The organism is Jonesia denitrificans DSM 20603 (assembly GCF_000024065.1).
Lineage (GTDB): Bacteria > Actinomycetota > Actinomycetes > Actinomycetales > Cellulomonadaceae > Jonesia > Jonesia denitrificans.
On sequence record NC_013174.1, the window covers coordinates 920,329 to 974,730 of the forward strand.

Here is a 54,402-nt window from a genome sequence, read left to right on the forward strand (position 1 = left end):
CACCGTCAGGGACGTCGTGGCCAAATGGGTCCGGGTCCACACCCGGCATCCACGATAACCCTGGAACTCCCCACCCGTTTTCCTGAGAAATAGCGCGAGCTTCAGCCTTGTCCCGTCCCTTGAGCCGGTCCACATACAACAACCCGTCAAGGTGGTCATATTCATGCTGAAGGACCCGAGCAAACCACCCCTCACCATCAATAACCACAGGTTCACCGTGCTCATCCCACCCCGTCACCCGCACCGCATAGTGACGCTTCGCCTCAAAATCTGGGCCCGGAAACGACAAACACCCTTCCACATCAGTCAACGACTTCGGGGGGCGCTTCCCCTCACCTTTGAGCGCAAAACGCGGTGGCCGCTGCACAATCATCAGTGACGGATTGACCACCACACCACGCCGTTGCTCATCCTCATCAGGAGCATCAAACACAAAAATCCGCTGACCTACCCCAATCTGAGGGGCAGCAAGCCCCACCCCATTCGACACTCGCATCGTGTCGTACATGTCCGCAACCAACTGGACCAGCGCATCGTCAAACTCTGTCACCTCCGCCGCACGCTGACGAAGGACAGGGTCACCATCAATCACGATGGGGTGGATCATGGGTGCTCATTTCACGAGAACGGGTCGACAATCACGTCACACTTTAGCGCGCACCGGCGCGGCGCACCCAGTAAATCGATATTCTTTACGTGTGAATGACCCCCAGCCCACACCCACCGCCCCCACCGAATCAGCCCTGCCCCGCTACCGCCCCGGCATCAAATACATCCTCATGCTTGGTGCGATCGCGGCGATTCCCGCGATCACCACAGACATCTACCTGCCTTCACTAACAGATGTCCGCGACGAACTCGCCACCACCGACGCCATGGTTGCGATGACCATGTCAGGCATGCTCATCGGAGGGGCTGTCGGACAACTCATGTGGGGACCCCTCACCGACCGATACGGCCGCAAAGCGCCACTCTTGGTGGGTCTGGCGTTACACATCATCACCTCTCTGCTCTGCGCGATCGCACCGAACATCACGATTCTTGTTACGTTGCGCATTATGCAGGGGTTCTTCAACGCAGCATGCGCTGTGGCTGCAATATCTGTGATCCGAGACCGCTTTGTGGGTGCAACTGCAGCTCGACTGCTCTCCCAACTCATGTTGGTTATTGGGGTGGCGCCCCTGTTCGCCCCCAGTGTGGGCGGTGCGATCGCATCGTTTGGTTCGTGGCGCACCGTGTTTCTTGCGCTCGCGATCATTGGGGCGATCATGGCCGTCATTGTCGCCCGCTTCCTGCCCGAAACCCTGGCCGAAGATCACCGGCTCACCGGTGGGGTGGGGCGCGTTGCCAAGGGGTACTGGACGTTAGCGAAAGACCGGAAGTTTCTTGCGCTCGCGATGCTCCCAGCGCTCGCTATGACGACCATTTTTGCGTATGTTGTGGGGTCACCGTTTGTGTTCCAAGAACACTATGGTCTCTCCACATCGCAGTATGCGGTTCTCTTTGCCATGAACGGTCTTGCCATGGTGTTTTCCGCGCAGCTGAACGCATCCCTGGTGCGAAAGTTTTCGCCTGAATCGTTGCTGAGGGTGGGACTTGGTCTTCAACTGGTGCTCGCACTTGCGCTAGTGCTGTGGGGCGCCACCGGCTGGGGCGGTTTCTGGACGTTCGAGGTAACACTGTGGCTTCTGTTGGGATGCCAAGGACTCATCGGCGCAAACGCACAGGTCTTAGCATTAGCGAACTACGGGCACATGGTGGGAACAGCTGCCGCTGTCCTTGGGTCACTCCAGTCAGGTGTGGCAGGTGCAGTCAGCCCGATGGTGGGAGTCTTTGGTGGCGATGCGCTGGCCATGGCGGCAGTGATCGCCGCCGGGTTGATCCTCGCGAACCTCATCGTGGTGTTCGGTACTGACCTCACCCAAGCAGGTCGTAAAGCTCGAGCCCGCACCACACTGCAACGCGCTATCAAGGAACGAGAGATCGGCGACTCAACTCACGGCTAACTCCTCTGGCGCAACGTTCCATGAGCTACTGGTGAAGTACCTGAATGGATGAAGGATCTGGGGACTTATCCACAGCGAGAGAGGTTCCCATAGAACTGCACCGGCAATGTCTTTAGTGTTGCGATGACGCCCCCACGACACGGGCGAACTCTGACACAAAGAAGGAGTCCGGCTGCATGGACGCGATCGCCCTCCTCGAACACGACGTTCGAGAACGCGTACGACACGCGGGCATCGACCCCGTTGCTGACCCCACGACCACTCGAAGTCTCATCACTGACGCTCTCAAAGACTACGAACGTCAAGCCCTACGCGGGTATGTCCCTGCCATTGCAGACTCACACCAAATTGCCAAGTCACTCCTTGATTCTGTCGCCGGGTTCGGTCCACTCCAACCGTACCTAGACGACCCAGAAGTCGAAGAAATCTGGATCAACTCACCTTCCCAAGTGTTTGTGGCAAGATCTGGTGTTGCAGAACTGACCCCCACAGTTCTCAGCGCTGATGACGTTGCACGGCTCGTCGAACAAATGCTCAAAAGCACCGGCCGGCGCCTTGACCTGTCCATGCCATTTGTCGACGCCATGCTGCCAGATGGCTCCCGCCTGCATGTTGTCATCCCTGACATCACCCGTGCACACATGGCCGTGAACATCAGGAAGTTCGTGGCCCGGGCAGCGCACCTCACTGACCTTGTTGCGCGCGGCATGCTCCCCACTTCTGCCGCCACCTTTCTCGATGCATGTGTCCGTGCCGGCCTCAACATTGTTGTCGCCGGGGCAACTGGCGCAGGTAAAACCACCTTCCTGCGTGCCCTCACCGGCTCCGTCAGCCCACTAGAACGCATCGTCACTGTCGAAGAAGTGTTTGAACTCAACCTCACCCACCGCGATGTCGTGGCCATGCAATGCCGTAGTGCCAACCTCGAAGGAAGCGGCGAGATTTCACTGCGCCGCCTCGTTAAAGAATCCCTGCGTATGCGCCCCGACCGTGTCATCGTCGGAGAGGTCCGTGAAGCAGAATCCCTCGACCTCCTCCTCGCCCTCAACTCCGGAATGCCCGGCATGGCGACCATCCACGCGAACTCAGCAAAAGAAGCAGTCACAAAACTCACCACACTGCCACTACTCGCGGGCGAAAACGTCACCGCACAGTTCGTTGTTCCCACCGTCGCCCAAGCAGTAGACATCGTCATCCACATTCAACGAGACCGCCAAGGACACAGAACAGTGCGCGAAATCGCGGCACTATCAGGACGCATCGAAAATGATGCGATTGAAGTGGGAACCGTGTTCCGGCAAGCACAAGGCCAACTAGTCCGCGCAGACGCCTACCCACCAAAACCAGAACAGTTTGACCGTGTCGGCATTGATGTGGCAAGTATCCTCAACGGGGGTGCACCATGGGCATAATCGCCGGACTGATCCTCGGGCTAGGGCTCCTCCTCATCTGGATGTCACTCTGGGAAGCCCCCGACACCGCCAAAAAAGCATCCTGGCTCATCGGTTTCGAAGAAGACCTCCTCGTTGCAGGGCTCCGCGGTATCTCCACCACCACGTTCTTCGCAGCCGTGGCCCTGTTCGCAGCACTCGTCGCCGCGCTCACCTTCGTTATCACGGGGCTAACCGTCGGTGCGGCTCTGGCCGGGTTAGCCGCATCAGTAGCCCCCTTCATCATCGTCAAGTCCCGCGCAGAACGACAACGCATCCGCCGCCGAGAAGTGTGGCCAGACGTCGTAGACCACCTCATCTCAGGAGTGCGAGCAGGACTACCCCTCCCCGAAGCTGTTGCCCACCTAGGCATGCGCGGACCAGAACAACTCCGCGAGGAATTCGCGATCTTCGGACGCGAATACCGGGCAACAGGCCGGTTCGACGACTGCCTCATCACACTCAAAGAACGCCTTGCAGACCCCACAGCCGACCGAGTCATCGAAGCGCTCCGGGTCACCCGATCTGTCGGAGGAACAGAAATCGGGCACCTGCTATCCACCCTGGCCACCTTCCTGCGCCAAGACCTCCGAGTACGCGGCGAACTCGAAGCCCGGCAAAGCTGGACCGTTGGAGGGGCACGGGTCGCCGCCGCCGCGCCCTGGCTCATCCTCGCCATGCTCGCAGTACGCCCAGAAGCCGCCAGCGCGTTCAATACCACCCTAGGCGGGATCCTCATCATCTCAGGGGCAGGAGCCACCGCCCTCGCCTACACGATCATGATCCGTATTGGTCGACTCCCACAAGACGAAAGGGTGCTGCGATGACACCACCACTCATTCTTGGTGGAACCCTCGGATTTGTCCTCGGCCTTGGCCTATGGGCCATCATGGCGGCACTCACCTCCCGTCGAGTCACCCTCATGGAACGCATCACCCCCTACCTGGCCAGCCACGAAGCACCCGAATCACGGCTCGGCCCCAGCGAAACCACCAGCCCCTTCGCGGTCTTCGCGCGACTCATCGCTCCTTGGACCAACACTCTGGTGCGGCTCGTCACCACCGTGTCCAGCCCCAACGCACAAACCGAAAAACGCCTCGCCAAAGCCAGACGCAACATCACCCTGCACCAATACCGGCTCCACCAAGTCGCAGCAGGAACAGCAGGACTCACCCTCGGGATCCTCGTCAGCCTCTACTTAGCGATCTACCGCAACGCCCACATCGTTGCGCTCATCATCCTCGTCATCGCCGCCGCCATCGCCGGAGTCGCAGCCTGCGAACAACACCTCACCCACACCATCCGCCGCCGCAGTGAACGCATCATCCTCGAATTCCCCACCATCGCAGAACTCCTCGCGCTCGCGGTTGCAGCTGGTGAACCACCGGCGACCGCATTGGACCGGGTGTCTCGGACCTCCAACGGAGAGTTGTCACATGAGCTTGCCATTGTGATGAATGAGGTGCGTTCAGGTGAGCCGCTGACTGATGCGCTCACCCGGTTTGGTGACCGGGTCGATCTGCCGCTCATTACCCGGTTCGCTGAGGGTGTCACTGTCGCGATTGAGCGTGGTACCCCACTTGCCGCAGTGTTACGGGCACAAGCGCAAGAAGCGCGTGACGCCGGACACCGCACGTTGATGGAAGTGGGCGGGCAACGAGAGATCCTCATGATGGTTCCTGTTGTCTTCATCATCCTGCCTATTTCGATCGTTTTCGCGGTGTTTCCGTCCTTCACTGCCTTGTCTTTTCTGCCCTAACTTTCTCTGCCCCCACACGTACTTGTTCGCTCATCGAAAGGAATCCCTCATGTCCACTCTCACAGGTCCACGTCGTTCACGGGCTGCTCGCCGTGCTGTTCGTTCGTTGTCTGTTACTGCGTCAACAGCTGCCTACGCCTGCACCCAGGCGATGTGCGACCGCTTGACAGAGATGAAGAAGAATCCCGAACGCGGTGATGTCCCCGGGTGGGTGTTGATTACCTTAATGACCGCAGGGCTTGTGGTGGCGATCTGGTCGTTGGCTGGACCAGCGTTGGAGTCTTTGTTTAATGAAGCGATTGCAAAGATTAGTGCACGCGCCGCGTAGTCAGGGCAGCGGTGGTGTGAAGACGGTGCAACGCAACGAGCAAGGGAGCGCTGCGGTTGGGTTTTTGTTTACGTCCCTCTTACTCACCATGGTGTTGATGGGGCTTCTCCAACTGGTCATGGTTATGCACACTCGTGTTCTTCTTATTGACATTGCGGGGGAGGCCGCCCGGGTGGGCGGGCGCCATGGTGCTGACCCTGCCCACAGTGTTGCCCATGCACAATCGCTGTTAGCGACCGTCCCGGGTGAGCAAACTGTCACTGCGTCGACCACCACGCTTGGTGGTCGGGACGCGATCCGGGTTGAAATTGATGCGGAACTGCCCGTGCTTGGCCCCTATGGCATCCCTGGTGCGTTGCACGTGGATGCGAGCGGTTACGTGGAATCTATTGAAGCGGTTGAGCCGTGATCGAGGTGCGGCTCCCTGCTCACAGCACACGGGAAGACGGCATGGCTACCGTGGAGTTCATCGGTGTGGTGATCGCCCTATTGATCCCGATTATCTACATCATTACTGCTGTGAGTGCAGTGCAGGCAGCGCAGTTCTCGGCTGATGCGGCCGCCTATGAGGCGGCCCGCGCATACACGTTGTCGCGTTCGCAGGGCCAGGGACGTGAGCATGCCGCTTTGATCGCTCAACAAATCTTCGCCGACCAAGGGTTCACATCGGCCCCCACTATTGCGGCGTCCTGTGATCGTGGCGATTGCTTAACCCCAGGGGGAATTGTGTCTGTCACGGTCAGTTATGAGGTGCCGTTGCCGTTGATTACCCAGTTCATGCCAGTCTCGATTCCGGTGTCGTCTCAGTCATCGTCAGTTGTTGGCGTGTACGTGTACCGCGGTGGGGCCTGATGGGCAGCCGGGCGGGCAAGGGCATCCTCATGGTGCGGTGGTGTGACCGGGTCAAGCAACGGTGCGGAAGGAACGAGGACGGTCAGATCCTGCTCCTGGGGTTGGGTTATGTTGTCGTGATTTTGTTGTTGCTCCTTGTTGTTGTGACGTTGTCTGCTGTGCACAGAGAACACCGTGAGCTTGGGCGTCTTGCTGATGGAGTGGTGCTTTCTGCGCAAGATGTGGTCACTGAAGGGCGGTATTATCGCAAGTCAGGTGCCCAGATGACTGCCGATGCGCGGGTTGCGGCAACGCAGTATCTTGCGTCTGTTGATGCGCGTCCTGGAACGCGCATCGTGGATCTGACAGTTGATGCAAATGGGTCTATTCATGCCACCATTCAACGGTCAACGTCCCACCCGGTGATGGTTGGGCTTGGGCGCCTTGCGTCGGGGAAAGCAACTTTGACGGCAAGTGCTTCTGCCAGCCCGATTGGTTAAGAACATCTGTGTTGAGCGGTGAGGTCGCCCACACCACTGGTGGGGGTGGCGTCCTCCCGTAGAATGGTGGATCGTGGCCATTGAATTCGCAACAGAGATCCCGCAACTTCGCGCAACACTTGCAACTATTTCGGCGGTGAGCGACCCGGAAGCGTTGACAGCGAAAATCGCTGAACTATCTGATCAAGCTTCTGCTCCTGACCTATGGGATGACCCTGCTCAAGCTCAGCAGGTGACCAGTGCGCTGTCGCTGGCTCAAAACGAACTCAAGCGTATTGAGTCAATGCAGCAGCGCATTGATGACCTTGAAGTGCTGGTGGAAATGGCTGTTGAGGGCAATGACGCCGACACGCTCCACGAGGCGGAGGACGAGTACGCGGCTATTAAGAAGGATTTGGACCAACTTGAAGTGCGCACCTTGTTGTCGGGAGAGTATGACGCCCGTGAGGCCGTGGTGACGATTCGTGCTGGGGCTGGTGGAGTTGATGCCGCCGACTTCGCGGAGATGCTGTTGCGCATGTATTTGCGTTGGGCGGAGCGTCATGGGTATCCCACAGCTGTTCTTGACACCTCCTATGCGGAAGAAGCTGGGTTGAAGTCGGCGACCTTTGAGGTGAAAGCCCCGTACGCATTTGGAACGCTGTCGGTGGAGGCAGGAACTCACCGTCTTGTGCGTATTTCTCCGTTTGATAACCAGGGGCGGCGCCAAACATCATTCGCTGCAGTGGAAGTGGTTCCACTCATTGAGCAAACCGACCACGTGGAGATCCCGGATAACGAGATCCGTGTTGATGTGTTCCGTTCATCAGGACCTGGTGGGCAGTCTGTGAACACCACAGACTCCGCGGTGCGCTTAACCCACATTCCGACAGGGATTGTGGTGTCGATGCAAAACGAGAAGTCACAGATCCAAAACCGTGCTGCGGCGATGCGTGTGCTTCAGTCCCGCTTGTTGTTGGAACGCCAAGCTGAGGAAAAGGCGAAGAAGAAAGAACTCGCCGGAGATATCAAAGCGTCGTGGGGCGACCAGATGCGTTCCTACGTCCTTCAGCCCTACCAGATGGTCAAGGATTTGCGGACAGAACACGAGGTGGGGAACACCAACGCAGTGTTTGACGGACACATCGATGATTTCATTGAGGCAGGTATCCGGTGGCGCCGGTCAAAGGACGCTGACGAGTAAACCGATGTGAGTGCTGCGCGGGTGGACACCTGTGAAGGGTTCACCCGGCGCGGCGTGTCATCCCGCACCAGGTGGGGAGTAGTGCCTAGTCTCAAACTGGTTGCTTGTCTGGTACGGCGTTTTGGCGCCTCGACTATGGGATGTTGTGTGATTCGGTTCGATAATGTCACGAAGGTGTATGCGCGAGGGGCTCGCCCAGCGCTCAACGATGTGACTTTAGAAATTGAGCGCGGCGAGTTTGTGTTCCTCGTGGGTGCTTCTGGTTCGGGGAAATCCACGTTTCTGCGTCTCACGCTTCGCGAGGAGAAGGCGACCTCTGGTCGGGTCCTAGTGGCTGGTCAAGACTTAACGGCACTGTCGCACTGGAAGGTGCCCGCTCTGCGCAGAAAAATTGGTGCAGTGTTTCAGGACTTCCGGTTGCTGCCGAACAAAACCGTGTTTGAGAATGTTGCGTTCGCGCTTCAAGTGATTGGGAAACCACGCCACCACATTCACACCACAGTCCCCGAAACGCTGGAAATGGTGGGTCTTGCTGGTAAAGAAAAGCGCCGCCCTCATGAACTTTCTGGTGGTGAGCAGCAACGTGTGGCTATTGCCCGCGCCTTTGTGAACCGCCCTGACATCCTTCTTTGTGACGAACCCACTGGAAACCTTGACCCGACAACGTCGTTGGGGATTATGCGGCTGCTAGATCGCATTAATCGGACCGGAACAACAGTTGTGATGGCCACCCACGACGACGAAATTGTGGACCAGATGAGAAAACGTGTCATAGAACTTCAGACCGGTGAGCTGGTTCGTGACCAGACACGCGGCGTCTACGGGTCATCGCGGTAGGGGGAGTTCAAGTGCGCGTTCAGTTTATTTTGTCTGAGATTGGTATTGGGTTACGCCGTAACTTGTCCATGACAATCTCCGTGATTTTGGTGACGTTCGTGTCACTGACCTTTGTGGGGGCAGCGATCCTCACCCAGGGGCAGATCCAAAAGTTCAAGGGTGAGTGGTACGACAAGGTTGAGATCACCGTGTATTTGTGCCCGCGTGACTCAACTGTCCCGTCGTGTGCTTCTGGCGAGGCAACTGATGACCAGATCGCCGCTGTGGAAGATGTTCTTGAGTCCCCTGAGGTCTCACCTGAGATCCGTGACGTGATGTTTGAATCCAAACAGGACGCATGGGTGTCATTTGAGCAGAACTTCTCTGACCGGTGGTGGTTCTCTGAGATGAGCGTGGACGACATGAACGCATCGTTCCGCATCAAACTCACAGACCCTGAGGAGTACCAGGTCATTAATGAAGTGCTCACTGGGCGTGCTGGGGTGGAAGAAGTTCGCGACCAGCGCGAAATTTATGAACCACTGTTCGATGTGCTGACCAAAGCCACCTTGGTGGCCTCAGGTTTGGCTGGGGTAATGCTCCTTGCGGCAGTGTTGCTGATTACCACCACCATTCGGCTTTCAGCGCTCTCACGCAAACGCGAAACCGGGATCATGCGACTGGTTGGCGCATCGACTCTCTTCATCCAACTGCCGTTCATGCTTGAAGGGGCAATCGCTGCCACCATTGGGGCGTTGCTTGCTTGTGTAGCGTTGTGGGCAGGGGTGCATTATCTCGTGGAAGGATGGCTTGGGAGCAACATGGACTGGATCCCTTATGTGACAACACAGGACGTCCTTCTTGTTGCTCCGTGGCTGGTTGCGGCTGCGATTTTGCTGGCTGCAATCTCATCTTTGGTGACCTTAAGCCGATACACAAAGGTGTGATGATGAACGCAACGTCCCATATGTTTGGTGTCCGCCCGCTGCGGGTTGTTGCGAGTGCGTGCGCACTGGTCCTGTCTGTGATCCTTGCCATGGTGGTGGTACCGGCTCAAGGTTCAGACCTTGATGACCGCATGGATGAAGCCAAACGCAAGCAGCAGCAAACACAGCAGCAGATCGATCAACTGGAATCCGAACTTGCGGAAACAGATGCGGAACTTGCTGACGCCTATGTGAAGTTGCAAAAAATCCAGGCGGAACTGCCTGTCGCACAAGCGAACCTGTCTATTGCCCGTGCGGAGTTTGACGAAGCGGTCCGGGAAGCAGAAGCGCTCGCTGCGAAACTTGATGACGCTCAAGCAGAGAAAACCTCGCTTGAGGAGCAAGTGGCAGCCAATGAGGAATCGATGTCCCAGGCACGTGCCGGGGTCGCGGAGATGGCTCGCCAAGCAGCTCGTGGGGACCTGGATATGTCCACGTTTGGCATGGTGGTGGGTGCGCAGTCCACTGAGGATTTTGTGGACCGCTACTCAATGTCCAACACGGCGTTGCGGGCGCAAAGCCAGTCGCTGTCTGCGTTACGTGATGCGCAAGCGTTGTCACGGAACGCTGAGATCCGTCTTGCCGCTGTCGAAGACATGATCACTGTCCTCAAGGATGAGGCAGATGCTCAGGTGAAGGTTGCTGAGGAGAAAGAGGCAGCAGCGGAATCTGCGATGCGCGAGGTGGAGAACCTTATTGCACAGCAGGAAGCGGCGGCCGCGGCTGTTGAGTCGCGTAAGGACGCCGCGGAACAACAGCTGAAGAGCGAAGAAGCGTCGGCTGCGCAATTGTCTTCTGAGATCCGTGAGATCGCTGGGTTGCAAGAAGCGCAACGCAAGGAAGAAGAACGCAAAGAACGCGAACGGCGTGAAGCTGAGCGGAAAAAAGCTGAGGCAGAAGCAAAGAAAAACAACTCAGGTTCGTCAGGGGGCTCCTCAGGCGGATCGTCGGGAGGTTCCTCTGGGGGATCGTCGGGCGGGTCCTCTGGGGGATCGTCGGGCGGGTCCTCAGGTGGTTCATCCGGTGGGTCAGGGAAAGCGTTCACAGCGTGGCCTACCGCCTACCGTGTGGTGACCAGTTCCTATGGGTGGCGGTTGCACCCAGTCCTTGGGTATCACCGGTTGCACGCAGGAACCGACATGCGCGCATACTGTGGAACACCGATTTACGCGGCACGCTCTGGGAAGGTCCAATGGGCCAAGTACTATGGCGGGTTCGGGAACCAGGTGCTCATCAACCACGGTTCATATAACGGCAAGTCCCTCATGTCGTCTTATAACCACTTGTCGTCATTTTCGGTGCGGTCAGGCCAAAGCGTGAAGGCGGGACAGCTCCTGGGGTATTCGGGAACAACCGGAACCTCGACCGCATGTCACCTGCACTTCGAGGTGTATGTTAATGGGTCAACCGTGAACCCCATGACGATGATGTGAGAGTCACATTCACTGACTGTGAAATACCGTGACTGTCGATGCGCCCCTGCCGTAAGGTATGGGAAGGCCCGTTACCAGCATGGTTGGGAAACGGGTGCGTGACGTCAGTGGTTAGGGTAGTGGAAAGGAGGGCTGACGTGGCTAAGCAGAAAATGTACAACGTCCCGGCGGCCCAGTCTTCAAAGCCTCGTGCAAAGGACTCAGCTCCCCGCCGTGAACTGATCGCAAACAACAAGAAAGCTCGCCACGACTACCTCATTGAGGACGTGTACGAGGCTGGGTTGGTGTTAAGCGGCACTGAAGTCAAAGCGCTGCGCGCTGGCCGTGCATCGTTGATTGATGGGTGGGTTTCCATTGACCACAATCAGGAAGCCTGGCTGGAGGGTGCTCACATTTCTGAGTACTCACATGGCACGTGGACAAACCACGCCCCACGCAGGAAACGTAAGCTGTTGCTCCACCGGCAAGAGCTGATACGGCTTGCTGATCGTTCCACCGACAAGGGGTATACGATCATTCCCTTGCAGTTGTATTTCTTGGACGGTCGCGCAAAAGTAGAGATCGCGGTGGCGCGTGGTAAACGTGAGTTTGATAAGCGTCAAGCGTTGCGGGAACGCCAGGATAATCTGGAAGCGCACCGCGCGATGCGACACCGGCAACACATGTAGTGTGACGCAGTGTGCACGGAATAATCAGTGGACGGGTCACGTTACACTGGTATGAGTTACCCACCAGGTCACACTGGGTGGCGTAACGATGGTTGATAACCACATAGGGGCCGATCGGTTTCGACGGTGGTCGTGTTTCCAAGGGAAGCGGGCCGAGGATGTGAACTTATCTCGTAAACGCTGTTCACAAAACAATAGGTGCCGATACAAAGCGCACCGACTTCGCACTTGCTGCCTGATCAGTAAGTCCTGAAGTCCGTCAGACCCAGGTTGCTATCGCCTGGGAGCCTGGCGTCAGCTAGGTAGCCACTGCTTGTCACACATGTCGTTGGTGTGGCAGGGACTTTTAAACGACTGGGCCTGTCAGCAACTCGTCTGCGTGCGTGCTGGGGCCGAGAAAATCCAGAGCAGACTGCGCCCGGAGAAGTCTTGGATGTGCGTCATCGGACCGGGGTTCGATTCCCCGCGGCTCCACATATGGGAAATGCCCCCGCCACACGGCGGGGGCATTTCTGCTGTTCAGGGGTAATTGTCGTGCGTTTGGGGAACCGCATGTGAAGTGGATGTCTCCCGAGCGATATGACGTGTTATCGGATTCCTTTTCTTCACCGTCAGCGCCTGCGTGTGTGTGGTGGTTAGCCGGTGAGGAGGGGGACGCGTTCTTCGATGGTGATGGGGTTGGTGGTGTTGGTTGTTGTGGTTGTTCCGTTGATGGGGAGCCAGGTGGTGCCGCCGTCGATGGAGAATTCGCCTTCCCAGGTTGTGGTGTGGGCAGGGGTCTGGTCGCCGAAGTCCCAGGAGTGTTCGATTGGGGTTGCATGGATTGCTACACCAACACCAAGGATGGTTGTGGTCAGGATTTGCGGGGAGGGGTCGGTTAAAGCGATCACGGGAAGGCGGATGATGTAGTCGTCACGGTCTGGTTCAACAACGATCCCAGAACCGCGTAACGGTAGCCGTTGAAAGTCCTTAGCTGACACAGAAATCACAATCGGCTCCGCACTCACTTCCTCCATACCTGGGACACAGTAATAAATATAGCTTCCATCAGCTTCCCCCATATTCACACCACCCCGTTTAGCCAAATGATCAACCCAAATGGAGGCATTTTACCCCACAACGCCTTCGCTGCAGAATCCCATCGTGACCCCATTTTGCAATAAGCCATTTTGCATTTTTGGAGAATTGGAAACCTCCCTTTCGGCAGTTTTCCCGCCATCCTTTTTAGGAGCATTTGGGATGTCAGTAATCCAATGTGACTTATCTTTTTTGCTGACGCTGACTGAGTTGTCACCCCAGGCAACTCTTGTGTCTTCACTTGAGGTTGTGGATTGAGTGATGATAAATGAGGTTGCAATGAAAATCGCTTGAGCGAGAAGAAGGTTGTTCATTTCTTTGAATATCCCAACGAGACGAGTTCCCATCTGTCTCCAAGCCAGCCAATTTGCATCGTCAAGATAAGGTCAGTACGTGTAGAAGTGATCTCATTTGACGTCAAGGATCTTACGTGCTCGAGATACGACGTCTCGGTATCAACTTCCCAGATTATTTCTTCGTCACCAACAAAGGTTGAGTTTATGTACTCTGCTTCAGAGTATTCAGCCCAAAATGAAATCTCTCCTTCGTCTATTAGTCTTTGTTTGTCAGAACGCATTTCGTTACAAAGAGTACATTTCTTGTAGGCATATTTATCCATTAGTGTCGTGCTGGAAGTTCGAGCATCATAGTCGAACACTTCGACGAAGAATTGTGCTGCGGCGATGGCTCCGGCTTTGTCACCGGTTTTCATGGCTTCGGGTTCTACGGGTGTGGGGCGTTGTTCGGGTTCGGCTGGTGTGTTTTCGACTGGTTCCTCAGTGCTGTCACCGTCCCCGTCTGTGGTTGTGTTGGTTGGTGTGGGGGAGGCATCAATAGTGTTTTCAGTTTTGGCTCCCGCATCGTTAGAGCACCCGGTGACCCCTGCTCCGAGAAGACCAGCAACGACAAGGACACTAAGAGCGCGACGAACGGTTCGACCGCGCAACAAAGAAACAGACATGCCCACAATCACACCGCACCCACACCACCAGCTCACATGGGCATCACTGCCCTGTGGACTACCGGGAAGTGCGGACTCAGAGTCCGATGCGGGGATTGAGATGTTTCTTCTCATGCCTCGCTTTCAGGTCCCCATTTAGCTCGAGTGCTGTCATCAGGAGTAAAGCCTAGTATGGGTGTGGTGTTAGATAGAGATAACAATAATAGTGGTGCCACTAATAGTCGGATCATTAATCTTCTGCCACAATTCCTACTAAAACCCAGCGGCCATTCTCGTTTGCAACTGAAATTGACACTTTTACGTCTTCTTTTCGGGGCTCTTTGCCTGTTTCCCACTGTTCGCTTATTTGAAGGCGCATGGGAACCCTCCAAATTATTGCACCTTCACCTCTAAATTCAGGGTGCCCTTCTTGCGATGAATTGATCACTACACTTTTTGGGAGCACGTTTTTTTCTTGGCGTGTATTGATTACTTCGACGAAGTGGGCGCAGCGGTCACAGTGTTCGTAGGAGTATTTTTCGAGTAGGTCTGTGGTGCTGGTGTGCATGGAGTATTCGATGACTTCGACGAAGTATTGTGCTGCGGCGATGGCTCCGGCTTTGTCGCCGGTTTTCATGGCTTCGGGTTCTACGGGTGTGGGGCGTTGCTCTGGTTCGGCTGGTGTCTCTTCGACTGGTTCCCCAGCGCCGTCACCCTCCCCGTCGGTGGGAGTGCTAACTGGTGTGGGGGAGCCATCAACAGTGTTTTCAGTCTTAGCTCCCGCATCGTTAGAGCACCCGGTGACACCTGCCCCGAGAAAGCCAGCAACAACAAGGGCACCAAGGGCACGACGAACAGCGTAACTACGCAACAGAGAAACAGACATGCACACAATCACATCGCATGCACATAACTGGTTTGAATGGGTATTGCTGCCCTGTGGAGCATGGGGAAATGCGGGGGAGAGGGCGATAGGAGTCTTGTGGGTGTGGGTGTGGGTGTGGGTGTGGGTGGGTTTGTTGGTCTGCTTGCCTGCGTGTGTGTGGTGGTTAGCCGGTGAGGAGGGGGACGCGTTCTTCGATGCTGATGGGGTTGGTGGTGTTGGTTGAAGCGATTACGGAAAGATGACTGATGTAGTCTTCACGGTCTGGTTCAACAACGATCCCAGAACCGCGTAACGGTAGTCGTTGAAAGTCCTTAGCTGACACAGAAATCACAATCGGCTCCGCACTCACCTCCTCCATATCTGGGTAGCAGTACATGACATAACCCCCAGTCCCCTCGGGAGTATGACCCAAATTATTCCCTCCATACACAGCTAAATGCTCAACCCACAACAACGCATCCTGACCCTCAGAACCCTCAGGACACGCACCCAAAACCGCACCAGAAGGCAAATCAAACCGTTGACCATTTTTCATTTTGGTTTTTTATCCGAAGGAGCGTGCGAAGAATGTGTTGGTTGGGTGGCAGTGATATACTCATTTTCCATCAATTATTGACCTAGTAGATCAACTGATGCAGCTTGTGAATACCCAGGTTGAAATTCGGTTAATGAACCTTCGGAACGTAGGAAGAGTGCGCAAACAACTACCGTTGCGTATAGAATATTCATTTTTTACTCGCAGGCGTGACTTCGGTCAAGACCCACCCATCAGGTAGATAAGTCACGTAGAACAATAGTGAATGCTCAGTGGTGTATGATTCGTCGAAGTTTTCATATTCTTCTTTTACTGAAAGATTTAGCATAACTTCCCAAATGAGTTGCTTTTTCCCCCACAGCGACGCGGGTCCTAGATCTTTTATCTCGTATTGGGAGTTAGTAACAAGGATGCCGTTGTCCTTCCTTTTGGCAATCGTTCTTTTGTACTCGTTGCACATGGAACATTTTTCGTAGGAGTATTTTTCGAGTAGGTCTGTGGTGCTGGTGTGCATGGAGTGTTCGATGACTTCGACGAAGTATTGTGCTGCGGCGATGGCTCCGGCTTTGTCGCTGGTTTTCATGGCTTCGGGTTCTACGGGTGTGGGGCGTGGTTCGGGTTCGGCTGGTGTGTTTTCGACTGGTTCCTCAGCGCTGTCACCGTCCCCGTCTGTGGGTGTGTTGGTTGGTGTGGGGGAGGCGTCAACAGTGTTTTCAGTTTTGGCTCCCGCATCGTTAGAGCATCCAGTGACCCCTGCCCCGAGAAGAGCGGCAACAACAAGGACACCAAAGACACGACGAACAGCGTAACTACGCAGTAAAGAAACAGACATGCCCACAATCACATCGCATGCACATAACTGGTTTGAATGGGTATTGCTGCCCTGTGGGGAACAGGGAAATACGGGGGAGAGGGCGATAGCAGTCTTGCGGGTGTGGGTGGGTTTGTTGGTCTGCCTGCGTGCGTGTGTGGTGGTTAGCCGGTGAGGAGGGGGACGCGTTCTTCGATGGTGATGGGGTTGGTGGTGTTGGTTGTTGTGGTTGTTCCGTTGATGGGGAGCCAGGTGGTGCCGCCGTCGATGGAGAATTCGCCTTCCCAGGTTGTGGTGAGGGTGATGGTGAACTGGCCAAGTTGTGTGTAGAGGTGTTCTACTGTTTGCTCTGGGTAGGAGCGGCCTGGGTCTGTGGTGATGAGGGCAGGGGTCTGGTCGCCGAAGTCCCAGGAGTATTCGATTGGGGTTGCACGGATTGCTACACCAACACCAAGGATGGTTGTGGTGAGGATTTGTGGGGAGGGGTCGGTTAAAGCGATGACGGGAAGGCGGATGATGTAGTCGTCACGGTCTGGTTCAACAACGATCCCAGAACCGCGTAACGGTAGTCGTTGAAAGTCCTTAGCTGACACAGAAATCACAATCGGCTCCGCACTCACCTCCTCCATATCTGGGTAGCAGTACATGACATAACCCCCAGTCCCCTCGGGGGAATCACCCAAATTATTCCCCCCATACACAGCTAAATGCTCAACCCACAACAACGCATCCTGACCCTCAGAACCCTCAGGACACCTGCCATGAATCGCTCCATCAGGCAATGAGATTTGCGTCTTAGTTGTGGCATTAACTGATGTTTGATTCGGCCCATTCGGGATCCCCGCCACGGGGAGTTCACTATTTCTTTGTTCCACATCACCAACTCCAGCCTCTCCTGGTTCCTCCCAGGTGACATTTGGTTCCGAGAAAATAGTTACTGGGAGATTCTGGTATAACAAAACGGGCCACAGGATTAGCGGATCGATCACTTTGTGCTCTGTCCTCCATCTGGGTCAATCGAAGTGAGGTCCCATTCACCATTTTCGTAGGTGACGTAAATGGTGAGTTTGTTGGTCTCAATTTGTTCAGATTCTTTTCTATTAAGCTGTTCCTTACTGGTGATACTCATGGGTACTCCCCAGATGATGTGGTTGGTTCCCACATAACTAGGCGTTCCGACTGAGTTGATCACATATGAGGTTTCCAGCGATTCATAGCCGTTTTTCGACCTATAGGCGATTGTTTCAATCAGGTTATTACAGTTTGTGCAATTCTCGTATGAGTATTTTTCGAGAAGTTCTGGGTTGTTTGAGTGTAGGGAGTATTCGATGACTTCGACGAAGAAGGTTGCTGCGGCGATGGCTCCGGCTTTGTCGCCGGTTTTCATGGCTTCGGGTTCTTCTGGGACTGGGCGTTGTTCGGGTTCGGCTGGTGTGTCTTGGGCTGGTTCCTCAGCGCTGTCACCGTCCCCGTCTGTGGGTGTGTTGGTTGGTGTGGGGGAGGCGTCAACAGTGTTTTCAGTCTTGGCTCCCGCATCGTTAGAGCACCCGGTGACCCCTGCACCGAGAAGACCAGCAACAACAAGGACACTAAGGACACGACGAACAGTTCGACCGCGCAACAAAGAAACAGACATGCCCACAATCACACCGCACCCACACCACCAGACCACATGGGCATCACTGCCCTGTGGACAAACCAGGGGAACAACACACCCCAACCCAGCCGTTCAACCACAACCCACCGGTCACGCACCGGGCTGATACCAAATACTTCCATGAGCTTTGGTCATCGTTGTGAGTGTTGTTGCGCTACCGTGCGCATCCGTAACCGAGGGTATGGGGAAAGTCCCTGATACGGTGACGGACTCGTTGTTGCCTCACCTGGTGGCAGGCTCTTGCGCGTCGATGTCACGGGACTGCTGGGTGGCCCGGTCGGGCCGTATCGCCCACCACATCGTTGATAGTGTCACGGTGGCCACGAGAGCTCCCAGCCCGGCGCCAAGCGCGATGCTTGTCAGATGATAATCCATCGGGGCAAGTGAGTCATACCGTGCAGCGCCTACTGTGATAGCCCCAAGGATGGCGGTCGCACTCAAGGCAGCAAGAACTCGAAAGAAACGAACACGGCGTACATTCTCAGCACTAGGGAGCCAGGAGTTTCTCCGGACCCAACCCACGGCGACGAGCGCACCAAGCCCCACCGCACTGCTCACGTGCTGCAATAACCGGGCCCAGGTGAGCGTTCCCATTGCCTCAGCTCGAAGTGCGGTGACCTGCATGACAACCCACCCATCGCTATGCGTCAACGAATCCCAGATGACGTGCGTCAGGATACCAATGAGCAGAGAGATAACGACCCACACTCCCCGTATCGCCACGGCGCGTTGTGGAGTTTGTGGTGTACTCCCCGATTCTGGCAACACCCACAGTGCTGGACGCGCGCACGCAACAATGAACGCGTAAAGAAAGAAGGCGAGGGGGATGGTGATGATGAGGGCGCCGGGCCAATTGTGTGTTGTGGTGGCGTTAAGGAACGGTTCCCACCACGACTGTGCACTGACAGGGATACGAAGAGCGCGAAGGAAGTAAGGCACGTCGGGTGCCAGAGCACCAGCCACAAGAGCGGCGGGAACACAGGGGCCACCCATGAAGGGAAGAACCGCAGCAGGGTGAGCGAAAGTAATGGGCATAGGTGTCCTGAACACGGTGAGTAGGCAACAACAAAGGGCACTGCAGGGGTGCGCACACATCAGTGTAAGAATCCACGTCACGGCGCTGCGTCCACCTGAAGGTGGACATGGCTTTGATGAACATCATTCGCGCGTCTATGAGGGGCAAGAGGTGAAATGATGTTTGCGGTGTGTGCTCCTCGATGAGGAACACGGCTTTTCGTGTGTTTTTTACGATAATGTAAGTGGCATGAGACGAGTCCTGATCGGTGCAGCGCTCATCGCCTGTGCTGTGGGAGCCTGCGCAACTAATGAGCCTGGCGGCAAGGTCACCGTCGACACTGCCGGTGAGACCACGGCGGTCATTGTGACGCAGGGGCTTACCGGCATGGAGGCAGAAGTCATTGGCTCCATCACGTCATTACCGTCTGGGTGTCTTGGCGTTACCCATCTTGACACCACCAAAACCTACCCGGTGGCATGGCCTGACGGAACCAGGATCTCCCGCAATGGTGAAGGCGTTATTCTGCCCAACGGTGTTGCCCTCACGGAAGGCACCGCGATCCGTGGGACAGGGGGGTTCTTGCCCGGTGACGCTGAGGAATTCACCTCGCTGCCTGACGGCTGTCAAGGTGAGGAAATCGCTGTCCTGAGCTCAGTGAGCCGCCAGGATTAAGAAGCTGTCGTTGTGGTTACTTTTTTCGGGCTTTGTCTGCCAGATGGCGCAGGGAAAGGCGCTTTTCGCGGAGAGCCCCACCGTTGCGTTCCAGTCCTGAGCCGACGAGGATCCCCAGCGCGATGGAGAACATGGCCATCCCGGTGGACACAAGAATGTTGATTGTTTCGTTTGATCCGGTAGCAGCTTCAGTGAAGCTGATGAACCCTAACGACCCAGGCACAAGGATCCAGAAGGACACCACCTGGATGACGAGGGCGGGTGGGGCTGTGCGGAACTGGGAGAGGAACCGGGACAACGGCACAACAATGAGTGCACCGAAGAAACCGGAGATTTCAGCGGGGACAAGAAACGCGCCGAGGCGTTGCATTCCCCAAGTGGCAGTCAGTGCGAGCACGATCCAGGGGAACGCTCCTTCTGGTGCTGAGAGTGCCAGCACGTACCCCATGGCAAGCAAGGTGATACCTAGCAGCGGAACCCACGGTCCAATGGTGTTGAGAACAAGGTCAGTGGATGTGGTGTGGCCCGGGACAAGCTCAAGGCCGATGACAACCCCAAACGCAAGGAGTAAAAGTTGTGCGATCCCATAGATGAGCCGTGATGAGCCAGAGATCACCTCATTGCGGGTTAGTTCCAACGCCGCGATAGTCAAGGTGAGACCGGGCAGGAAGGGGACGAGTGCGGGGGCGATGAGTCGTAAGGGCAGTTCGTCGGTGAACCCGGTCAGGAACTGGGAGGCGACCACTGTCACGGTGATTGCGGCGATGACGGGGAGCGCCGATTTGATCGTGGGGAATTTGTCGCTGATGAGGACGAGCGATCCCACGATGGTGCCCAGGATGAGGTAGGCGGGGATCGCGGATGCGGCCGGGTTGATGAGGAACCCAATGGACAGGGTCATGATGATGTGGCCGATGAGTTGGAGGAACCATCCGAATCGTGGTTGCGATCGGGTGATCGCTCCGACGTGTTCGATGACAGCGTCAGGTTCCATGATGCCGCGCCGGGTTTTCGTGATGAGGTCATCGATCGCGGCCGCTTGGTCGGAGCGCAGGCTTTCGCCGTGCACGGACCCTATTTCGATGCGCCGGTCGGTTCCTTCAATTTGGACAATGACCACTGTGGGCATGACAATGACGCGCACGGGTGGCATCGCGTAGGCGCGTGCAATGACGAAGAGGGCTTCTTGGACGTCGCTGGTGGCTTGTCCGGCGTCGAGCATGGCAAGCCCAAGGACTCGCATCATGGTGAGGATGTGGTCGACTTTGTCCTCAGGGCGTTCGATGGGCACTGAGGCGGTGGGGTCTTTGAGGAGCCGGGAGACAAGTTGCCCAAGGGGGAGTCGCGCTTTGGGGCGGACCACTTCAGCGTCGGCTGCTTTGGGGCGTCGTTTGCGGTTTTTCGCGGTGAAGGAGGGGAGTTCGTCTCCGAGGTCTTGAAGGTCCGCAAGGAGGTCGTCTGGGTTGCGGAACGCGGAGGCTGCGGAGGGCTGGGTGGGTGCGTAGTCGGCGGTCGCAGCGGGGTGGTGCCCGGTGGGTGGAACAGCCGCCTGTGGTTCGTCCATGGCCGATGTGCGATCGTCGGTGGGGGTGCCCTCTGCGGGTGTGGTCACTGTGTTCTCCTGCAGGTGTGTTGATGCGCGGGGTGCGGGGGCGTATTAGTGACGTCGACCGAGGAAGTCGTCGAGTTGGCGGCGCTCGCGTTTTGTCGGCCGCCCAGCGCCACGGTCGCGTCGGGGCATGGGGGGTGCCGCATCGGTTGGTGGGGGTGGTGTGTGGTCGATGTAACAGGTCACGGCCACCGGTGCCCCAACGCGTTTTGTGATGATGGCGCTGACTTCAACGTCGCGCCACACCTCACCGATGCGGACAGTGATGCGGTCACCCACAGCGACCTGTGTTGCTGGTTTTGCGCGTTCGCCGTTGATGGTGATGTGGCCTGCGCGGGCCGCTTTGGCGGCCAGTGAGCGTGTCTTGGCGAGGCGTGTCGCCCACACCCACTGGTCGACGCGGGCATGCGTGGGGCCGGTGGGATTGCCTGTCATAGTACGAGGGTACGCGTGACTGGTGTCGTGCGCAGGTGGCGCGCAGCGTTGGGTGTCTCACTGTTGTCGGTGCAGCGCGCGGCGGGGTGTTCCGCGTAGAGTAGTGCTCATGAGTGTGCAATCTCGGATGAGTTCCACGCCGTCTGATCCGTTTTGGGATCACCCTGATCTTGGGGGCGGATCCCAGCCTGGTGGGACGACCAGCGTGTTGGAGCGTGAGGAAACGACCGAGCAGGTCGAACCTGGCGACCACGAGCGTTTTGCTCACTATGTGCGCAAGGAAAAGATTATGGAGTCGGCGATGTCGGGGAAACCGGTCATCGCATTATGCGGCAAGGTGTGGGTGCCTGGCCGTGACCCCAACAAGTTCCCTGTGTGCCCCATCTGTAAGGAAATTTATGAGGGGCTTCGTGAACCTCAGGACAATGAGCCAGGTTCAGGTGATTCAGACAAGTGAATCCTGAGATCGATCTTTTTTCAGCGGCGCTTGCCGATGAGGATCAGTCTGAGGGTTCGCGGGGTCTTGCGGCGGGTGACTATCTTCCCGGTTCGGGACGTGCCCCTCAGGCTGCCTCCGTTGCAGCGGCCGAGCACCTGTCTCCGACGTATCCGACTCGTGCCCCGTGGGGGACTGCAACGAAGCTTCGCGCCTGGCAGGCCGAGGCGCTTGAGGTATACCGTGAACGCCAGCCGCGAGATTTCTTGGCGGTAGCGACACCAGGCGCGGGGAAAACAACGTTCGCGTTGCGGTTAGCAACAGAACTACTCGATGCGCGCATCGTCCGTAAAGTCACCGTGGTGGCGCCAACTGAACATCTCAAACACCAGTGGGCAGATGCCGCAGCCAGGGTGGGGATCCGGTTGGACCCGAACTACAAGAACGCCCAAGGGCGTCTTGCCGACCATTACGACGGTGTCGCACTGACCTACGCCCAAGTCGCCGCTAACCCGGCTCTGCACGCCAACCGAACCGCCAATGCGCGAACTTTCGTCATCCTTGACGAAGTCCACCACGGTGGTGACGCCCTCAGCTGGGGTGACGCAATCCACGAAGCGTTTGATCTGGCAACCCGCCGGTTGAGTCTCACCGGGACCCCGTTCCGCTCTGATACGGCACCAATCCCGTTTGTCCGCTACGACAAAGGCCCTGACGGTATCCGCCGTTCCGTTGCGGACTACACCTACGGGTACGGGCAGGCGCTCCGCGATCACGTGGTACGCCCAGTGATCTTCCTCACGTACGCCGGGCAAATGCGGTGGCGCACGAAAATGGGCGACGAAATCGCTGCGAACCTTGGTGAGGCCATGACCAAGGACATGACCGCGCAGGCGTGGCGCACCGCACTAGACCCCCAAGGCCAATGGATCCCCTCGGTCCTTGCCGCCGCCGACAAACGACTCTCCGAAGTCCGCCGCACAGTGCCGGACGCCGGTGGGTTGGTTATTGCTTCTGACCAAGATGATGCACGCGCCTACGCAGGTCACCTGGCCCGTATCACCGGGGTGTCGCCCACCGTTGTCCTGTCAGACGACTCCGGGGCGGGAGCCCGCATTGAGGAGTTCTCTGAATCAGATGACCGGTGGATGGTTGCGGTCCGCATGGTCTCCGAAGGCGTCGATGTGCCACGCCTTGCCGTTGGCGTGTACGCCACCAGCACCCAAACCCCCCTATTTTTTGCCCAAGCCATTGGGCGCTACGTGCGCGCCCGTAAACGCGGTGAAACCGCGACCGTGTTCCTCCCTTCCGTGGCACCCCTGCTCGCCTTGGCGAACACCATGGAAGAGGAACGCGACCACGCTCTTGACCGTCCAGCCTCAGACACCCAAGAACTCTACGACCCAGAAGCAGCCCTTCTTGCCGCAGCAAACCGGGAAGACAAAGCATCAGATTCTCTGGTGCAAGGCTCCTTCGAAATGTTGGAATCTCAAGCCTCATTCGACCGTGTCTTGTTCGACGGCGGAGAGTTCGGGTTAGGCGCAGACGTTGGTAGCGCCGAAGAACAAGACTTCCTGGGACTACCAGGGCTCCTCGACGCCGACCAAGTCACCACGCTGCTACGCCAACGCCAACACCAACAAAGCTCCACGAAAACCCAGAACGCTGAGCGCTCGCAGATGGATCACCGGGCTATTGCTGAATTACGAAGAGAGCTCAACAAGTTGGTGAATGCGTGGGCGCGCAAAACTGGTCAACCTCATGGCACAGTGCACAACGAACTACGCCGAAGGTCAGGGGGCCCTGAGGTGCCGCTGGCGTCCCGTGACCAGTTAGAACGGCGTGTAGAGGTCGTGCGTGGTTGGTTTGTGGGGCGAAAATGATGTCCCGCCCGCCAGCCGTGAACCACATGGGCTAGGTGAAGGTCAACCGCCGAGCGGCGGTCTGAGGGGTCCCGGGTTACAGGTTTCCTACCGGCAGCATTGTGGTATCGACGGCGAGGTCGCCGGACTGCAGGCGTAACGCGTGAGGGTTAAGTTCTGCTCGTGATGCTGCGTGGCGGGCCACTGCTCTGTCAAGACCTTCGCGCCCAGTCCATTGGGGGTCAACGGTTCCACCGTCCACGAAGGTGTGTTCCAGGGGTCGGTAGTCGGGGTGGGTGGACAACCAAGCCGTAGTGGCGTCCCGTTCACCAACGAGCACAACCTCTTCTCTGGCTTCGTTGTCGATGAGGAGTCGTGCCCCTGTTTTGCGTCCACCAATGGAACTTTTTGAGGTGGATGCCTTGGCCACGGGCTCCATGATGCCGGCTGAGTTTTCGCGGGCGACGAGTTTGTACACCATGGATGAGGTGGCTGAACCTGACCCGGTGACGACTTTTGTTCCCACGCCGTACCCGTCCACCGGGGCTGCTTGGAGGCCTGCGATGGCGTATTCATCGAGGTCAGATGTGACGATGATGGTGGTGTTGTGGGCACCAAGTCGGTCAAGTTGTTCCCGGACTGTGTGGGCTTGGGCTCCTAGGTCACCTGAGTCAAGGCGCACTGCCCCCAGGGATGTTCCTGCAACCTTGATGGCGGTGGTGACGCCTTGGGTGACGTCGTAGGTGTCCACGAGCAGGGTGGTGCCTGTTCCGAGTGCGGCAACTTGTGCGGCGAAGGCTTCTTCTTCGGTGTCGTGCAGGAGGGTGAACGCGTGCGCGGAGGTTCCGATTGTGGGGACCCCGTACCGGTAGCCTGCTTCCAGGTTGGAGGTTCCGGAGAATCCGGCAATGATCGCGGCTCGTGCCGCGGCGACGGCGGCTTCTTCGTGCGCGCGTCGTGACCCCATTTCCAGGCAGGGGCGGCCGTGTGCTGCGGCTGTCATTCGTGATGCTGCCGATGCGACTGCTGAGTCGTAGTTGAGAATTGACAAGACCAGCGTTTCCAGGAGGACGGCTTCTGCGAAGGTGCCTTCGACGGTGAGGACGGGGGAGTGGGGGAAGTAGATTTCCCCTTCGGCGTACCCGCTGATGGTGCCCGTGAAGCGGTAGTTTGCCAGGTAGTCCAATGTGGTGTCTGACAGTGCACCGTCGGCGTGGAGCATGTCGATGTGGGCCTTGGTGAAGTGGAAATGGTTGAGCGCTTCGAGGAAGCGTCCGGTTCCGGCAACAACACCGTATCTGCGCCAGGAGGGCAGGCGTCGTGTGAAGACTTCAAACACGCAGGTGCGGTGTGCTGACCCGTGGGCGAGTGCCGCATCCAGCATCGTGAGTTCGTATTTGTCTGTCATTAACGCAACGCTCATGGACACACCGTACCGCCTGTGGAAGGGATGGCGCGCCTGCTCACGTAGCATGGACAGTGTGAGTGCACCCACCGAACAACTTGCTGTCATTGACGACGCAGCCCAACTGGATTCTCAGCCGTGGGTTCTTATTGTGTGGAATGACCCGGTGAACTTAATGAACTATGTGGAGTGGGTGTTTCACACGTATTTCAATTATCCGCGTGGGCAGGCGCATCAGTTGATGATGACGGTCCATACGGAGGGTCGCGCGGTGGTGGCGACGGGCAGCCGCGAGAAAATCGAGTTTGATGTCCAAGCCATGCACAACTATGGGTTGTGGGCAACGATGATGCGCAGTGAGGAGTAGGTGTGGCACATCCTTTTGTGCTGAGCCCGTTTGATGGGGACGCATATTTGGCGTACTTAACTACCGGTGAGCGGTTTTACCTGGTCCAGGTTGCTGGTGAGGTCATTGAACTGTTGGGGCAGGATCACATGGCTGATTCTTCGGATGAGGAAGAGCAGCAGGATGTGTCTGGGGCTCCGAAGGTGCGCGTTCCTGATCTTCCTCAGCTCAACCGGGTGTTAGCTGGGTTGTCGGGTGAACCGTTTATTGATGTGCCCACTGACCCCGCGGTGCGCCGTTTGGTGCCGGATGCGTCCTTGGACCCTGAGGTGGCGGCGGAGTTTCGTAAGTTCACCGATGGTGATATCCGTGAAGCCAAGGTGTCACGTTTGGTTGCTTTTGCGGGGCAACTCATGGAGGCGGAGCCGTCATCCGATGAGGATAAGCACGTGGAGTGGGCTGTCACCCGCGCGGATTGCGCCGATGTGGCGATGACGTTGACGGATATGCGGTTGGTGCTTGCTGAACGGTTGGACCTTGTTGATGATGAGGCTTCTGACGCGTTGGGTGACTTTCTCATGGAGCAGCAAGATATTGATGATCTCGACCCTGACGACGAGCGCCGCTATGTGTTGGGGATGCTTTATATGCTGTGTGGGTATTTACAGGAGTCGTTAGTGGAGTGCATGCTCAGCGACGATCGAACGGTGGGGGAGTAGTCCGCTCGTTCTTGGTGGTGTGGCCCACAAAGGTCCCCCATAGGGCACCTCAACTTTTGTGGCATCAATCACGTATCACGGTGATCTGGGGGTAGTCAGTCCCCAGGTGTCTGTCAGGTTGGCTACCCTCGTAGTGTGAATGATTCACCTATTGGGATTTTCGACTCCGGTGTGGGCGGGCTGACTGTTGCTCGGTCCATCCTTGATCAGTTGCCGGGTGAGTCGATCACGTACATCGGCGATACAGCGAACACCCCCTACGGGCCTAAGCCATTGGCGCTAGTTCGGGAGTTGGCGTTGACGATCATGGACCGTCTGGTGGATGACGGCGTGAAAATGTTGGTTATTGCCTGCAACACGGCTTCTGCTGCGGTGCTTCGCGATGCGCGTGAACGGTACACGGTCGGGCGCGGTATCCCGGTGGTTGAGGTGATTTTGCCCGCTGCGCGGCGGGCTGTTGCTGCGACGCGCACCGGCAAGATAGGGGTCATTGGAACCCAGGCGACAGTTGCTTCTCGGGCGTATGACGATGCGCTGTCGGTGGCCGCTGACCTTACTGTCTCGTCAGTTGCCTGCCCTGACTTTGTGGAACTTGTTGAGGCCGGAATCACCACTGGTCCTCGCGTCATCGAAGCAGCGACACGCTATTTGGATTCGTTGAAACATCATGATGTTGACACCCTTATTCTGGGGTGCACGCACTACCCGCTACTCACTGGTGCGATCTCGTATGTCATGGGGGAGGACGTCACGTTGGTGTCGTCAGCTGAGGAAACAGCAAAAGATGTGTACCGCACGCTGGTGGCCCATGGGTTAGAACGTAGCCCGGAAGCCGGGCCGCCTCGTCACCAATTCTTTGCCACCGGTGACACGCACGCGTTTCACGTGTTGGCGCGCCGCTTTTTGGGGCCAGAGGTTGCAACAGTGGAGATGGTCGGATGAAACTCACAGTTCTTGGGATGGCCGGCTCATATCCTGGCCCGCAGTCACCTGCATCGAGCTACCTGGTTCAAGCAGACGACGAGGACGGGAAACAGTGGTCTGTTGTCCTTGATCTAGGCTCCGGGGCACTGGGGGCATTGCAACGGCACGTCAACCCTTTTGACGTGAACGCGGTGTTTTTATCCCACCTGCACCCCGACCACTGCGCGGACATGGCCGGTTATTACGTGTACTACCGGTATCACCCGTCGTATGGCACGGAGAAATCCCAATGCACACCCGTCACCGTCTACGGTCCTCGGGACACCCAAGAACGCCTCGGGTGCATGTACGGGCTCGACGAGGGCGAAAACATGGATGGTCAGTTCGTCCACAACACTCTCAGTGATGGTGACCGTATCGAGGTTGGTCCACTGACCATCGATGTGCGCAGCGTGCGTCACCCCGTTGAAGCCTTTGGGTTCCGCATCGAAGGGCCCAGCGAGCACTCACCTGCAGACCGTGTCACCCTGGCCTACACCGGAGACACCGACATCTGTGACTCCCTTGACGACCTGGCAGCGAACGTGGACCTCTTTTTGTCCGAAGCGGCCTTCATCGAAGGCCGCGACGACGCAATCGAAGGGCTCCACCTGACCGGCGCAAAAGCTGGTCACATCGCAGAACGTGCAGGGGCACGATCCCTGGTTCTCACCCACATCCCCGCGTGGAACGACCCTCACGTCTCTGTGCGCGAAGCCCACGACCAGTACTCCGGCCCCATCAGCGTGGCAGAACCCGACCGTACCTATATTCTCTAATTGTTTTCCCGGCGACAAGGAAGGAAATACCATGTCAGCCCGCATCGTTCTTGCCACACACAACGACCACAAGGTCCGTGAACTTGCCGCGATCCTCGCCGCAGAACCCGCGCTCGCGTTCCTTAAGGACGGTGCGGTGGTGTCCGCGTCGGCGTTCGATGTCACCCCGCCCGTTGAGGATGCGGTGACGTTCGAGGACAACGCGCTGATCAAAGCACGTGTTCTGGCACAAGAAACCGGTCTCGTTGCCATTGCTGATGACTCCGGACTTGCCGTGGACGTTCTTGGAGGAGCTCCAGGTATTTTCTCAGCCCGGTGGGCAGGAGGCCATGGGGATGATCAGGGGAACCTTGACCTGCTGTTGCGCCAACTTGAGGACGTCCCCACTGAGCACCGCTCGGCACGGTTCGTGTGTGCGGCCGCACTGGTGACCCCCAACGGGGACGAACATGTGGAACGTGGAACACTGGAAGGCACCCTCTTGACCGCGCCGCGAGGCGAGGGTGGGTTTGGGTATGACCCCATCCTTCTTCCGTTGGGTTATGACCGGTCCTGCGCTGAACTCAGCGCCGAGGAAAAGAACGCGATCAGCCACCGAGGCAACGCGTTCCGGGCGCTAGTCCCGCATATCGTTGCTGCGTTGGGCGCGCACGCGAACAACTGACCCCCACACAATGCGCCACCCCACCAACATGAGTAACAAAAATCCCAACGCAACAAAGGGGAACCCGCCACTGTTGGTGTCCCCGGCGAGGACCCGGATTGCCAACGCAAACGCCCACGTGACAAACGCCAACATGATAGCTGCTGGCCAGACCTGAAACACGATGGGTAACCCCGTCGTGGTGGTCTGCCACTGCCGGGTAATCACCCACCCCACCAACAACCCCAGCAAGAAAGGCCAGGCCGTGTCAGCGATCCCCACGATCGTCGCCACCTCATTGTGGGACTGCCGCCCAGCGGCAGCAAACAACACAACAAGAACCACATCGAGGGCAAACCACACGGCAACGAGTCTCACCCCATTACCGTAACCCAACTAGTATGGGAACAATGCACCTCCACGCCGACTCCTTGAGCTACTCCTACCCGGACAACGAGGTGTTCCACAACCTCACCTTCACGGTCAACCAAGGCGACCGCATCGCCATTGTGGGGGAGAACGGCTGCGGAAAATCCACCCTCTTGTCCATCCTTGCTGGGGAACGAGACCCCCACGAAGGTCATATCACCCGTGACGGCACCTGCACGTATGTGAGCCAAGAACTACACCCCCACAACGACACCCTCGGCGACCTCATCGATGCCGCCCTTGCTCAGGTGACAGAAGTTGGGCAGGAACTCGAGCGCGCATCGGCAGCTTTTGACCATGATCACGGCACCATGGCTGACCTCGCTGACCTTCTTGCCACACTGAACTACCTCGCCCCCTGGCAAGCCGAACAACGCATCAACACCGCACTGTCACGCTTAAGCGCCCCCACTGATCGCACCCGCCAACTCACCCACATGTCAGTAGGTGAACGTTTCCGCGCGCGCCTCGCCATTCACCTGGCGTCACGGGCCGATTTCCTCCTCCTTGACGAGCCCACCAACCACCTTGACGCGACCGGGATTGCGTTCCTCACCCACGTCCTTACGACCTGGCGTGGAGGGGTCATCTTTGTCACCCACGACCGTCAACTCCTCGACGACACCGCCACTGCGATCTTCGACATGGACCCCACCATGGATGGCACCCCCAAGCTCTACGGTGAGCCGGGGTACTTGAAGTTCCGGTTCGCCAAGAACGAATACCGCCGCAAGTGGCGCTCCCTGTACCAGGCACAACAAAAACGCCTCGCACGACTAGAGCACCGGCTGGATCGCTCCTATGAAGGGCTATCTGATGAATGGCGGCCACCCAAAGGCTCCCAAAAACACAGGCGAGGAACACGCGCACGCATCCACGTCAAAGCCGCCGACCGGCTCGTGGAATCCGGGAAAGCCAACGCCCTGCCGATCCCACCACCCCCTCCACACCTCAACTTCCCAGACCTGCCCGCCCTGAACCCCGGGTGGGAAGCTGACGCAACCCTGATTGAGATCCGTAATCCGCGCATCGGCAAAGACACAGTCCGATTGCACCTGCCCGGACAGCGCGTTGTGATCCCACCGTCAGGGCGCCTTTTGATCACCGGCGCGAACGCCGCCGGAAAATCCACCCTCCTTGCAGCGCTCGCCGGGCAACTGCCCGTGGACCAGGGGTACCGTTATGCGCGTGCCGATGTGCGCATCGGCGTGGTGATGCAAGAATCACCCAACCGGGTGGGGGCAAGCGGTGACACTGATCCCACCGGCTTTGACGCGGCAGCGCGCGTTGGGTTGGACCTCCTGGAATCGGGGCAACTTGACCCTGACCACATCATGCCCGTGGCGTACCTAGGCTTACTCACCGATGAGGAACTTGACACGCCGTTGTCACAACTGTCCACCGGGCAACGCCGACGCTTCGATGTGGCCTGTGCGCTCCTTGCCAAACCGCACGTTCTCCTGCTGGACGAACCCACGAACCACCTGTCAATCGACCTTGTCGATGATTTGTGTCAACACCTGCTCCACACGGCGGCTGCTGTGGTTGTCGCCTCCCACGACAGAACCATTCAGCGGGACTTCACCCAGTGGCCACACCTACACATTGAGCACGCTTCCGCGGCTGGGGGTCACTAAGTTACGACAGGTCGGGCAGGCGACCCGCGTGGGCGAGCGCCTGCTTTAACAACATGTCCTGACCGCCTTGCATGTGAGCGAGGATGCGTGGCGAACACGCTTCCTCTGGGGTTAGCCAGGTCAGTTCAAGGTTGTTTTGTTGCGGAGAACAGTCGCCGCGCACCGGCACAATATAGGCAAGTGACACCGCGTGGTGCCGGTCATCATAGAACGGTGTCACACCAGGGGTGGGAAAATACTCCGCCACAGTGAACGGTTGCGGGGACGCTGGAATCGACGGTAAAGCCACCGGACCAAGATCCTTTTCAATGTGCCGCACCAACGCATCACGAACCCGTTCGTGATACATCACCCGACCTGACACAAGGGCACGCATCATGTGCCCGGACTCAGTGGCGCGTAATAATAATCCGACCTGGATGACATCACCAGACTCATCCACCCGCACAGGCACGGCGTCAACGTACACCAAGGGAAGCAGGCTGCGTACCTCATCCATTCGGTGTGCATCAAGCCACCCCACCGGGTTGGGGCGGTCACCAAAGCTTGGGTCAGGGAAATCCACTGTGTCAGTCACCCCTTTGTTCTACCCTGCCCCACCCCATCTGCGCACCTGGGCGCGCTCCCAACCCCCAGGACTTCACTGAGGTTCGCCAACAGCCAAACAACCGGCGGAACATAGTGAACCCCGGTAGTGTTTTGACAGAACGGATTTGGTGGCACCTGAGCTGCTGGATCACTTCACTGTGTAACCCAGTGAAGACACCCGCACAGAAAAGAGGTCTCACTTGGCCACCCACGACATCACCAAAGAACAGTTCGCTGACACAGTCGCCAACAACGACATCGTCCTGGTCGACTTTTGGGCTGAATGGTGCGGACCCTGCAAACAGTTCGGACCTATTTTTGAGCAATCCTCCGAACAGCACTCGGACATCTACTACGCGAAGGTTGACACAGAAGCTGAGCAGGAACTCGCTGCTGCGCTGCAAATCACCTCCATCCCCACACTGATGGCATTCCGTGAAGGAATCCTCGTGTTCGCTCAGCCTGGCGCCCTGCCAGCACAGTCCCTCCAGCAGGTTGTTGACGGTGTGAAAGGTCTCGACATGGACGATGTGCGCAAGCAACTCGCGCAAGCTCAGGCAGAAGAAGCAGCACAGCAGTAACGCTCACACTGTGAGACAGCAGGCACGGTCTACCTTGCAACGCTGACCGAGACAACGGCGGGGTGCCCCATGAAGGGGTGCCCCGCCGTTGCTGTCCCCAACAACATGGGATGAATCCCCACGTTATGGCTGGTCAGTCCATTGACGGGGCGGTTGACCGCAACTAGGGTGTGATAGAAGCAAAAACCACGGACTTGCGTGAACACGTGAATTGCGCAAATAGCCTGAGGGGCTTGATTGTGAAGAGGAACGAAGACAACCGATGAATGGTCGTCGTTGGATGGTCCTAGCCGCCGTGGTTGGTGTGTCCACACTTTCAGCGTGCGCTTCTCAGGGGCACGACAGTGATGAAACGCTGCCAACTTACACGCCGCCAGCGTGGATGGCTGAGGTTCGTGCGCAAAATGAGGAATACGCTAACGCGGGGGTGGCTTGTTTGGCTGCTCACGGAGTTGAAGGAACGGCGGACAACGGAACTTTTGGGATCTCCTACGGCCCGCAGAGCCAAGGGGCGCTCACACATATGACTGATGAGGAAGCGGATGCTCTCCTCACTGAATGTTCTGAGTCCCTCTCTCTTCCCGATTACGTGAATAACTCCGCAGACGAAGAATATGATCGAGTTCTTGACCTACGGGAATGTGTGATTGCTCAAGGATATGACATGCCTGATGCGCCGTCGCGTGAGGTGTGGACTGAACAATGGGAGCGGACCAGAGATGCATGGGTCCCCTATTATCACGAAATGACACTTGATCCTGATGGTCTTGAACGACACAAAGTCACTGTCGAAGAAATGAACCGGTTACAGAGTATTTGTGTACCGTCCACCGTGGGAGCAACCACTGTCAGTAGGTAGGACATGACAAAAACAATGCGCCACCTGCGCGCCCCCTAACGCACTGTGTAGGCAAGATCAGTGACCACCCGGTCCTTCTCCAACCCTTTCCGCTCAAAACTCGTTAACGGACGCCCCTCAAAACGGTCCGTACTCACCAACGTGAACTGCGGGTGCGCATCGAAAGTTTCCCGCATATGATCCGCATAATCCTGCCAATCAGTAGCCAACCGCACCACACCACCAGGGCGAAGCACACGCGTCAAACGGTCAAGGAACGCAGGCTGAATCAACCGACGCTTATGGTGACGGGACTTATGCCACGGGTCAGGGAAGAAAATCCACACTTCATCAACACCCGCAGCAGGCAAATACGTGTCCACTGCCTGCGCTGCATCCGCATGAATCACCCGAACATTTGACACACCCGTCCGACGAATCCGATACAACGTCGACGCGATCCCCGGCACATACACTTCTAACGCCAAAAAATCAGTATCCGACGCCTGCTGTGCGGCATGAACCACACACTCACCCTGCCCAGACCCAATCTCCACCACAAGCCGCCCCGAACGACCAAACACCTCACCAGGATCAAAAACAGCCTCAGGAGCAATCGAGGTTCGCGACATCAACCGGGGCGGAGCAATCACAAACAACGGAGCCAACTCATCCCACGCCCGCTGCTGACGGCCCTTCAACCGCGTCGACCGGGACACAAACGACACAATCTTGGGCCGGTGCTCACCAGCCTCTACCTGCCCCTCACCCATCTCCTCCACAGGTGCCACAGCGTCACCATCACCAGGTTCATCAGGGCTCACAGACACAGATGCGGCGTCGTTATTCACCACTCAACTCACATTCCTTCAGTCAGGCGCCAAGCGCCCACATCACAGCGCGGGATCAACGACCCAGTCTAGTGCCAGATACACTCACAAAGACGCAACCAAAGGAGACACGATGTACATCAAAGTGTGTGGACTCACCGACCCCCACGCCATCGACGCAGCCCAAGCCGCACACGTTGACGCCATCGGATTCGTCCACGCCCCCACCAGCCCCCGCCACCTCACACCACCACACATCAGCACACTCACCGCCACCGTGGACTGCACCATCGACACTGTCCTCGTTGTCGCCACCACCCCCATCGCCGACGCGCTCGCGCTTGCAGAATCTACCGGTGTTAGTGTGCTTCAACTTCACGGCCAATACAGTGACGACGATGTGGCGTACGCTGCGGCCCGTTTTCCCCGTGTGTGGCGAGCCACCTCGCTATCGGCCAGCCCAAACCTCACGGTCGGTGCGTATGGTGAGGAACTCTTGCTTCTCGATGCGCCCCAGGCAGGGTCAGGACACACCTGGGATTTCGCGGCGCTTGCTCACCGCCGACCAACTGGCCGGTGGTTGTTGGCCGGCGGGCTCACCCCAGACAATGTTGCAGACGCGATCACCACCACGTCACCGTGGGGTGTGGACGTGTCAAGCGGTGTGGAAAGCGCCCCTGGAGTCAAAGACCCCGCGAAGATTGCGGCATTTGTACAGGCCGCCAGAGGAGTATCGTGTCCCCGGTGACTAGTGGGGTCACGTACCGTGTCCACGGGTAGTCAGCAAACGCATCGGCAAGAGTGTCAGCAGCTTGGTCAAGGTCACGTTCGTGCGCAATTCGCACAGACACCTGCACGTTCCTTCCTTTCGTATGAGCCTTACTGGTCAGGAACCCTGAGGCCCGTCCGGGTGTCAATTTCGCGAAGAAGCGTGGCAAGGCGAGCATCACGTGAGCCAACGATCTCTGTCACCCTGTTCACGGGCGCGAGCGCACAGGAGTTAACCAGTTCCAAGAGCGCGTCGTTCATAGCATCGCGCAGCAGCGCGGCTGTGTGCTTGTCGAGGATGACAGTAAGTATGAGATCACCATTTATTCCTCCTGCTGCAACACTGACCGGGGAATTTATTACTACCGGACGTACGAGAATAGTCAGCTGAGCGCCGTGGACATACACCGTGAGGACCTAGACTCCGATGCGCTAGTGACTTTCCCCTTGATCACCGGGCAGCAGATTCACCGTCAGAACTGAACCAGGGCTAGTGTTGCTGTGGGGCTGGTCACCGTGCCCCTGTACCCTCGGTACCGAGTGCGTTGAGCACCAATTCTGCCCTCGGAACACGAAACCCCTGACCCAAGAGTACTCCCGGGTCAGGGGTTGACGTCGTTCACGTGCGCGAGGGGGGACTTGAACCCCCACGTCCGAAGACACTGGAACCTAAATCCAGCGCGTCTGCCAATTTCGCCACTCGCGCGCACCCACAAGTGTACGGGATATTTTTACCCGTCGAGACCAAGGTCCCGCCGTAGGCGTGCCACGTGCCCGGTTGCTTTCACGTTGTACAGGGCGTGAGTGATGGTGTGGTCCTCATCCAGGACGAAGGTGGAGCGGATAATTCCCATCACGGTACGCCCGTAATTGTTCTTCTCACCGTAAGCGCCGTAAGCAGTGGCAATGGTTTTGTCAGGGTCGGCGACAAGCGGGAAGGTGAGGTGTTCTTTGTCTGCGAAGGACGCGAGTTTGTCCGCGGAGTCGGGGGAGACCCCAATGACCGTGTATCCGGCACCTTGGAGGGACGCCAACGAGTCGCGGAAGTCACACGCCTGGGTGGTGCAACCGGGAGTGCCAGCTGCGGGGTAAAAATAGAGGATCACTTTCTTGCCCGCCGCATCGGCAAGAGAAAATTCCTCACCTGTTGCAGTGGGGGCGGTGAAAGCGGGTGCGGGTGTTCCGGGTTCAAGGCGAACAGACATGACAACCTTCCACAAGGTGTGAGCATTAACGGTCAGGGCCATGCTATCGGTACCGTAGAGGGTGTGAACGACTCAACGAACACCTCTGACACCACACCTGGGCGGGCGGCACCGCAACTGCCCGTGCGGATGCTCCACGACCGCGTGTTGGTGCACCCTGAGAAAGACACCACGGAACGACAATCCAGCGCCGGTTTGGTGATCCCAGCCACAGCGGTTGGTCCGAAGAAACTTGCGTGGGCGCTTGTTGCCGCCCTGGGTGACAACGTGCGCCAGGTCCGGCTCGGGGACCGGGTCTTGTTTGACCCTGAAGATCGCGCTGAGGTTGATATCGCTGGTACAGACTACGTACTGCTGCGCGAGAAAGATATCCACGCGGTTGCGCAAGCCGACGAATCAGAGCGCCCAACAGGCCTATACCTGTAAATTGCCGATGCACTCGGCACGTTCTCGCCCTCACTTGAGTTCCCATGATGGGAATCAGTCACTATGGGCGGATCTGCTGCTGGTGGGTAGGGTCAAAGGAGCAAGCTCACAGAGTTACTGACCGATGACGCAAGAGATGCTGTGAGGATCAGGGTGGGGTGAAAAACAATATTCACCCCCGATTCACGCACATCTCTCACGCAGATTTTAGGTTTGCAAGGCACGCTTAATTGAGTGCCACGAAACCCGCTGTGTGGCTTGGATCCGTCCCCCTAATGGCAAGGAGAGCGCGATGCGTCGTGAACCACGCGAACTGCCTAGTGAGTTCAGCCCTGAGGACCTTTTTGATGTTGAACTCAACGACGATGTGCGTGCACTGCTTGGTGAGGAAAGCCCCGCTGATCGGATCAGGTCTGGTGACATTCCTGCGGCGCTGCTCGCTGACTTAGCGGTGAGTTCATCGGCTGCACGCTGTGTGCCGCTCCCTGGTGACCAGCAGGAAAAGAGAGCCCACAGCGCATAGGGGTACATGCGAGTGAGGGGTGCGAGGGGCTACGACGCCCTGTGACAGTGACGAGCGCGACACGCACTCACATTGGAGATTTCCCGCTCGATTGCTATTGTTTCTTGTGCGCGCCATTAGCTCAATAGGCAGAGCAGCTGACTCTTAATCAGCGGGTTCGGGGTTCGAGTCCCTGATGGCGCACCAGATGAAAACCCAAGACACACGTCTTGGGTTTTTCTTTACCCCCACCGGCCTCAACGCGTCCTCGAGCGCGCAAAAAGTGACGAGGGTGACACAACGAGAAATTGGAGAATCTGCAGGCCGTTGCTATTGTTTCTTGTGCGCGCCATTAGCTCAATAGGCAGAGCAGCTGACTCTTAATCAGCGGGTTCGGGGTTCGAGTCCCTGATGGCGCACCACACAAAAGCCGGATCACACGATCCGGCTTTTTTCATGCCCACCAACGTGGCGCATCGGTGAGGCAATCCCTCCGGACCGCCCACATCACCCAGCGCATGCGCAGGTCACCCGATCATGGCAGGGTAGAAAAAGTCCGCACAAGTCCACTTGGAAGAAGGAAGCGATGCTCCCCAACGAACCACGCGACGTCCACTCAGCGGAAGAAGCGCCAGACATGGTTCCACTCGATGGCCGGGACGGACAACCAGTGGAACAAGGCGGGCAAGACGACCCGCGCACCCTTGACGCCAACGACCCGCTCAAAGACCCCCATGTGGTCGTCGATGACGACACTCAACTATGAACACACTGTAGATGAGGTTTGGGTTAAAGCCCCAACAGCTCTGCCAACCCGATAGCAGAGTTCACGCGACGTGACAGGACCCTGCGTTGGCTGGCCAACGCAGGGTCCTGAAAGTACGCCTCCTGCATATCAATGACAACAAGTGCCACCTGTGCAGGCATCATCACCTCAACTGCTAGTTCACGCGCCGAGCCGCAGCGGCAGCTTCCTTCGCGCTTTCAATATTCTCAGTCAGCAGTTCACCACTGGGATTTTCCAGGTGGGAACGCATAAACCATTGGAACAGTTCCAGTTCCCCGGTTTGGGAGATGAGGATGTCCTCGGTGATCGGGTCAAGGTCAGACACTAGTTCGAGGGCGGCACGGTGGTCCGAGATGACCCCGTTGTACACCACGTCCAGCGCGGCGAGATGTTCAGAGGTGGTCGCCCGCCCAATGGGGTAGTCGTGCCATGTCCGCTTCGCGGTGAGGTCGCCGGGCAACCCGTTCGGGGCAACCCCGAGGGTGGCCATGCGCTCCGCGAGGGCGTCAACCATGGCACGCACTTGGTCAATTTGGGGGTCAAGCATTTCGTGGACGGAAATGAAGTCGCGTCCAACAACGTTCCAGTGGGCGTGTTTGAGGGTGAGTTGCAGGTCGTTCAGTGCGTGGATGCGCATCTGGAGTGTGTCGGCGACCTTGTGTCCGTCAGCTAACTCCAGTCCAGGCACGGTGTAGTTCGCATACATGTCACTTGCCATGGTTGAAAACCCTCCTTTTGGGGTGTGATCCGCTCATGTGATCTGTGGTGACACTCGTTACGCTAACGCTGTTTCGCTGCACCCGCCTGCTGGGGCGGGCACATCGGCTATGGGCGAACGGGAGCGCGACTATTCGAACCGTGCGGTATCTCCAGCCCCAACACGCACAACTTCCGCGCTACCAGAGGAGTAGTCAATCACTGTGGTGGGTTCCTCCCCGCAATCGCCTGCTTCGACAACAGCGTCAAGCACGTGGTCGAGTTCTTCTTTGATTTGCCACCCTTCAGTGAGTGGGGAGTCGATGTCAGGCAGGATCAGGGAGCTCGACAAGATCGGTTCCCCCAGTTCCGCGATAATGCTGCGCACAATTTCGTTGTCTGGGATGCGCACACCCACTGTTTTCTTCTTGGGGTGGGCCAGGCGGCGGGGTACTTCTTTGGTGGCGGGCAAAATGAATGTGTAAGGGCCAGGAGTGGCAGCTTTGATGGCACGGAATGCGTGATTGTCGAGGATGACGAGTTGACCAAGCTGGGAGAAATCAGAACACACGAGTGTCATATGGTGACGCTCATCGAGGTCACGGATCGCGCGGATTCGGTCAGAACCGAAGTGGTTGTCCATGGCGCATCCCAGTGCATAACCAGAGTCGGTGGGGTAGGCGATCACCGCGCCGTTGCGGAGGGCGTCTGCCACCTGGGAAATGAGCCGTTGTTGGGGGTTGTCTGGGTGGATGTCAAAGAACTTCGCCATGTTCGCAGACTAGTTCCTCACCGGCGATCCGCAACCGCACCGCGCCGGGGGGCCATGGACTACCCTTGGGTGTGTGACGAATCGACGCGTAGCTCTTGTGACTTGTTCTGACCTTCCTGACCTTGCACCTGATGACCAGCATCTGGTGGGTGCGTTGGCTCAGGAAAGTATCGATGCGGTGCCCGCTGTGTGGGATGACCCGGCGGTGGCGTGGGATGAGTTTGACCTCGTTGTCGTGCGCTCAACCCGTGACTATGCGGCACGCCGGGACGAGTTTGTGTCATGGGCGAAATCTGTTCCACGGTTACTCAATCACGCTGACGTGGTGGAGTGGAACATTGATAAGTATTACTTAAAGGAAATGGAAGAACGTGGGATCCCAGTGGTGAGGACGCTGTGGCTTGACCCGGCGCGTCACTTCACCTCGCAGGCGATCCACACGCGGCTTCCTGCCTTTGGTGACTACGTTATTAAGCCCACGATTTCTGCTGGTGCCAAAGATACTGCCCGCTACCAGGAGGCCACCGCTCAAGCACGCGGTGAAGCGATCATGCATGTGCGTGACCTGTTGCTGTCGGGGCGCCACGTCATGATCCAGCCGTACTTGAAGCAGATTGATGAGAAAGGTGAGACCTCACTGATTTTCATTGATGGTCAGTTCTCCCATGCTGCAAGGAAAAACCCGATGCTTGCGCGTGGGGATGCCCCCGCGTCCCAGTATCAGGTTGAAGTGACCGTGGGAGATGGCGCAGAACCGGAGTATGTGGAGTTAGCCCGCAAAGCGTTACACGCCGCCCACGAGATCACCGGTGATGAGGAACGTTTCTTGTATGCCCGTGTTGACCTCATTCCCTCAGACACTGGTGAACCAGTGCTTCTCGAAATTGAACTCACCGAACCCACCCTGTTCTTTGCTGAGAACGAAGAAGCTGCACAGCGATTCGCTCAAGCGGTCGCTTCACGCCTCGATTCCTAGGCGTTCAATTTAGTGAGGCACGGCGATTGTGCGTAGAATCGTCGTGCCTCCGTAGCTCAGTTGGATAGAGCAAGGGCCTTCTAATCCCTAGGTCGCAGGTTCGAATCCTGTCGGGGGCGCCACAGATGGACCCCACCGTGAACGGTGATTGTCTTATTCCCACAACCCAGGACGTTGAGTGAACAACCAGTCCACCAGTGATGACAGCGACCGCGCCACCGTGACAATGTGGACCGACGGGGCCTGCAAAGGGAACCCCGGGGTAGGGGGTTGGGGTGTGTGGATGACCTCCGGGGCCCACACCAAAGAACTCTTTGGTGGTGAAAACCACACAACGAATAATCGCATGGAGCTCATGGCCGTCATTGAAGGGCTCCGCGCACTCAAACGTCCCTGTGATGTAAACCTCCACGTTGACTCCACTTACGTGATGAAAGGCATCACCTCGTGGATTCATGGGTGGAAACGCAACGGGTGGCGTACTGCAGACAAAAAACCTGTCAAGAACGCTGAACTCTGGCGCGAACTTGACGACCAAGTCACCCGCCACCGCGTCACCTGGACCTGGGTGAAAGGTCACTCCGGAGACGTAGGAAACGACAAAGCTGACGAACTCGCCAACAAGGGAGTCGAACTTGTGCGCTCAACGACGAGTAGCACACCCACGGAACCACCCTCCCGGCACATGCCGGCCACCAAGGAGTAGCGTGACACTGTGATTGAGAAGAAAACGCCAGAACAGATCGAAAAGATGCGGGTTGTTGGTGCAGTTGTTGCCACCGCCCTCGAGGAAATGCAACAAGCAGCCGCACCAGGAGTGTCACTCAAAGAGCTCGACGCTGTCGGCGCTCAAGTCCTCGCCGACCATGGTGCAACATCCCCCTTCCTCAACTACCACCCAGACTGGGCGCCATCACCCTTCCCCGGATCCATCTGTGCATCCGTCAACGACGCCGTGGTCCACGGTATCCCCACCGACCAACTGATCGCAGACGGTGACGTCGTGTCCATCGACTTTGGTGCGGTCCTTGACGGATGGTGCGGTGACGCCGCCCGCACCTTCATCGTTGGCACACCACGCCCCGAAGACGAACACCTCATCGAGGTCACACGCCAAGCCCTCTACGCCGGGATCGAAGCCGCCCAGGTAGGAAACACCGTGGGAGACATCGGCCACGCTGTTCACGCACTAGCCCGCAAACACCGCCTCGGTAACCTCGAAGACCACGGTGGACACGGCATCGGCACAGAAATGCACATGGACCCCTTCGTCCCCAACAAAGCCAAAAAAGGGAAAGGCACACGCCTCGAAGAGGGCATGGTCATCTGCATTGAACCCATGTTCATCCTCGGCGGCAAAGACAGCTACTACTACGACGACGACGGGTGGACCATCCGATCCATCAAAGGCGGCCGCTCAGCGCACTGGGAGCACACCATCGCCATCACAGCGCAAGGGCCTGACATCCTCACAATCCCATGACCAACAGCGCACCCACTCACCCCATTGTGTGGATCGACTGCGAAATGACCGGGCTCGACATCACCCAAGATGCGCTCATCGAAATCGCAGCGATCGTGACCGACAGCGAGCTCAATCCCCTCGACGAGGGGATTGACCTCGTCATCAAACCTCCCACAGAAGCCCTGACCACGATGGGCGACTTTGTGCGGACCATGCACACCCGCTCCGGGCTGCTCAACGAACTCGACGACGGACTCACCCTCGAAGACGCCGAACAACGTGTGTTGCGCTACGTCAAAAAACACAGTCCCGTAGCCCGTAAAGCCCCCCTGGCAGGAAACTCTGTGGGCACGGACCGTCTCTTCCTCAACAGAGACATGCCTGCCCTCACCGCGCACCTGCACTACCGCATCATCGACGTGTCTTCCATGAAAGAACTCGCACGCCGCTGGTACCCCCGCACCTACTACGCCGCACCTGGGAAAAACGGGGGACACCGAGCGCTCGCAGACATCCTGGAATCCATTGATGAACTGCGGTACTACCGCAAGGCCATGTTCAAAGAGAGCCCAGGCCTTGACACACAACAATCACGTCGGGTCGCAGCGGACATTGTGCAGAACTCTGTCAGCGGAACGATCACCGCACTGTCCGTTCCCTCCTCCGAGGACACCCCCAACTAGTGGGTGGTGTGGATCACCTCCGTTCAGTTTCGGTTTTCCGGCTCTGACCGGGTATGCTTTTCTAGGTCGCTGACAAAATCAGCGCCATGGTGGGTATAGCTCAGCAGGTAGAGCACCTGGTTGTGGTCCAGGGGGTCGCGGGTTCAAGTCCCGTTACTCACCCCAAATGGGAGAGGTTCAAACCCTCGACAAGAGTCACCACTCTTCGTTCGGGTTGAACCTCTCCCTTCTTTTTCGCTTCAGCCGCCCAGTTCAGGGCGTTCATCTGCTCCTCCGTGTCGCAGAGTGACCCGAAGGGCCGCTCGTACTCGACCCGCACATTCCCTTCTTCCTCGATGAAGATCCGATGGAAAAACGCCTGGTTACACCGCCGCCGGTTCGTATCATCAGCGCGCTAGTACACACTCACGATGGTGGCGAGCAGCCCGAGCGAGTCATCGAAGTTTGCCCGAGCCGACGCATACTCCTCGTGATGTGCTTCGAGCCGGTGTTGAATGTCCCTGATCTGGTTCGCGATGCGTTCTTGCTCCTGCTTCAACAGGTCGATCGGTACCGCCCCCGCATAGTGGGCCTGCAACAGCTTCATCCGCTCATCATCGAGACGGTCGCGCTCGCTCGTCAGCCGCGACAACTCTTTCGTCTCGTTCGCCATGAGCAGGTCGAAGTCTGCGTGAATCTTTCCGGCGAGGTCATGCCGCATGCCGGGTGACACTTCGATCATCTCGTAGTATTTCTCGATGAGCCGCTCGACGTCTTCGATGAGCATGGCTTGCCTTGTGCACTCGGTCTTCCCAGAGTGCCTGCCTGAGCACACGAAGTATGGGTAGACGTTGCCGTGCCGGTTTCTTGCGTTCGTGATGATCAGCCGTTCGCCGCACTGACCGCAGTAGATGGTGTCCTTCAGGTAGTGGTCATGCACCTGCGGATTTGTGTGCGTCGAGCACGGCCTGTACCTGGTACCAGACTTCTTTGGGCACAATTGAATTGGCCTGGCTCTTGTTCCGACCGGTTTCCCTGTCAGCCGGTCGGTGACAGAAGCGTCTCGGTTTCAGCGTAGTACGCCTGTTCGACCTCGATCGGAGTACGCATATCGAGTTCCCCGTGGAGCCGCTCATGGTTCCACCACCACACGTATTCGAGGGTCGCAAGCTCGACCTCCTCGACCGTCCGCCAGGGCCTTGCTGACGGATCAGTTCGGTCTTGTAGACCTTCATGGCGCCCAGCAGATCAACCAAGAAGCGACTCATGGCACCCAAGTAGCTGGTGAGCGACAGAGAGGAGCTCCGAGCACGACTTGATCTAGGTCAAGGCTGAGGCTCTGTCAACACAATAGTCTGGGTGGTGAAGGCCAGGAACCTCCTGGTCGATCCCCGTTTCGGGGTGAAGCGAAAGGACTCATCATGGCGAACGCTACTGACATCACCCACACTCTGCTGCGCGCCGAGGGTTTCTCGTGCCCGTCGTGCGTGACCAAGATCGAGAAGCAGGTCGGCAAGCTCGATGGCGTCGAGAACGTGACGGTGCACTTCGCCTCGGGTCGCGTTGAGATCGACCACGATGAGACAAGAAGTTCCGTCGACGATCTCATTGCTGCTGTCGATAAGGCCGGCTATAAGTCGAAGGCCTCCGCGTTCTAGCCAAACGGTTCCTAACGCACTAAGTTCATCAATTCGAAAGGCGGCACATTCGTGAACGCGTTCCGTAAGTGGCGGTATGGCAACTGGTTCATTCCCGTTGTCTCGGGCCTCCTCATTCTCGTGTCGTTTGGCGTCGAAAAGCTCTTCGTCGGCAGCTGGAACGTCACGGTCGGTCCGCAATGGTGGATCGACGCTGGCGAACACGCCCACGGTTCTGGTCATGTGTTTACCCTTGCGAACGCGTTCATGCTCGCCGCAGCAATTGTCGCGGGGTACGGAATCGTCGTGAAGGCCGTCCGGGCACTGCTCGTAAAGTTCATCAGTATCGACCTGCTCGTATCGATTGCAGCGTTCGGCGCGATACTCATCGGCAACTTCTGGGAAGCTGCCGCCGTGACGTTCCTCTTCGCGATCGGTCACGCTCTCGAAGCCGGCACGATGAACAAGACCCGTGCAGCGCTCGCTGAGTTGGTCGCGGTGGCCCCCGACGTTGCAGTCGTGATGCGCGACGGTGAGCAGGTCGAGATCGCCGCACATCAGGTGCGCATGGGCGAGATCGTGCTCGTAAAGAACGGAGCGAAAGTTCCCGTCGACGGGCAGGTCGTGTCAGGCACCGGAGCGATCGACGAGGCATCGATCACGGGTGAGTCGATCCCGGTCGAAAAGACGAAGTCAGATCACGTGTTTGCGGGCACGATCTCGCGGGGCGGATTCCTACAGGTCATGGCGACCGGCATCGGAGCCGACACGACGCTCGCGCGCATCATTCACCGTGTCGAAGAAGCGCAGGATGCGAAAGCGAAAACGCAGGCATTCATCGACCGATTCTCGAAGTGGTACACGCCCGCGGTGATGGTACTCGCGCTTGCGGCGGGCCTCATCTCTGGTGACGTAGTGCTCGGCCTCACGTTGCTCGTGATCGGTTGCCCGGGCGCGCTCGTCATCTCGATTCCCGTGGCGATCGTAGCGGGAATCGGCCGCTCGGCCCGCAACGGGATTCTCATCAAGGGCGGCGAGTACCTCGAAACCTCGGCCAAGATCTCGGCCGTCGCAGTCGATAAGACGGGGACTCTCACCGAGGGCCGCCCGGTACTCACCGACATCGTTGTGCTCAATCCTGAAGCGGATCGGCGCGAGGTGCTTCGCTGGGCAGCCGCCGCAGAAGCAGGGTCCGAGCACCCACTTGCCCGCCCGATCCTCGACACCGCACGAGAAGAAGGAGTGGCCCCCGAGGGGCTTCCGGGATCGGTCACACCGGTCGTGGGCAAGGGGATCGTGGCCGACGCTCACGACAAGCGGGTACTCATCGGTAACGTGCCGCTGCTCGAACAGTACGGGATCGTGAACGACGCGGGGGCGGCTGTGGCTGCGAAGAAACTGGCGGCGGCAGGCAAGACCCCGATGATTGTCGCGGTCGATGAGAGCCTGCTTGGCGTAATCGGTGTCGCAGATACGATCCGCGAGGATGCCCCCGAGATGATCAGGCGCTTGCACGCTAGCGGGGTGCAGAAGGTGGTGATGCTCACCGGAGATACGCGCCTTGTCGCCGAAGCCATCGGTGAGGCGGTCGGCATCGATGAGATCCATGCTTCGTTGCTACCCGAGGACAAGCTCGACGCTGTCGCGCGGTTGCAGCGCGAGGGGCACACGGTCGCGATGGTGGGCGACGGCGTGAACGACGCCCCGGCCCTCGCGACCGCCGACATTGGTGTTGCCATGGGTGCAGCGGGCTCAGCGGTGGCCGTGGAGACGGCAGACATTGCCCTGATGGGTGACAACCTCTTGAAACTGCCCGAAGCAATCAGCCTCGCCAAACGCACCGTGAACGTCATGCGCCAGAACATCTGGATCGCGCTCATCACCGTTGTCGTGCTGCTCGTCGGGGTCTTCGCAGGGGGTGTCACGATGGCTATCGGCATGCTCGTGCACGAGGGATCGGTGCTCATCGTAATCCTCAACGCGGTGCGCCTGCTGCGCAACACCCAAGGAGCCACTGCGTTGTCGAGGAGTGAACGCGCCCGAGCCGCACATGAAACAGGCCGCCCGGTCGAACCAGCCACGGCCCAGAGTTCATCCGAACTTCCATCTTGAGAAAGGACCACACACATGAGTGAGAACCAGTTCAGCGTCGGCGAGAAGGCGACGCACTTCATCATCGACGAGGTCGCGAAAGCAAACACGAATTTTCGTCAGGTGCTCCGACGGGAAAGCTTTCCCAACTCGTTGCGATGACGATTCCGGTGGGCGGGGAGATCGGCGACGAGGTGCATGACACCACCGACCAGTTGCTGAGTTTTGTGTCGGGGCAGCGGAGAGGCCGACTTTGACGGCGAGACGCACACCGTTGATGCTGGCGACCTGTGCGCTGTCCCGGCCGGTACTCGCCACAACTTCCGCAACACTGGCAATGAGCCGTTGGTGCTCTACACCGTCTATTCACCTCCGGAGCACGCAATTGACGCGGCGTATGCCACGAAGGAACTCGCTGATGCGGCAGAGGCTTCGGGTGAAGACTCTCCGCCACAGGCAACCAAGTAAGTGTCACTCACCTGGAGAATGAGGAGAAGTCAATAATGTCGAAAGCGCTGGTCTTCGCCGCCTATGGCGGCCCCGAGACGCAGGAACTCGTTGAACGCCCCGCACCGGCGCCTGGGCCTGGAGAGCTCGCGATCGAAGTGAAAGCGGCCGGGGTGAACCCTGCTGACTGGAAGATCCGTGCGGGGCAGATGGGCTCCCACTGGCCGCTTCCCGCACCGATGGGCCGAGAGGCCTCCGGTGTCGTCACCGCCGTAGGCGCAGAGGTCGAGAACTTCGCTGTCGGTGACATGGTGCTCGGCCTCGCGGCCAAAGGACAGGGAACGTTCGCGAAGCACACAGTGTTGGATGCGGCACAAACCGTCCAGAAGCCCGAAGAGCTTTCCTTTGTTGACGCTGCAGCACTGCCTGTCGCAGGGGCGACTGCGTATGACGTGACGCATCAGATCGAGCTGGAACCTGGTCAGACGATGCTGATTCTTGGCGCCGGAGGTGGGGTCGGGCTGATGGCGGCGCAGATCGGCAATGTGCACAAGTTCACGGTCATCGGTGTGGCCAGTGCAGCGAAGCAGGAACTGGTGGAGTCGACCGGTGCGACGTTCGTTGCCTCCGGGGAGGGTGCGGCTGACCGGGTGCGTGCCATCGCGCCGGAGGGTGTTGATGTGCTCATCGACCTGGTCGGTGGGCAGGCGGTTCGTGATCTCGCGGTCGTCGCCAAAGACCCGAGCGTCATCATCAGTACCGCAGACCCGACCACCGTGCAGCAACTCGGTGGCGTAGCGGTGGTGCGCACGCGTGAAGGGCTCGAGAAGGTCACCGGCGTCGCCCAGTACGGTCTCGTCGACCCGCAGGTGACGGACCGGTACAGTCTCGATCGGGCTGCGGAAGCCGTCGCCATGGTGGAGGCCGGGCACACTGCCGGCAAAGTGATCATCGAACCATGACCCAGCTGCCTGAGGCACCGACGGACGCCGTATTCACAGAAGCACGGACGTCTGATCCTGTGGCCTCAATAAACCGGGTGGCCGATGCATACGGGTCGCCTGAGGTTGATATCGAGGGCATTCTCGGTGCCGAGATCTCACCGGATGACCCTGATCGTGCGGTCATCGAGCCGTGGGCCGCGGCAGTCGATGGCCCCATTCTCGATGTCGGCGCGGGTACCGGGCGTTGGACCGGTCACCTCGCACGCCTCGGACACACGGTGGAAGGGCTCGAGCCATCGGATCGCCTCATCACGATTGCCCGAGCCAGACATCCCGCGGTTGTGTTCCATCACGATTCCATCGAAGATCTCGCCCGTTGCGAGACCCGCTGGGGCGGGATCCTCGCCTGGTATTCGACCATTCACATGAGTTCAGAAGAGCTCCTACACGCGCTCGTAACACTGCGCACTCGGCTGGGTGACGGCGGATCGCTGCTGATGTCCTTTTTCGCGGGGCCGCGGCTGGAGGTATTCGACCATCCGGTCGCCGCCGCATACCGGTGGCCGATGAACAAAATGGTCGAAGCCCTCACCCACGCCGGGTTCGAGGTGATCGGGCAGCGCTCGAACCCGCGGACGCCCCACGCGTACATCACTGCACGCGCCACCCCTGGCTTCAGCTGAAGCGCGGGTGTTGTGCCACGAGTCGCCATACTAGAAGGGAACGGAAGGGACTGGAAGGGAAGGATGCCGTTGGCTGTTTCAACCGATGTGGATGCTGATCCAGCAAATGATCTCTGCGTGGCCCGTGTACCACTGTTTCAAGGGCTCACACATACGCAGCAAGTGGAAGTTGCAGGATTTGCACGTACCGTCCGATTAGACGCTGTCGAGCAGGCGTATATAGCAGGCTCGGATATGTCGCAGTTGATGGTGGTGCACACCGGTCAGGTGAAGATCGCTCGAACAAGTGCGGCTGGGCACGAGCAGGTGATCCGGGTCCTCGGGCCGGGCGACTTCATCGGAGAGTCCGCGTTTCTCACCGGCACGAGACCCGATCACGCAGCAGAAGCGCTCGTGTATACTGAACTGTGCGTGTTCCGTCATGCCGATCTCGGGCGTCTCGTCGAGAAGTATCCGAGCATCGGGCCGTGCATGCTGCAAGGAGTGAGTCAGCGCTTGGAAGATACTGAGGCGCGACTGGCTTCTGTCATCTCGGGAAACGTGAGCTCTCGTCTCGCCGATTGCCTGCTCTCGCTCCCTGCGACGCCAGGGCCGCGAGGAGCCATCGACGTGACGCTGCCGCTCGCAAAGAAGGACATCGCCTTGCTCCTGTCCACGACACCAGAGTCCCTCAGTCGGCAACTTCGCAAACTCACAGACACCGGGGTGATCTCACAACAGGAACAGGGGCGGATCACGATCACTGATGTGACCGCGCTCACCGCACTCTCAACCCTCACGAGGAGAGACTGAGAACAGCACCGTGCCAGCCCAGACCATCGCCCCACGTACCTCGGAAGCGTCACACGCAATGTCATCGACGGTGGATTTTCTTCGCAACCGCAAGCTCATGATGTTCGTGCTCGTCGGTTTGGCGACCGGGGTTATGCTCTGGCTGACCGGCGCAGAGATGGCTCTCGGGGTCACCGCATACTTGGTGCTCGGTATCGTGATCGTGATCACCGCGATCGACATGTTCAAAGATCTGATGCGCGGGCATTGGGGGCTCGACATTCTTGCGGTCATCGCCATGATCGCGACACTCGCCGTACAGGAATATGTCGCGGGGCTCATCATCGCGTTGATGCTCACCGGAGGGGAAGCACTCGAAGACCTCGCCGCTCGCCGCGCGAGCCGAGAACTCGACCAACTGTTGAACCGAGCCCCAGCATTCGCGGGTCGAATTCACCCGGTAACAGGTGAGGTCGAACGCATCGCGATCGAAGAGGTGAAGGTCGGCGACGAACTGCTGGTGCGCTCCTCAGAGATCCTCCCCGTCGACGGGGTGCTCCTATCGGATCACGCGACGATTGATGAATCATCCGTGACCGGTGAACCGATCCCGGTGAACTACCACGCGGGCGACCCACTGCTTTCTGGAACGGTCAACAGAACGACGAGCTTCACGATGCGCGCGCAGAAGGTGGCAGCCGATTCGAACTACGCCTCGATCGTACGGTTGGTCGAGGAGGCCGTGGACTCCCGGGCACCGATGGTGCGACTCGCCGACCGTTATGCGGTGCCGTTCACCATTGTGTCATTGCTGATTGCGGGCTTCGCGTGGTTTCTCAGCGGGGATCCGGTGCGATTTGCCGAGGTGCTCGTCGTGGCGACGCCGTGCCCGCTGCTCATCGCCACCCCGGTCGCGTTTATGGGCGGGATGAGTTCCGCGGCAAAGCTCAACGTCATCATCAAAGACGGTGGCGTGTTAGAGGTGCTCGCCCGGGTCCGTGCAGTCGCATTCGACAAGACCGGCACCTTGACCGAAGGTAAAGCCGACGTCGTCGAGATTCACCCTGCTGCTCGCACCGTAGACGAGACGCTGCAGCTCGCGGCCGCCGCCGAGCAGTACTCCGTGCACGTGTTCGCCGATCCGATCGTGGCATCGGCACGCACACAGCAACTTGAGCTTCCCGAAGTGGTGACGGCCGACGAGGTGGCAACAAACGGTGTCCTCGCCTCTCTGGCAGACGGCACTTCGGTGCGAGTGGGCAAGCCCTCATTTATCGAAGAGGTGACCGGGCCGATCGATCGACCCGTACTCTCAGCTGGGGAGACGGCCGTCTACGTATCGGTCGGTGACGAGCTCGCCGGAGTGATCATCTTGTCCGACCCGATTCGTGAGCAGTCTGCAGACACGGTGTCCCGTCTTCGCCGAGCAGGCGTAGCCGAGATCGCGATGGTGACCGGTGATATCACGTCGACCGCGGAGTCTGTCGCACACGCGGTCGACATTCAGACGGTGCACGCTGAGACCACTCCCCAGACCAAGGTGCGGATTGTGCAGGCGATGCGGCCGAGACCCGTACTCATGGTCGGCGATGGGATCAATGATGCCCCGGTGCTCGCGGCCGCCGATGTCGGTGTTGCGATGGCGGGCAGGGGTGCAACGGTCGCGAGCGAGTCAGCAGCGGCGGTGATCATCTCGAACGACATCGCGCGAGTGGCAGATGTGGCCTATGTCTCGCGGCGCACGGTGCAGATCGCCCTGCAGTCGATCTGGATGGGCATCATCATCTCAGTCGGTTTGATGCTCGTCGCCGCATTCGGCTATTTGCCGGCGGTGGTGGGAGCGCTGCTGCAAGAGATTGTTGACCTTGTGGCCATTCTGTCGGCGCTCCGCGCGCTCCGAGCGCACCGGGGTGCGCGGCGCGAGAGCCCTGCTCGGCGGGAAGTGCCGGTAGGCTAACCCGCAAGGCCGACTCACACAGTCACGATCGGATCAGCCGGTTGACCGCGGCAGTGGACTCCTGAATTTTCTCGTGGGCGGCCTCGTCGCTAAGCTTGGCGGCATCGAGCACACAGTGCTTCAGGTGATCATCGAGCAGCCCCGTCGCCACCCCCTGCAGCGAGCGGGTGAGCGCACTGACATGGGTCAGAATGTGGATACAGTACTGCTCTTCGTCGATCATGTTCGCGATGCCCCGGGCCAAACCTTCGATTCGTTTCATGCGCTGCAGGTAGCGCTTCTTATCGTCGATATACCCGTGGTGCGACGCGTGCGATTCAGTGGTTGATGACATGTGCTGATCCTGGGCTGCGTGAGGTCAGTTCGTGCGTTCGAGCACGGCGCGAGTGCTGGCTTCTGGGCTGAGATCGACGCGACGCAAGAGCTGGGCATTCAGCGCCACGACGATCGTCGACAGCGACATCAGAATCGCTCCGACTGACATCGGCAGCACGAACCCGACGCGAGCGAGCACACCGGCGGCAAGCGGCACCGAAATCAAGTTGTACCCCGCCGCCCACCACAGGTTCTGTTTCATCTTGCGGTAGGCAGCACGTGAGAGTTCGATCACTGAGAGCACCGAACGCGGGTCAGAGCTGGCGAGGATCACCCCTGCCGACGCGATCGCCACATCGGTGCCCGCCCCGATAGCGATACCAACATCGGCTTGCGCGAGGGCGGGGGCATCGTTGACACCGTCGCCGACCATCGCGACAGCCGTGCCTTCGTGCTGCAACTCGGCCACCTTCGCGGCCTTATCTTCGGGGCGCACGCCCGCGAACACACGGTCGATACCGAGTTCGCGAGCAACCTCCCCCGCGACGGCTGCAGCGTCACCGGTGATCATCACGACCACAACACCGAGCCGATGCAGTGCGGCGAGGGCATCGCGCGACTCCGGGCGAATCTCATCGGCGAGCTTCAGCCCGCCGATCATGATTCCGTCACGAACGACATGCAGAATGATGGCACCTTCGGCCCGCCAGGCATCGGCTGCACCGATCTCGGGCTGCCCGGTTTCTTCCAGAAGCCGGGGCCCACCGACCCGAATCTCGTGGCCGGCCACGGTGGCGGTGACGCCAACCGCCGGTGAAGAAGAGAACCCGGTGGCGGGTGCAAGGCTGAGGCCTCGGTCGCTCGCCGCGGCGACGATCGCTTTGGCGAGGGGGTGCTCGCTGTCGGCCTCGGCCGCGGCAGCCAGGGCCAGCAGGGCGTGCTCGTCAACATCGCCGACTGGCACGACACGGGTGACAACCGGTTCGCCCTTGGTGAGTGTGCCCGTCTTGTCGAAGAGCACCGCGTCGACTTGGCGCATCGTCTCGAGCGCGAAACGATCTTTCACGAGCACCCCGCTGCGAGCCGCGCGCTCGGTGGCGATGGAAACCACGAGCGGAATCGCCAAGCCGAGCGCGTGCGGGCAGGCGATCACTAGCACGGTAATGGTGCGCATCACGGCCGCATCTGGGTCGCCCACGAGCATCCAAACGATCGCGGTGATGACCGCTGCGGCGAGGGCGAACCAGAACAGCCACCCTGCAGCCCGGTCGGCGATGCGCTGCGCCCGAGACGACGAGTTTTGTGCGTCGGCGACGAGTCGGTTGATGCCGGCAAGTGTCGTGTCGTCTCCGATGGCGGTGACTCTGACCCGCAGCCCCGAATCGGTCGCGACCGTGCCGGCGGTCACCGCATCACCCTCGCTGCGGGTCGCGGGGAGCGATTCGCCGGTGATCATCGATTCATCCATGGCCGCACGTCCGTCAACAATCATGCCGTCGGCCGGCACGCTGCCGCCCGGGCGCACGATCACGAGATCATCAACGCGCAACTCCGCCGGGCTCACCGTGACGGCCGTTTCACCCTCGACCCGCTCGGCTTCGTCGGGCAAAAGCGCCGCGAGAGAGTCGAGCGCAGAAGTGGTCTGGGCGAGCGAACGCATCTCGATCCAGTGCCCGAGCAGCATAATGACCACCAGCAGCGCGAGTTCCCACCAGAATTCGAGCTCGTGATGCAACAGCCCGAGTGTTGCGCCCCACGATGCGAGGAAGGCCACGGTGATGCCCAGGGCGATCAGCAGCATCATGCCCGGTTTGCGGGCCTTGATTTCGCTCACCGTGCCCGTCAAGAATGGGGAGCCGCCCCAGACATACATCACTGTGCCGATAACAGGTGCGAGCCAGGTGGCCCAGCCTGGTACTGAATAGCCGAGGATCATGGCAAACATTGGCGAGAACGCGACGACTGGCACCGCGAGCACGAGATTCACCCAGAACAGGCGCCGAAACTGTGCCACATGGCCGTCGTGGCCGTCGTGGCCGTCGTGACCAACGTGATCCTCGTGCCCAGTACGCTCGTGGTGCTCATGGCCACTGTAAGGCCCGTGGTCGTGTCCGTGGCCCGCGTGTGGCTTCGTCATGGGTGTCTCCTCTCGGCTGGGCGACCGGGCCCGGTGTGCGTGGCAGCCTGCTTGGTGATGGACGTGAAGTCGCGCAGACGCAGGCTGTTGCCAACGAAGAAGACGCTCGAGAACGCCATCGCCGGCGAGCCTTGGGTTGAGCATACCGAACGCTGCGACCGGAATCGCTGCCACGTTATAGGCGAACGCCCAAGACAGGTTCGTCTTGATGGTGCCGAGCGTCTTGCGTCAGAGTCGGATCACATCGACAGCGCTCCGCAGATCGTCGCGCTACTGCCTTTACTCACCGACCTTCAAGCAGTTCGTCTTCCGACCCAGACTTGTAGAGCGAATGGCAGAAGCTGTTGAGAAGTACCAAGCGCTACTTTGCCGTGCGCCGGTCGCAAAAGGTTCGGTCAAAGTCTGACGGGTTGCAGAGGAGATCGAGTGCCGTCGCACTGGCGGCGTGACTAGAACTGTCACCTATCCGTGCAGCAGTCCCAAGCCTCAAGAAGGATGCAGAGGGGTATGCCGACGAGAAAACTGCGCTCGCACTGGTAGCGAATCAGCTGCAGATGACTGAACGTGACTTGGATACTCTCTTTCAGCTGGTTAAGGCACCGGTGAGCATTGACAGAAAAGCATGGCTCCTTGAAACAGGGCACATCCAGGAAGTTTCATTCGGCGACCTCATTGAAGATACCGAGGCGGTGGAACCAGAAGATATTGTGATGTCGAAAATGCTGCAGCAGATACTTGTGCACCTCTTTGATTTACTGACTGAGCGTGAGGCCGGCATCATTCAACTGCGCTTTGGCTTGGGGGATTGAACCCCAAACACTCGAGCAAATTGGGGAAATTTTGGTTTGACGAGAGAGCGGATTCGTCAAATTGAGTCCAAAACCATGGCGAAGCTGCGCCATCCGTCGAGGTCAGACCAGCTTCGCGATTATCTCGAGTAGGCCTCCGCGGTGGCTGCGCGCCCCTATCAGACGACTGTTCAAGCGGGGTGTTTAAGCTCTGTTTCAAGGCGGGCGAACCGGCGGCGACGAGGGTAACGCGTACCTGTTTGCGGTCGACGCCCAGCGTGCGGGCAATCGCGCGCATCGAGACGCCACCGCCGTGCAGCCTCACTGCCTCTGCGGCTTCCTCGATGGTGAGGCCGTGCTGACCGCGCACAACATTGTTTCGGGTGAGATGCTTCGAGACAGTTGCGCGGTGCACACCATATTTCTGAGCCAGGTACCCGACGCTGAGACCAGTGAGGTAATCGTCGATCAAGCGGTCTACTTCGGAGGGGGTGAGAAAGGTTTGAGGTTTCCCAATCCTCCTCACGCAAGGCCCTCGCAGGTCCTGAATCGAGGTGCTATCGACCCGCAGAGATACCCGGTACACCCCTCGTTTCCAGCGAGATATCAAGAATTTCAGCTTCGGGGTGGGGTTTGAGAACTGTCTACGCAGGGCCCTAATGTCTCTGCAGGTCAGAGGCGCATCGATGTGTGATGTTGAGATCGGCGGGAACCATGCGTGGTGACCGCCGATTGTC

Annotated in this window: 62 protein-coding genes, 5 tRNA genes, 1 other RNA gene and 3 pseudogenes (1 of these 71 only partly in view); 46 read left to right on the forward strand and 25 right to left on the reverse strand. The window is 58.5% G+C overall.

Annotation, left to right across the window (positions count from 1 at the left end):
* A protein-coding gene (gene def / locus JDEN_RS04275) for a peptide deformylase (RefSeq protein WP_015771144.1) crosses the window boundary here: on the reverse strand, positions 1-607 show its 5' portion. Its footprint begins 41 nt before the window's first position; 607 of the gene's 648 nt are visible here — the first part of the coding sequence; its start codon is at positions 605-607; its stop codon lies off the left edge, out of view.
* Between the two features lie 91 nt (positions 608-698).
* On the opposite strand from def, the gene JDEN_RS04280 reads away from it, so the two are divergent.
* The 14 genes from JDEN_RS04280 to ssrA all read left to right on the forward strand — a co-directional run bounded on the left by JDEN_RS04280 (position 699) and on the right by ssrA (position 12,417).
* Positions 699-2,006 (forward strand): multidrug effflux MFS transporter, encoded by a 1,308-nt coding sequence (locus tag JDEN_RS04280; RefSeq protein WP_015771145.1) that lies wholly within the window; start codon positions 699-701, stop codon positions 2,004-2,006.
* A gap of 176 nt (positions 2,007-2,182) precedes the next feature.
* The gene (locus JDEN_RS04285; RefSeq protein WP_015771146.1) at positions 2,183-3,418 is read left to right on the forward strand and encodes a CpaF family protein; all 1,236 of its coding nucleotides are present in this window, start codon (positions 2,183-2,185) and stop codon (positions 3,416-3,418) included.
* Positions 3,409-4,263, forward strand: a complete 855-nt coding sequence (locus JDEN_RS04290) for a type II secretion system F family protein (protein ID WP_015771147.1) — start codon at positions 3,409-3,411, stop codon at positions 4,261-4,263. Before JDEN_RS04285 ends, JDEN_RS04290 begins: the two co-directional genes overlap by 10 nt.
* Entirely contained in the window at positions 4,260-5,195 is a 936-nt protein-coding gene (locus JDEN_RS04295) for a type II secretion system F family protein (RefSeq protein ID WP_015771148.1), read from the forward strand. The genes JDEN_RS04290 and JDEN_RS04295 overlap by 4 nt, the downstream gene beginning before the upstream one ends.
* Positions 5,196-5,244: 49 nt before the next feature.
* Positions 5,245-5,523: a hypothetical protein gene (locus JDEN_RS04300; RefSeq protein WP_015771149.1), complete on the forward strand. Its 279-nt coding sequence runs from the start codon at positions 5,245-5,247 to the stop codon at positions 5,521-5,523.
* A 16-nt stretch (positions 5,524-5,539) separates the two neighbouring features.
* Positions 5,540-5,932 (forward strand): TadE/TadG family type IV pilus assembly protein, encoded by a 393-nt coding sequence (locus tag JDEN_RS04305; RefSeq protein WP_015771150.1) that lies wholly within the window; start codon positions 5,540-5,542, stop codon positions 5,930-5,932.
* Positions 5,933-5,973: 41 nt separating this feature from the next.
* Entirely contained in the window at positions 5,974-6,375 is a 402-nt protein-coding gene (locus JDEN_RS04310; protein ID WP_143713241.1) for a hypothetical protein, read from the forward strand.
* Positions 6,375-6,854, forward strand: a complete 480-nt coding sequence (locus JDEN_RS04315) for a pilus assembly protein TadG-related protein (RefSeq protein WP_015771152.1) — start codon at positions 6,375-6,377, stop codon at positions 6,852-6,854. Before JDEN_RS04310 ends, JDEN_RS04315 begins: the two co-directional genes overlap by 1 nt.
* Positions 6,855-6,924: 70 nt before the next feature.
* Entirely contained in the window at positions 6,925-8,037 is a 1,113-nt protein-coding gene (gene prfB / locus JDEN_RS04320; RefSeq protein ID WP_088585168.1) for a peptide chain release factor 2, read from the forward strand.
* 147 nt (positions 8,038-8,184) lie between these two features.
* Positions 8,185-8,874, forward strand: coding sequence for a cell division ATP-binding protein FtsE (gene ftsE, locus JDEN_RS04325; RefSeq protein WP_041287814.1), 690 nt, complete (start codon positions 8,185-8,187; stop codon positions 8,872-8,874).
* Between the two features lie 11 nt (positions 8,875-8,885).
* Positions 8,886-9,800: a permease-like cell division protein FtsX gene (gene ftsX / locus JDEN_RS04330; RefSeq protein WP_015771155.1), complete on the forward strand. Its 915-nt coding sequence runs from the start codon at positions 8,886-8,888 to the stop codon at positions 9,798-9,800.
* Entirely contained in the window at positions 9,800-11,272 is a 1,473-nt protein-coding gene (locus tag JDEN_RS14240) for a M23 family metallopeptidase (RefSeq protein WP_083775108.1), read from the forward strand. Before ftsX ends, JDEN_RS14240 begins: the two co-directional genes overlap by 1 nt.
* A gap of 152 nt (positions 11,273-11,424) precedes the next feature.
* Positions 11,425-11,940, forward strand: coding sequence for an SsrA-binding protein SmpB (gene smpB, locus JDEN_RS04340; RefSeq protein ID WP_049754510.1), 516 nt, complete (start codon positions 11,425-11,427; stop codon positions 11,938-11,940).
* A gap of 106 nt (positions 11,941-12,046) precedes the next feature.
* Positions 12,047-12,417: a transfer-messenger RNA gene (ssrA, locus tag JDEN_RS13395) on the forward strand.
* Between the two features lie 158 nt (positions 12,418-12,575).
* Here ssrA and JDEN_RS04345 read toward each other — a convergent pair.
* The 9 genes from JDEN_RS04345 to JDEN_RS04385 all read right to left on the reverse strand — a co-directional run bounded on the left by JDEN_RS04345 (position 12,576) and on the right by JDEN_RS04385 (position 18,881).
* Positions 12,576-13,001 (reverse strand): hypothetical protein, encoded by a 426-nt coding sequence (locus JDEN_RS04345; protein WP_015771158.1) that lies wholly within the window; start codon positions 12,999-13,001, stop codon positions 12,576-12,578.
* 48 nt (positions 13,002-13,049) lie between these two features.
* Complete coding sequence (locus JDEN_RS14085; protein ID WP_231953673.1) at positions 13,050-13,364, reverse strand: hypothetical protein; 315 nt, start codon at positions 13,362-13,364, stop codon at positions 13,050-13,052.
* Positions 13,328-13,978, reverse strand: coding sequence for a DUF6318 family protein (locus tag JDEN_RS14090; protein ID WP_226926603.1), 651 nt, complete (start codon positions 13,976-13,978; stop codon positions 13,328-13,330). Before JDEN_RS14090 ends, JDEN_RS14085 begins: the two co-directional genes overlap by 37 nt.
* A gap of 229 nt (positions 13,979-14,207) precedes the next feature.
* Positions 14,208-14,843, reverse strand: coding sequence for a DUF6318 family protein (locus JDEN_RS04360; RefSeq protein WP_015771161.1), 636 nt, complete (start codon positions 14,841-14,843; stop codon positions 14,208-14,210).
* Between the two features lie 163 nt (positions 14,844-15,006).
* Positions 15,007-15,378 carry a hypothetical protein gene (locus JDEN_RS04365; protein ID WP_015771162.1) on the reverse strand — a complete coding sequence of 124 codons (372 nt, stop codon included), beginning with the start codon at positions 15,376-15,378 and terminating at the stop codon, positions 15,007-15,009.
* Between the two features lie 190 nt (positions 15,379-15,568).
* Complete coding sequence (locus tag JDEN_RS04370) at positions 15,569-16,210, reverse strand: DUF6318 family protein (RefSeq protein ID WP_015771163.1); 642 nt, start codon at positions 16,208-16,210, stop codon at positions 15,569-15,571.
* 143 nt (positions 16,211-16,353) lie between these two features.
* The gene (locus tag JDEN_RS12940; RefSeq protein WP_015771164.1) at positions 16,354-17,178 is read right to left on the reverse strand and encodes a PKD domain-containing protein; all 825 of its coding nucleotides are present in this window, start codon (positions 17,176-17,178) and stop codon (positions 16,354-16,356) included.
* Entirely contained in the window at positions 17,175-17,825 is a 651-nt protein-coding gene (locus JDEN_RS04380; protein WP_015771165.1) for a DUF6318 family protein, read from the reverse strand. Before JDEN_RS04380 ends, JDEN_RS12940 begins: the two co-directional genes overlap by 4 nt.
* Before the next feature lie 243 nt (positions 17,826-18,068).
* The gene (locus JDEN_RS04385; protein ID WP_015771166.1) at positions 18,069-18,881 is read right to left on the reverse strand and encodes a DUF4184 family protein; all 813 of its coding nucleotides are present in this window, start codon (positions 18,879-18,881) and stop codon (positions 18,069-18,071) included.
* A gap of 229 nt (positions 18,882-19,110) precedes the next feature.
* Between JDEN_RS04385 and JDEN_RS04390 the strand changes: the two genes are divergently transcribed.
* A complete protein-coding gene (locus tag JDEN_RS04390; protein ID WP_041287819.1) occupies positions 19,111-19,536 on the forward strand; it encodes a hypothetical protein in 426 nt (141 codons plus the stop codon).
* A gap of 16 nt (positions 19,537-19,552) precedes the next feature.
* Here JDEN_RS04390 and JDEN_RS04395 read toward each other — a convergent pair whose 3' ends face one another.
* Both JDEN_RS04395 and JDEN_RS04400 read right to left on the reverse strand, forming a co-directional pair.
* Complete coding sequence (locus JDEN_RS04395) at positions 19,553-21,148, reverse strand: threonine/serine exporter family protein (RefSeq protein ID WP_015771168.1); 1,596 nt, start codon at positions 21,146-21,148, stop codon at positions 19,553-19,555.
* A 45-nt stretch (positions 21,149-21,193) separates the two neighbouring features.
* A complete protein-coding gene (locus JDEN_RS04400) occupies positions 21,194-21,580 on the reverse strand; it encodes an RNA-binding S4 domain-containing protein (RefSeq protein ID WP_015771169.1) in 387 nt (128 codons plus the stop codon).
* A 127-nt stretch (positions 21,581-21,707) separates the two neighbouring features.
* On the opposite strand from JDEN_RS04400, the gene JDEN_RS04405 reads away from it, so the two are divergent.
* The gene (locus tag JDEN_RS04405; protein WP_049754422.1) at positions 21,708-22,037 is read left to right on the forward strand and encodes a DUF3039 domain-containing protein; all 330 of its coding nucleotides are present in this window, start codon (positions 21,708-21,710) and stop codon (positions 22,035-22,037) included.
* Between the two features lie 137 nt (positions 22,038-22,174).
* Complete coding sequence (locus JDEN_RS04410; RefSeq protein ID WP_041288172.1) at positions 22,175-23,899, forward strand: DEAD/DEAH box helicase; 1,725 nt, start codon at positions 22,175-22,177, stop codon at positions 23,897-23,899.
* 76 nt (positions 23,900-23,975) lie between these two features.
* Here the strand turns inward: JDEN_RS04410 and JDEN_RS04415 are convergent, their stop codons facing one another.
* Positions 23,976-25,301, reverse strand: coding sequence for a nicotinate phosphoribosyltransferase (locus JDEN_RS04415; RefSeq protein ID WP_041288173.1), 1,326 nt, complete (start codon positions 25,299-25,301; stop codon positions 23,976-23,978).
* Between the two features lie 49 nt (positions 25,302-25,350).
* Between JDEN_RS04415 and clpS the strand changes: the two genes are divergently transcribed.
* The 5 genes from clpS (at position 25,351) to rdgB (ending at position 28,754) form a co-directional block, all read left to right on the forward strand.
* On the forward strand, positions 25,351-25,650 hold the full coding sequence (clpS, locus tag JDEN_RS04420) for an ATP-dependent Clp protease adapter ClpS (protein WP_015771173.1): 300 nt from the start codon (positions 25,351-25,353) through the stop codon (positions 25,648-25,650).
* 2 nt (positions 25,651-25,652) lie between these two features.
* On the forward strand, positions 25,653-26,348 hold the full coding sequence (locus tag JDEN_RS04425) for a DUF2017 family protein (RefSeq protein ID WP_015771174.1): 696 nt from the start codon (positions 25,653-25,655) through the stop codon (positions 26,346-26,348).
* A gap of 135 nt (positions 26,349-26,483) precedes the next feature.
* Positions 26,484-27,290: a glutamate racemase gene (murI, locus tag JDEN_RS04430; RefSeq protein ID WP_015771175.1), complete on the forward strand. Its 807-nt coding sequence runs from the start codon at positions 26,484-26,486 to the stop codon at positions 27,288-27,290.
* 17 nt (positions 27,291-27,307) lie between these two features.
* Positions 27,308-28,090 carry an MBL fold metallo-hydrolase gene (locus tag JDEN_RS04435; RefSeq protein ID WP_226926602.1) on the forward strand — a complete coding sequence of 261 codons (783 nt, stop codon included), beginning with the start codon at positions 27,308-27,310 and terminating at the stop codon, positions 28,088-28,090.
* A 31-nt stretch (positions 28,091-28,121) separates the two neighbouring features.
* Positions 28,122-28,754 (forward strand): RdgB/HAM1 family non-canonical purine NTP pyrophosphatase, encoded by a 633-nt coding sequence (gene rdgB / locus JDEN_RS04440; protein WP_015771177.1) that lies wholly within the window; start codon positions 28,122-28,124, stop codon positions 28,752-28,754.
* Here rdgB and JDEN_RS04445 read toward each other — a convergent pair.
* On the reverse strand, positions 28,707-29,111 hold the full coding sequence (locus tag JDEN_RS04445) for a DUF3054 domain-containing protein (RefSeq protein WP_041287821.1): 405 nt from the start codon (positions 29,109-29,111) through the stop codon (positions 28,707-28,709). The genes rdgB and JDEN_RS04445 overlap by 48 nt on opposite strands.
* 23 nt (positions 29,112-29,134) lie before the next feature.
* Between JDEN_RS04445 and JDEN_RS04450 the strand changes: the two genes are divergently transcribed.
* Complete coding sequence (locus JDEN_RS04450) at positions 29,135-30,799, forward strand: ABC-F family ATP-binding cassette domain-containing protein (RefSeq protein WP_015771179.1); 1,665 nt, start codon at positions 29,135-29,137, stop codon at positions 30,797-30,799.
* Between the two features lies 1 nt (position 30,800).
* On the opposite strand, the gene JDEN_RS04455 is transcribed toward JDEN_RS04450, so the two are convergent.
* Positions 30,801-31,376, reverse strand: a complete 576-nt coding sequence (locus tag JDEN_RS04455; RefSeq protein WP_015771180.1) for an NUDIX hydrolase family protein — start codon at positions 31,374-31,376, stop codon at positions 30,801-30,803.
* 211 nt (positions 31,377-31,587) lie between these two features.
* Here JDEN_RS04455 and trxA point away from each other — a divergent pair, with 211 nt between their 5' ends.
* The gene (gene trxA, locus JDEN_RS04460) at positions 31,588-31,968 is read left to right on the forward strand and encodes a thioredoxin (RefSeq protein WP_015771181.1); all 381 of its coding nucleotides are present in this window, start codon (positions 31,588-31,590) and stop codon (positions 31,966-31,968) included.
* A 304-nt stretch (positions 31,969-32,272) separates the two neighbouring features.
* Entirely contained in the window at positions 32,273-32,827 is a 555-nt protein-coding gene (locus JDEN_RS04465) for a hypothetical protein (RefSeq protein ID WP_143713243.1), read from the forward strand.
* A gap of 35 nt (positions 32,828-32,862) precedes the next feature.
* On the opposite strand, the gene trmB is transcribed toward JDEN_RS04465, so the two are convergent.
* Positions 32,863-33,657 carry a tRNA (guanosine(46)-N7)-methyltransferase TrmB gene (gene trmB / locus JDEN_RS04470; protein ID WP_015771183.1) on the reverse strand — a complete coding sequence of 265 codons (795 nt, stop codon included), beginning with the start codon at positions 33,655-33,657 and terminating at the stop codon, positions 32,863-32,865.
* A gap of 112 nt (positions 33,658-33,769) precedes the next feature.
* Between trmB and JDEN_RS04475 the strand changes: the two genes are divergently transcribed.
* Positions 33,770-34,384, forward strand: coding sequence for a phosphoribosylanthranilate isomerase (locus JDEN_RS04475; protein ID WP_015771184.1), 615 nt, complete (start codon positions 33,770-33,772; stop codon positions 34,382-34,384).
* 284 nt (positions 34,385-34,668) lie between these two features.
* Positions 34,669-34,887 (forward strand): linear amide C-N hydrolase, encoded by a 219-nt coding sequence (locus JDEN_RS13405; protein WP_226926658.1) that lies wholly within the window; start codon positions 34,669-34,671, stop codon positions 34,885-34,887.
* 141 nt (positions 34,888-35,028) lie between these two features.
* On the opposite strand, the gene JDEN_RS04485 is transcribed toward JDEN_RS13405, so the two are convergent.
* Both JDEN_RS04485 and bcp read right to left on the reverse strand, forming a co-directional pair.
* A tRNA-Leu gene (locus JDEN_RS04485) sits at positions 35,029-35,110 on the reverse strand.
* Positions 35,111-35,135: 25 nt separating this feature from the next.
* Complete coding sequence (bcp, locus tag JDEN_RS04490) at positions 35,136-35,609, reverse strand: thioredoxin-dependent thiol peroxidase (RefSeq protein ID WP_015771186.1); 474 nt, start codon at positions 35,607-35,609, stop codon at positions 35,136-35,138.
* Between the two features lie 63 nt (positions 35,610-35,672).
* Between bcp and JDEN_RS04495 the strand changes: the two genes are divergently transcribed.
* The 5 genes from JDEN_RS04495 (at position 35,673) to JDEN_RS04515 (ending at position 37,303) form a co-directional block, all read left to right on the forward strand.
* The gene (locus JDEN_RS04495) at positions 35,673-36,035 is read left to right on the forward strand and encodes a GroES family chaperonin (protein WP_041287823.1); all 363 of its coding nucleotides are present in this window, start codon (positions 35,673-35,675) and stop codon (positions 36,033-36,035) included.
* 292 nt (positions 36,036-36,327) lie between these two features.
* Positions 36,328-36,558, forward strand: a complete 231-nt coding sequence (locus tag JDEN_RS04500) for a hypothetical protein (RefSeq protein WP_015771188.1) — start codon at positions 36,328-36,330, stop codon at positions 36,556-36,558.
* A gap of 110 nt (positions 36,559-36,668) precedes the next feature.
* Positions 36,669-36,744: transfer RNA gene (locus tag JDEN_RS04505), tRNA-Lys, on the forward strand.
* A 139-nt stretch (positions 36,745-36,883) separates the two neighbouring features.
* A tRNA-Lys gene (locus JDEN_RS04510) sits at positions 36,884-36,959 on the forward strand.
* Between the two features lie 164 nt (positions 36,960-37,123).
* The gene (locus JDEN_RS04515) at positions 37,124-37,303 is read left to right on the forward strand and encodes a hypothetical protein (protein WP_015771189.1); all 180 of its coding nucleotides are present in this window, start codon (positions 37,124-37,126) and stop codon (positions 37,301-37,303) included.
* 23 nt (positions 37,304-37,326) lie between these two features.
* Here JDEN_RS04515 and JDEN_RS13795 read toward each other — a convergent pair whose 3' ends face one another.
* The 3 genes from JDEN_RS13795 to JDEN_RS04525 form a co-directional block, all read right to left on the reverse strand.
* Positions 37,327-37,467, reverse strand: coding sequence for a hypothetical protein (locus JDEN_RS13795; protein WP_169304094.1), 141 nt, complete (start codon positions 37,465-37,467; stop codon positions 37,327-37,329).
* 11 nt (positions 37,468-37,478) lie between these two features.
* Positions 37,479-38,042, reverse strand: a complete 564-nt coding sequence (locus JDEN_RS04520; RefSeq protein ID WP_015771191.1) for a Dps family protein — start codon at positions 38,040-38,042, stop codon at positions 37,479-37,481.
* A 129-nt stretch (positions 38,043-38,171) separates the two neighbouring features.
* On the reverse strand, positions 38,172-38,792 hold the full coding sequence (locus JDEN_RS04525; RefSeq protein ID WP_015771192.1) for an L-threonylcarbamoyladenylate synthase: 621 nt from the start codon (positions 38,790-38,792) through the stop codon (positions 38,172-38,174).
* Positions 38,793-38,865: 73 nt separating this feature from the next.
* Here JDEN_RS04525 and JDEN_RS04530 point away from each other — a divergent pair, with 73 nt between their 5' ends.
* From JDEN_RS04530 to JDEN_RS04555, 6 genes are all read left to right on the forward strand, one after another.
* Complete coding sequence (locus JDEN_RS04530) at positions 38,866-39,768, forward strand: ATP-grasp domain-containing protein (protein ID WP_015771193.1); 903 nt, start codon at positions 38,866-38,868, stop codon at positions 39,766-39,768.
* A 45-nt stretch (positions 39,769-39,813) separates the two neighbouring features.
* Positions 39,814-39,890 (forward strand) — tRNA-Arg (locus JDEN_RS04535).
* A gap of 104 nt (positions 39,891-39,994) precedes the next feature.
* Entirely contained in the window at positions 39,995-40,474 is a 480-nt protein-coding gene (gene rnhA / locus JDEN_RS04540) for a ribonuclease HI (RefSeq protein WP_049754512.1), read from the forward strand.
* Between the two features lie 9 nt (positions 40,475-40,483).
* Positions 40,484-41,251, forward strand: coding sequence for a type I methionyl aminopeptidase (map, locus tag JDEN_RS04545; protein ID WP_015771195.1), 768 nt, complete (start codon positions 40,484-40,486; stop codon positions 41,249-41,251).
* Positions 41,248-41,916, forward strand: a complete 669-nt coding sequence (gene orn, locus JDEN_RS04550) for an oligoribonuclease (protein ID WP_015771196.1) — start codon at positions 41,248-41,250, stop codon at positions 41,914-41,916. Before map ends, orn begins: the two co-directional genes overlap by 4 nt.
* A gap of 89 nt (positions 41,917-42,005) precedes the next feature.
* Positions 42,006-42,081: transfer RNA gene (locus tag JDEN_RS04555), tRNA-His, on the forward strand.
* A gap of 229 nt (positions 42,082-42,310) precedes the next feature.
* Here JDEN_RS04555 and JDEN_RS12945 read toward each other — a convergent pair.
* Positions 42,311-42,835, reverse strand: coding sequence for a recombinase zinc ribbon domain-containing protein (locus JDEN_RS12945; protein ID WP_049754423.1), 525 nt, complete (start codon positions 42,833-42,835; stop codon positions 42,311-42,313).
* A gap of 98 nt (positions 42,836-42,933) precedes the next feature.
* Positions 42,934-43,077: pseudogene (locus JDEN_RS13410) on the reverse strand (IS3 family transposase); the annotation flags it as partial.
* A 239-nt stretch (positions 43,078-43,316) separates the two neighbouring features.
* Between JDEN_RS13410 and JDEN_RS04570 the strand changes: the two are divergent.
* From JDEN_RS04570 to JDEN_RS04600, 7 genes and pseudogenes are all read left to right on the forward strand, one after another.
* The gene (locus tag JDEN_RS04570; protein WP_015771197.1) at positions 43,317-43,553 is read left to right on the forward strand and encodes a heavy-metal-associated domain-containing protein; all 237 of its coding nucleotides are present in this window, start codon (positions 43,317-43,319) and stop codon (positions 43,551-43,553) included.
* A 51-nt stretch (positions 43,554-43,604) separates the two neighbouring features.
* Positions 43,605-45,644: a heavy metal translocating P-type ATPase gene (locus JDEN_RS04575; RefSeq protein WP_015771198.1), complete on the forward strand. Its 2,040-nt coding sequence runs from the start codon at positions 43,605-43,607 to the stop codon at positions 45,642-45,644.
* A gap of 15 nt (positions 45,645-45,659) precedes the next feature.
* Positions 45,660-46,091: pseudogene (locus JDEN_RS04580) on the forward strand (cupin domain-containing protein).
* Positions 46,092-46,126: 35 nt separating this feature from the next.
* On the forward strand, positions 46,127-47,032 hold the full coding sequence (locus tag JDEN_RS04585; protein ID WP_015771200.1) for an NADP-dependent oxidoreductase: 906 nt from the start codon (positions 46,127-46,129) through the stop codon (positions 47,030-47,032).
* Complete coding sequence (locus JDEN_RS04590) at positions 47,029-47,697, forward strand: class I SAM-dependent methyltransferase (RefSeq protein WP_015771201.1); 669 nt, start codon at positions 47,029-47,031, stop codon at positions 47,695-47,697. Before JDEN_RS04585 ends, JDEN_RS04590 begins: the two co-directional genes overlap by 4 nt.
* Positions 47,698-47,760: 63 nt before the next feature.
* Positions 47,761-48,489 carry a Crp/Fnr family transcriptional regulator gene (locus JDEN_RS04595; RefSeq protein WP_015771202.1) on the forward strand — a complete coding sequence of 243 codons (729 nt, stop codon included), beginning with the start codon at positions 47,761-47,763 and terminating at the stop codon, positions 48,487-48,489.
* Between the two features lie 58 nt (positions 48,490-48,547).
* A complete protein-coding gene (locus tag JDEN_RS04600) occupies positions 48,548-50,425 on the forward strand; it encodes a heavy metal translocating P-type ATPase (protein WP_041288175.1) in 1,878 nt (625 codons plus the stop codon).
* 22 nt (positions 50,426-50,447) lie between these two features.
* Here JDEN_RS04600 and JDEN_RS04605 read toward each other — a convergent pair whose 3' ends face one another.
* Positions 50,448-50,759, reverse strand: a complete 312-nt coding sequence (locus tag JDEN_RS04605) for a metal-sensitive transcriptional regulator (protein ID WP_015771204.1) — start codon at positions 50,757-50,759, stop codon at positions 50,448-50,450.
* A 24-nt stretch (positions 50,760-50,783) separates the two neighbouring features.
* Complete coding sequence (locus JDEN_RS04610) at positions 50,784-52,877, reverse strand: heavy metal translocating P-type ATPase (protein ID WP_015771205.1); 2,094 nt, start codon at positions 52,875-52,877, stop codon at positions 50,784-50,786.
* Positions 52,878-53,533: 656 nt separating this feature from the next.
* Here JDEN_RS04610 and JDEN_RS04615 point away from each other — a divergent pair.
* Positions 53,534-53,818 (forward strand): annotated as a pseudogene (locus tag JDEN_RS04615) (sigma-70 family RNA polymerase sigma factor); the annotation flags it as partial.
* Positions 53,819-54,402 lie beyond the last annotated feature (584 nt).

What these genes read in the sequence shown, in the direction of transcription:
- bcp (WP_015771186.1), bottom strand. Translation starts at nt 35,609, where the DNA reads ATGTCTGTTCGCCTTGAACCCGGAACACCCGCACCCGCTTTCACCGCC.
- JDEN_RS04415 (WP_041288173.1), bottom strand. Translation starts at nt 25,301, where the DNA reads ATGAGCGTTGCGTTAATGACAGACAAATACGAACTCACGATGCTGGAT.
- JDEN_RS04595 (WP_015771202.1), top strand. Translation starts at nt 47,761, where the DNA reads ATGCCGTTGGCTGTTTCAACCGATGTGGATGCTGATCCAGCAAATGAT.
- JDEN_RS04370 (WP_015771163.1), bottom strand. Translation starts at nt 16,210, where the DNA reads ATGTCTGTTTCTTTACTGCGTAGTTACGCTGTTCGTCGTGTCTTTGGT.
- rdgB (WP_015771177.1), top strand. Translation starts at nt 28,122, where the DNA reads ATGTCAGCCCGCATCGTTCTTGCCACACACAACGACCACAAGGTCCGT.
- rnhA (WP_049754512.1), top strand. Translation starts at nt 39,995, where the DNA reads ATGTGGACCGACGGGGCCTGCAAAGGGAACCCCGGGGTAGGGGGTTGG.
- JDEN_RS04570 (WP_015771197.1), top strand. Translation starts at nt 43,317, where the DNA reads ATGGCGAACGCTACTGACATCACCCACACTCTGCTGCGCGCCGAGGGT.
- JDEN_RS04600 (WP_041288175.1), top strand. Translation starts at nt 48,548, where the DNA reads ATGTCATCGACGGTGGATTTTCTTCGCAACCGCAAGCTCATGATGTTC.
- JDEN_RS04380 (WP_015771165.1), bottom strand. Translation starts at nt 17,825, where the DNA reads ATGTCTGTTTCTTTGTTGCGCGGTCGAACTGTTCGTCGTGTCCTTAGT.
- JDEN_RS04520 (WP_015771191.1), bottom strand. Translation starts at nt 38,042, where the DNA reads ATGGCAAGTGACATGTATGCGAACTACACCGTGCCTGGACTGGAGTTA.
- JDEN_RS04525 (WP_015771192.1), bottom strand. Translation starts at nt 38,792, where the DNA reads ATGGCGAAGTTCTTTGACATCCACCCAGACAACCCCCAACAACGGCTC.
- JDEN_RS04605 (WP_015771204.1), bottom strand. Translation starts at nt 50,759, where the DNA reads ATGTCATCAACCACTGAATCGCACGCGTCGCACCACGGGTATATCGAC.
- JDEN_RS04590 (WP_015771201.1), top strand. Translation starts at nt 47,029, where the DNA reads ATGACCCAGCTGCCTGAGGCACCGACGGACGCCGTATTCACAGAAGCA.
- JDEN_RS04315 (WP_015771152.1), top strand. Translation starts at nt 6,375, where the DNA reads ATGGGCAGCCGGGCGGGCAAGGGCATCCTCATGGTGCGGTGGTGTGAC.
- JDEN_RS04360 (WP_015771161.1), bottom strand. Translation starts at nt 14,843, where the DNA reads ATGTCTGTTTCTCTGTTGCGTAGTTACGCTGTTCGTCGTGCCCTTGGT.
- JDEN_RS04295 (WP_015771148.1), top strand. Translation starts at nt 4,260, where the DNA reads ATGACACCACCACTCATTCTTGGTGGAACCCTCGGATTTGTCCTCGGC.
- JDEN_RS04300 (WP_015771149.1), top strand. Translation starts at nt 5,245, where the DNA reads ATGTCCACTCTCACAGGTCCACGTCGTTCACGGGCTGCTCGCCGTGCT.
- JDEN_RS14240 (WP_083775108.1), top strand. Translation starts at nt 9,800, where the DNA reads ATGATGAACGCAACGTCCCATATGTTTGGTGTCCGCCCGCTGCGGGTT.
- JDEN_RS13795 (WP_169304094.1), bottom strand. Translation starts at nt 37,467, where the DNA reads ATGATGCCTGCACAGGTGGCACTTGTTGTCATTGATATGCAGGAGGCG.
- JDEN_RS04390 (WP_041287819.1), top strand. Translation starts at nt 19,111, where the DNA reads ATGAGACGAGTCCTGATCGGTGCAGCGCTCATCGCCTGTGCTGTGGGA.
- clpS (WP_015771173.1), top strand. Translation starts at nt 25,351, where the DNA reads ATGGACAGTGTGAGTGCACCCACCGAACAACTTGCTGTCATTGACGAC.
- JDEN_RS04515 (WP_015771189.1), top strand. Translation starts at nt 37,124, where the DNA reads ATGCTCCCCAACGAACCACGCGACGTCCACTCAGCGGAAGAAGCGCCA.
- smpB (WP_049754510.1), top strand. Translation starts at nt 11,425, where the DNA reads ATGTACAACGTCCCGGCGGCCCAGTCTTCAAAGCCTCGTGCAAAGGAC.
- orn (WP_015771196.1), top strand. Translation starts at nt 41,248, where the DNA reads ATGACCAACAGCGCACCCACTCACCCCATTGTGTGGATCGACTGCGAA.
- JDEN_RS04450 (WP_015771179.1), top strand. Translation starts at nt 29,135, where the DNA reads ATGGGAACAATGCACCTCCACGCCGACTCCTTGAGCTACTCCTACCCG.
- JDEN_RS04385 (WP_015771166.1), bottom strand. Translation starts at nt 18,881, where the DNA reads ATGCCCATTACTTTCGCTCACCCTGCTGCGGTTCTTCCCTTCATGGGT.
- JDEN_RS04400 (WP_015771169.1), bottom strand. Translation starts at nt 21,580, where the DNA reads ATGACAGGCAATCCCACCGGCCCCACGCATGCCCGCGTCGACCAGTGG.
- JDEN_RS04310 (WP_143713241.1), top strand. Translation starts at nt 5,974, where the DNA reads ATGGCTACCGTGGAGTTCATCGGTGTGGTGATCGCCCTATTGATCCCG.
- JDEN_RS04290 (WP_015771147.1), top strand. Translation starts at nt 3,409, where the DNA reads ATGGGCATAATCGCCGGACTGATCCTCGGGCTAGGGCTCCTCCTCATC.
- JDEN_RS04435 (WP_226926602.1), top strand. Translation starts at nt 27,308, where the DNA reads ATGGCCGGCTCATATCCTGGCCCGCAGTCACCTGCATCGAGCTACCTG.
- JDEN_RS04500 (WP_015771188.1), top strand. Translation starts at nt 36,328, where the DNA reads ATGCGTCGTGAACCACGCGAACTGCCTAGTGAGTTCAGCCCTGAGGAC.
- JDEN_RS04365 (WP_015771162.1), bottom strand. Translation starts at nt 15,378, where the DNA reads ATGAAAAATGGTCAACGGTTTGATTTGCCTTCTGGTGCGGTTTTGGGT.
- JDEN_RS14090 (WP_226926603.1), bottom strand. Translation starts at nt 13,978, where the DNA reads ATGTCTGTTTCTTTGTTGCGCGGTCGAACCGTTCGTCGCGCTCTTAGT.
- JDEN_RS04285 (WP_015771146.1), top strand. Translation starts at nt 2,183, where the DNA reads ATGGACGCGATCGCCCTCCTCGAACACGACGTTCGAGAACGCGTACGA.
- JDEN_RS04345 (WP_015771158.1), bottom strand. Translation starts at nt 13,001, where the DNA reads ATGGGGGAAGCTGATGGAAGCTATATTTATTACTGTGTCCCAGGTATG.
- JDEN_RS04475 (WP_015771184.1), top strand. Translation starts at nt 33,770, where the DNA reads ATGTACATCAAAGTGTGTGGACTCACCGACCCCCACGCCATCGACGCA.
- JDEN_RS04405 (WP_049754422.1), top strand. Translation starts at nt 21,708, where the DNA reads ATGAGTTCCACGCCGTCTGATCCGTTTTGGGATCACCCTGATCTTGGG.
- JDEN_RS14085 (WP_231953673.1), bottom strand. Translation starts at nt 13,364, where the DNA reads ATGGGAACTCGTCTCGTTGGGATATTCAAAGAAATGAACAACCTTCTT.
- JDEN_RS04585 (WP_015771200.1), top strand. Translation starts at nt 46,127, where the DNA reads ATGTCGAAAGCGCTGGTCTTCGCCGCCTATGGCGGCCCCGAGACGCAG.
- JDEN_RS04610 (WP_015771205.1), bottom strand. Translation starts at nt 52,877, where the DNA reads ATGACGAAGCCACACGCGGGCCACGGACACGACCACGGGCCTTACAGT.